The organism is Nakamurella sp. (genome assembly GCF_044224575.1).
Lineage (GTDB): Bacteria > Actinomycetota > Actinomycetes > Mycobacteriales > Nakamurellaceae > Nakamurella.
This window is the reverse complement of the sequence record NZ_JBGAKE010000016.1, coordinates 1-57,671: the sequence shown is the minus strand read 5'-3', so window position 1 is coordinate 57,671 and position 57,671 is coordinate 1. Positions and strand designations below refer to the sequence as shown.

44 protein-coding genes, 1 tRNA gene and 1 pseudogene are annotated in these 57,671 nt (G+C 70.6%); 26 read left to right on the top strand and 20 right to left on the bottom strand.

What is annotated here, in order from left to right; all coding sequences use genetic code 11:
* Nucleotides 1-159: 159 nt before the first annotated feature.
* Nucleotides 160-1,836: a dolichyl-phosphate-mannose--protein mannosyltransferase gene (locus ACILSK_RS17680; protein ID WP_395728492.1), complete on the bottom strand. Its 1,677-nt coding sequence runs from the start codon at nt 1,834-1,836 to the stop codon at nt 160-162.
* Between the two features lie 310 nt (nt 1,837-2,146).
* Here ACILSK_RS17680 and rsmI point away from each other — a divergent pair, with 310 nt between their 5' ends.
* Nucleotides 2,147-2,992 carry a 16S rRNA (cytidine(1402)-2'-O)-methyltransferase gene (gene rsmI / locus ACILSK_RS17675; protein ID WP_395728491.1) on the top strand — a complete coding sequence of 282 codons (846 nt, stop codon included), beginning with the start codon at nt 2,147-2,149 and terminating at the stop codon, nt 2,990-2,992.
* Nucleotides 2,993-3,106: 114 nt separating this feature from the next.
* Here the strand turns inward: rsmI and ACILSK_RS17670 are convergent, their stop codons facing one another.
* Nucleotides 3,107-3,688 (bottom strand): TetR/AcrR family transcriptional regulator, encoded by a 582-nt coding sequence (locus tag ACILSK_RS17670; RefSeq protein WP_395728490.1) that lies wholly within the window; start codon nt 3,686-3,688, stop codon nt 3,107-3,109.
* Nucleotides 3,689-3,736: 48 nt separating this feature from the next.
* Nucleotides 3,737-4,471 carry an alpha/beta fold hydrolase gene (locus ACILSK_RS17665; protein ID WP_395728489.1) on the bottom strand — a complete coding sequence of 245 codons (735 nt, stop codon included), beginning with the start codon at nt 4,469-4,471 and terminating at the stop codon, nt 3,737-3,739.
* A gap of 61 nt (nt 4,472-4,532) precedes the next feature.
* Between ACILSK_RS17665 and ACILSK_RS17660 the strand changes: the two genes are divergently transcribed.
* The 9 genes from ACILSK_RS17660 to ACILSK_RS17620 all read left to right on the top strand — a co-directional run bounded on the left by ACILSK_RS17660 (nt 4,533) and on the right by ACILSK_RS17620 (nt 17,118).
* Nucleotides 4,533-5,009, top strand: a complete 477-nt coding sequence (locus tag ACILSK_RS17660) for a GatB/YqeY domain-containing protein (protein WP_395728488.1) — start codon at nt 4,533-4,535, stop codon at nt 5,007-5,009.
* 93 nt (nt 5,010-5,102) lie between these two features.
* Nucleotides 5,103-6,563, top strand: coding sequence for an NADP-dependent phosphogluconate dehydrogenase (gene gndA / locus ACILSK_RS17655; protein WP_395728487.1), 1,461 nt, complete (start codon nt 5,103-5,105; stop codon nt 6,561-6,563).
* A gap of 593 nt (nt 6,564-7,156) precedes the next feature.
* Nucleotides 7,157-8,992: a methionine--tRNA ligase gene (gene metG / locus ACILSK_RS17650; protein WP_395728486.1), complete on the top strand. Its 1,836-nt coding sequence runs from the start codon at nt 7,157-7,159 to the stop codon at nt 8,990-8,992.
* 196 nt (nt 8,993-9,188) lie between these two features.
* A complete protein-coding gene (locus ACILSK_RS17645; protein WP_395728544.1) occupies nt 9,189-9,971 on the top strand; it encodes a TatD family hydrolase in 783 nt (260 codons plus the stop codon).
* Between the two features lie 230 nt (nt 9,972-10,201).
* Nucleotides 10,202-11,716, top strand: coding sequence for a ubiquitin-like domain-containing protein (locus tag ACILSK_RS17640; RefSeq protein WP_395728485.1), 1,515 nt, complete (start codon nt 10,202-10,204; stop codon nt 11,714-11,716).
* Between the two features lie 518 nt (nt 11,717-12,234).
* Complete coding sequence (locus tag ACILSK_RS17635; RefSeq protein WP_395728484.1) at nt 12,235-13,485, top strand: ubiquitin-like domain-containing protein; 1,251 nt, start codon at nt 12,235-12,237, stop codon at nt 13,483-13,485.
* 365 nt (nt 13,486-13,850) lie between these two features.
* Complete coding sequence (locus tag ACILSK_RS17630; RefSeq protein ID WP_395728483.1) at nt 13,851-15,065, top strand: ubiquitin-like domain-containing protein; 1,215 nt, start codon at nt 13,851-13,853, stop codon at nt 15,063-15,065.
* Between the two features lie 212 nt (nt 15,066-15,277).
* The gene (rsmA, locus tag ACILSK_RS17625; RefSeq protein WP_395728482.1) at nt 15,278-16,186 is read left to right on the top strand and encodes a 16S rRNA (adenine(1518)-N(6)/adenine(1519)-N(6))-dimethyltransferase RsmA; all 909 of its coding nucleotides are present in this window, start codon (nt 15,278-15,280) and stop codon (nt 16,184-16,186) included.
* 5 nt (nt 16,187-16,191) lie between these two features.
* Entirely contained in the window at nt 16,192-17,118 is a 927-nt protein-coding gene (locus ACILSK_RS17620) for a 4-(cytidine 5'-diphospho)-2-C-methyl-D-erythritol kinase (RefSeq protein WP_395728481.1), read from the top strand.
* A gap of 124 nt (nt 17,119-17,242) precedes the next feature.
* Here ACILSK_RS17620 and ACILSK_RS17615 read toward each other — a convergent pair whose 3' ends face one another.
* Together ACILSK_RS17615 and ACILSK_RS17610 are read right to left on the bottom strand one after the other, a co-directional pair.
* On the bottom strand, nt 17,243-19,057 hold the full coding sequence (locus ACILSK_RS17615) for an ABC-F family ATP-binding cassette domain-containing protein (RefSeq protein ID WP_395728480.1): 1,815 nt from the start codon (nt 19,055-19,057) through the stop codon (nt 17,243-17,245).
* 123 nt (nt 19,058-19,180) lie between these two features.
* Nucleotides 19,181-20,110, bottom strand: a complete 930-nt coding sequence (locus tag ACILSK_RS17610) for a ribokinase (protein ID WP_395728479.1) — start codon at nt 20,108-20,110, stop codon at nt 19,181-19,183.
* A gap of 155 nt (nt 20,111-20,265) precedes the next feature.
* Here ACILSK_RS17610 and ACILSK_RS17605 point away from each other — a divergent pair, with 155 nt between their 5' ends.
* Nucleotides 20,266-21,948 (top strand): fatty acyl-AMP ligase, encoded by a 1,683-nt coding sequence (locus ACILSK_RS17605; RefSeq protein ID WP_395728478.1) that lies wholly within the window; start codon nt 20,266-20,268, stop codon nt 21,946-21,948.
* Between the two features lie 30 nt (nt 21,949-21,978).
* Here ACILSK_RS17605 and pth read toward each other — a convergent pair whose 3' ends face one another.
* A complete protein-coding gene (gene pth / locus ACILSK_RS17600) occupies nt 21,979-22,557 on the bottom strand; it encodes an aminoacyl-tRNA hydrolase (RefSeq protein WP_395728543.1) in 579 nt (192 codons plus the stop codon).
* 5 nt (nt 22,558-22,562) lie between these two features.
* Nucleotides 22,563-23,189, bottom strand: coding sequence for a 50S ribosomal protein L25/general stress protein Ctc (locus ACILSK_RS17595; protein WP_395728477.1), 627 nt, complete (start codon nt 23,187-23,189; stop codon nt 22,563-22,565).
* A 359-nt stretch (nt 23,190-23,548) separates the two neighbouring features.
* Here ACILSK_RS17595 and ACILSK_RS17590 point away from each other — a divergent pair, with 359 nt between their 5' ends.
* The 3 genes from ACILSK_RS17590 to ACILSK_RS17580 are packed head-to-tail and all read left to right on the top strand — an operon-like array spanning nt 23,549 to nt 30,043.
* Nucleotides 23,549-26,701: an AAA family ATPase gene (locus tag ACILSK_RS17590; RefSeq protein WP_395728476.1), complete on the top strand. Its 3,153-nt coding sequence runs from the start codon at nt 23,549-23,551 to the stop codon at nt 26,699-26,701.
* Nucleotides 26,702-26,741: 40 nt separating this feature from the next.
* Complete coding sequence (locus ACILSK_RS17585) at nt 26,742-27,293, top strand: VOC family protein (RefSeq protein WP_395728475.1); 552 nt, start codon at nt 26,742-26,744, stop codon at nt 27,291-27,293.
* A complete protein-coding gene (locus tag ACILSK_RS17580; RefSeq protein WP_395728474.1) occupies nt 27,290-30,043 on the top strand; it encodes an alpha/beta fold hydrolase in 2,754 nt (917 codons plus the stop codon). Before ACILSK_RS17585 ends, ACILSK_RS17580 begins: the two co-directional genes overlap by 4 nt.
* A 108-nt stretch (nt 30,044-30,151) precedes the next feature.
* On the opposite strand, the gene ACILSK_RS17575 is transcribed toward ACILSK_RS17580, so the two are convergent.
* From ACILSK_RS17575 to ACILSK_RS17565, 3 genes are all read right to left on the bottom strand, one after another.
* A complete protein-coding gene (locus ACILSK_RS17575) occupies nt 30,152-31,387 on the bottom strand; it encodes a CaiB/BaiF CoA transferase family protein (RefSeq protein ID WP_395728473.1) in 1,236 nt (411 codons plus the stop codon).
* 97 nt (nt 31,388-31,484) lie between these two features.
* The gene (locus ACILSK_RS17570; protein WP_395728542.1) at nt 31,485-32,930 is read right to left on the bottom strand and encodes an aldehyde dehydrogenase family protein; all 1,446 of its coding nucleotides are present in this window, start codon (nt 32,928-32,930) and stop codon (nt 31,485-31,487) included.
* 150 nt (nt 32,931-33,080) lie between these two features.
* A complete protein-coding gene (locus tag ACILSK_RS17565; RefSeq protein ID WP_395728472.1) occupies nt 33,081-33,818 on the bottom strand; it encodes a GntR family transcriptional regulator in 738 nt (245 codons plus the stop codon).
* A gap of 203 nt (nt 33,819-34,021) precedes the next feature.
* On the opposite strand from ACILSK_RS17565, the gene iolC reads away from it, so the two are divergent.
* The 10 genes from iolC to ACILSK_RS17515 all read left to right on the top strand — a co-directional run bounded on the left by iolC (nt 34,022) and on the right by ACILSK_RS17515 (nt 45,784).
* Nucleotides 34,022-34,975, top strand: a complete 954-nt coding sequence (gene iolC / locus ACILSK_RS17560; protein WP_395728471.1) for a 5-dehydro-2-deoxygluconokinase — start codon at nt 34,022-34,024, stop codon at nt 34,973-34,975.
* Nucleotides 34,968-35,888: a deoxyribose-phosphate aldolase gene (locus ACILSK_RS17555; RefSeq protein ID WP_395728470.1), complete on the top strand. Its 921-nt coding sequence runs from the start codon at nt 34,968-34,970 to the stop codon at nt 35,886-35,888. Before iolC ends, ACILSK_RS17555 begins: the two co-directional genes overlap by 8 nt.
* Before the next feature lie 5 nt (nt 35,889-35,893).
* Nucleotides 35,894-36,829 (top strand): 5-deoxy-glucuronate isomerase, encoded by a 936-nt coding sequence (gene iolB / locus ACILSK_RS17550; protein ID WP_395728469.1) that lies wholly within the window; start codon nt 35,894-35,896, stop codon nt 36,827-36,829.
* Nucleotides 36,826-38,739 carry a 3D-(3,5/4)-trihydroxycyclohexane-1,2-dione acylhydrolase (decyclizing) gene (iolD, locus tag ACILSK_RS17545; protein ID WP_395728468.1) on the top strand — a complete coding sequence of 638 codons (1,914 nt, stop codon included), beginning with the start codon at nt 36,826-36,828 and terminating at the stop codon, nt 38,737-38,739. Before iolB ends, iolD begins: the two co-directional genes overlap by 4 nt.
* A 152-nt stretch (nt 38,740-38,891) precedes the next feature.
* Nucleotides 38,892-40,454 carry a CoA-acylating methylmalonate-semialdehyde dehydrogenase gene (locus ACILSK_RS17540; protein WP_395728467.1) on the top strand — a complete coding sequence of 521 codons (1,563 nt, stop codon included), beginning with the start codon at nt 38,892-38,894 and terminating at the stop codon, nt 40,452-40,454.
* 523 nt (nt 40,455-40,977) lie between these two features.
* Nucleotides 40,978-41,991, top strand: a complete 1,014-nt coding sequence (locus tag ACILSK_RS17535; RefSeq protein ID WP_395728466.1) for a substrate-binding domain-containing protein — start codon at nt 40,978-40,980, stop codon at nt 41,989-41,991.
* Between the two features lie 62 nt (nt 41,992-42,053).
* A complete protein-coding gene (locus tag ACILSK_RS17530; protein WP_395728465.1) occupies nt 42,054-43,130 on the top strand; it encodes an ABC transporter permease in 1,077 nt (358 codons plus the stop codon).
* A gap of 15 nt (nt 43,131-43,145) precedes the next feature.
* The gene (locus tag ACILSK_RS17525; protein ID WP_395728464.1) at nt 43,146-43,970 is read left to right on the top strand and encodes an ATP-binding cassette domain-containing protein; all 825 of its coding nucleotides are present in this window, start codon (nt 43,146-43,148) and stop codon (nt 43,968-43,970) included.
* A gap of 99 nt (nt 43,971-44,069) precedes the next feature.
* Nucleotides 44,070-45,077 carry a Gfo/Idh/MocA family oxidoreductase gene (locus ACILSK_RS17520; RefSeq protein WP_395728463.1) on the top strand — a complete coding sequence of 336 codons (1,008 nt, stop codon included), beginning with the start codon at nt 44,070-44,072 and terminating at the stop codon, nt 45,075-45,077.
* A 44-nt stretch (nt 45,078-45,121) separates the two neighbouring features.
* On the top strand, nt 45,122-45,784 hold the full coding sequence (locus ACILSK_RS17515; protein WP_395728541.1) for a M23 family metallopeptidase: 663 nt from the start codon (nt 45,122-45,124) through the stop codon (nt 45,782-45,784).
* 73 nt (nt 45,785-45,857) lie between these two features.
* On the opposite strand, the gene ACILSK_RS17510 is transcribed toward ACILSK_RS17515, so the two are convergent.
* The gene (locus tag ACILSK_RS17510) at nt 45,858-46,667 is read right to left on the bottom strand and encodes a TIM barrel protein (protein ID WP_395728462.1); all 810 of its coding nucleotides are present in this window, start codon (nt 46,665-46,667) and stop codon (nt 45,858-45,860) included.
* A gap of 133 nt (nt 46,668-46,800) precedes the next feature.
* Here ACILSK_RS17510 and ACILSK_RS17505 point away from each other — a divergent pair, with 133 nt between their 5' ends.
* The gene (locus ACILSK_RS17505; protein WP_395728461.1) at nt 46,801-47,820 is read left to right on the top strand and encodes a LacI family DNA-binding transcriptional regulator; all 1,020 of its coding nucleotides are present in this window, start codon (nt 46,801-46,803) and stop codon (nt 47,818-47,820) included.
* 99 nt (nt 47,821-47,919) lie between these two features.
* Nucleotides 47,920-48,842 (top strand): annotated as a pseudogene (locus tag ACILSK_RS17500) (Gfo/Idh/MocA family oxidoreductase).
* Between the two features lie 65 nt (nt 48,843-48,907).
* Here the strand turns inward: ACILSK_RS17500 and ACILSK_RS17495 are convergent.
* From ACILSK_RS17495 to ACILSK_RS17455, 9 genes are all read right to left on the bottom strand, one after another.
* Nucleotides 48,908-49,918, bottom strand: a complete 1,011-nt coding sequence (locus ACILSK_RS17495) for a hypothetical protein (RefSeq protein WP_395728460.1) — start codon at nt 49,916-49,918, stop codon at nt 48,908-48,910.
* 274 nt (nt 49,919-50,192) lie between these two features.
* On the bottom strand, nt 50,193-50,444 hold the full coding sequence (locus tag ACILSK_RS17490) for a DUF4242 domain-containing protein (protein ID WP_395728459.1): 252 nt from the start codon (nt 50,442-50,444) through the stop codon (nt 50,193-50,195).
* A 193-nt stretch (nt 50,445-50,637) separates the two neighbouring features.
* Nucleotides 50,638-51,678, bottom strand: coding sequence for a threonine aldolase family protein (locus tag ACILSK_RS17485; protein ID WP_395728458.1), 1,041 nt, complete (start codon nt 51,676-51,678; stop codon nt 50,638-50,640).
* Nucleotides 51,679-51,724: 46 nt separating this feature from the next.
* A complete protein-coding gene (locus ACILSK_RS17480) occupies nt 51,725-52,441 on the bottom strand; it encodes an SDR family NAD(P)-dependent oxidoreductase (protein ID WP_395728457.1) in 717 nt (238 codons plus the stop codon).
* Nucleotides 52,442-52,565: 124 nt separating this feature from the next.
* On the bottom strand, nt 52,566-53,846 hold the full coding sequence (locus ACILSK_RS17475) for a DUF6421 family protein (protein WP_395728540.1): 1,281 nt from the start codon (nt 53,844-53,846) through the stop codon (nt 52,566-52,568).
* A 680-nt stretch (nt 53,847-54,526) separates the two neighbouring features.
* Nucleotides 54,527-54,847, bottom strand: coding sequence for a hypothetical protein (locus ACILSK_RS17470; protein ID WP_395728456.1), 321 nt, complete (start codon nt 54,845-54,847; stop codon nt 54,527-54,529).
* A gap of 40 nt (nt 54,848-54,887) precedes the next feature.
* Entirely contained in the window at nt 54,888-55,862 is a 975-nt protein-coding gene (locus tag ACILSK_RS17465) for a ribose-phosphate diphosphokinase (RefSeq protein ID WP_395728455.1), read from the bottom strand.
* A gap of 40 nt (nt 55,863-55,902) precedes the next feature.
* Nucleotides 55,903-57,408 (bottom strand): bifunctional UDP-N-acetylglucosamine diphosphorylase/glucosamine-1-phosphate N-acetyltransferase GlmU, encoded by a 1,506-nt coding sequence (gene glmU / locus ACILSK_RS17460; protein ID WP_395728454.1) that lies wholly within the window; start codon nt 57,406-57,408, stop codon nt 55,903-55,905.
* A gap of 166 nt (nt 57,409-57,574) precedes the next feature.
* Nucleotides 57,575-57,645 (bottom strand) — tRNA-Gln (locus ACILSK_RS17455).
* Nucleotides 57,646-57,671: the final 26 nt, after the last annotated feature.

Here is a 57,671-nt window from a genome sequence, read left to right as displayed (position 1 = left end):
TGGGCTCGACCAGAGTCGACCCTATACCCGTGCGGTGCGGCCCGCCGGGGCCGGTCCGGCCCCCGCGTCAGCTCCTTTACCCGGCCGGTCGCTGGCTCAAACGTCGTGGCGGCCAACGTGATTGCCACCGCCGGCGAGGCCGGGCGGCCGCGCCGGTGATCATCCCCAGGACGGCAGCCAGGTCTCCATGGTGAGCCGCTCGTGGGTGATCGGTTCGCCGTTGAGGATCGGCCAGAGCCAGATGAAGTTGGCGACGACGAGGCCGACGTACAGCGCGACGACCGCGATCGAGGTGTACCGCCGTTCCACCCATAGCCGCCCGTTCACCGCCGCCGGGCCGAGAATGTCGCCGAGCACCAGGGTGATGCCGATGACCAGGAACGGCGCCAGCGGCGTGGCGTAAAAGAAGTACATCTGCCGGTCGAGGTTGGTGAACCAGGGCAGGTAGCCGGCGCCGTAGGCCACCAGCACCGCGGCGTATCGCCAATCGAGCCGGCCGACCGCCTTCCACAACGCCCAGACCAGCACGAACAGCGAGATCCACCACAGTGCCGGGGTGCCGATCAGGAAGATCCGGCGCACACACTCGGTGGCCGGGTCGTTCGTGCACGGGGCGTCGGCGGGGGAGAAATAGAGCACCGGCCGGGTGCCCAGCGGCCAGGTCCACGGCTTGGACTCCCAGGGGTGCCGCTTGCTGGGGTCGGTCGGCGTCAGCAGGTGGGCGTGGAAGTCGAGCATCTTCCACGTCCACTGCCACAGCGTGTTCTGCCAGGCGTGGGCCAGTTCGTACAGGAACCCGCTCTTCCAGTCCGAGCGGTTGCTGTCCACGGCCACCAGCGTGTGCCGCGGCCAGGCCGTCTCGGACGCGAACCAGGCCCACCACGACCCGACGTACACCAGCACCGGGACGATGCCGAGCGACCAGATCGTGGGCAGCAGGTCCCGCCGGACGCCCGCCCGGACCGGCCGCCGCACCCCGGCCTCGCGTCGCGACTGCATGTCCCAGATCAGCGACAGCGCAAGGAACGCGATGATCCAGTAGGCGCCGGACCACTTCACCGCGGTGGTCAGGCCGAGCAGTACGCCGGCGCCGAAACGCCACCAGCGGGCGCCGAACGCGATCCCGGCCCAGTGGGCGGAACCGACATCTCCGGCCACGGCGGCGGCCAACCGGGCCCGAACCTGGTCCCGGTCGGCGATCAGGCACGCGAACGCGGCCAGGACGAAGACGGCCTGGAAGATGTCCAGCAGGGCCGAGCGGGACTGCACATGGCTGACGCCGTCGCAGATGAGCAGCACCCCGGCGATCCCGCCGAGCAAGGTGGAGCCGGTCATCCGCCGGGTGACCCGGATGATCAGCAGGACGGACACGATGCCGGCCACCGCGGAGGCGAGCCGCCAGCCGGTCGGGTTGTAGCCGAGCAGCCACTCGCCGATCATGATCAGTTGCTTGCCCAGCGGGGGATGCACGACGACGCCGAACGCCTGGTTGTCCTCGACGCCGCCGTTCCGCAGCATCTCCCAGGCCTGGATGGCGTAGTACTTCTCGTCGAACAGCGGGGTGCCGGTGTCCGTGGCGGTCAGGTTCACCAGGCGGACCAGTGCGGCGACGAACGTGATCAGGCCGGTCACGATCCAGCCGCGGGCCCGGTCGACGGGCGGGGGTGGGAGCACCCGGCGGACCCGCCCGACGGGCCGGGTGAGCGGCGGGATGTCGCCGATCGCCACCACGGTGTCGGCGGGATCCGGGCGCTCGGGCAGGAGCTCGTCGTCCGGCTCGGCCGCCGGGTTCGCGTCCTCGGCGACCGGATCGGCCAGGGACGGCGGGGCAGACATGCGGACGATCGTAGGGTGGCCGCATGTGTGCCGGTGTGAGGGAGGCTCGGCGACCGAACGCATGTCGACCGGGGGACCGCGTCGGGCGCGGGTTCGTCCGAGCGGCTGAGTCTCGCCCGCCCGCCGGACACCGGCGTTGTGCCGGGTGCGGGTCCGACCGATCGGCTGCCGCGATCGGGTGGTCGGGCGTGCGCGCCGGCCGCCCGGTCGCGGGGCCGTCCGAGCGACCGCGGAACGCCGCCCGGCCGGGTGTCGGATCGTTCGAGCCGGGTGCCGGATCGTTCGAGCGGCCGCGATCGAGAGGTCGGGCGTGACCGCCGGTCGGCTCGTCCTGGCCGGCACCCCCCTCGGCCGGATCGCTGACGCGTCCGACGGGCTCCGCGAGGCGCTGGCCACCGCCGACGTGATCGCCGCCGAGGACACCCGCCGGCTGCGCCGGTTGGCTGCCGACCTGGGTGTCGAGGTTCCCGGCGCCATCGTGTCGTACTACGAGGCCGTCGAGCAGGCGCGCATCCCCGGCCTGCTCGACCGGGTCCGGGACGGGGCCACTGTGGTGCTGGTGACCGATGCCGGGATGCCCTCGGTGTCCGACCCGGGGTACCGCCTGGTCGCGGCGGCCGCCGCGGCCGGCCTGCCGGTGACCTGCGTGCCCGGTCCGTCCGCGGTGATCACCGCGCTGGCGCTGTCCGGCCTGCCCTCCGACCGGTTCTGCTTCGAGGGATTCCTGCCGCGCAAGGCGGGCGAGCGCACGCGGGTGTTGGCCGAGTTGGCCGGCGAGCGGCGGACGATGGTGTTCTTCGAGTCCGTGCACCGGATCGGCGAAGCGCTGGCCGCGATGCGGAACGCGTTCGGGGCGGATCGCCCGGCCGCGCTGTGCCGGGAGCTGACCAAGACCTACGAGCAGGTGATTCGGGGTTCGCTGGCGGACCTGGTGGCGGCGGCCGACGCCGGGCTGCGGGGCGAACTCACGCTGGTGGTGGCCGGCGCGCCGGCCGCCCCTGCGGTCGCGCCGGGTGACTCGGAACTGGCAGCGCTGGTCGAGGAACTCGTCGTCGCCGGGCGTTCTCGCCGCGACGCGGTGGACGAAGTCGCCGCTCGGTTCGGGCTGCCCCGGCGCACCGTCTACGCGGCGGCGGTGGCGACCAGGCGGAGCTGACCTCGCTCGCGCCGTTGATCCCTGTCCGGTTGAGCACGGCCTCCTGCCCGCCTGGGCGCCGTACACGGTGCAACGGCGACGATCAACGGCAGGCGGGCAGCGCGTCGCCCCGGGTCAGCCGCGGGCCGCCGACGGTCGGCCGCGGGTCAGGCCGGCGGCAAAACCGTCGACCATCCGGCGGTAGCTCACGTCCAGGTCCAGCGGCATGGCGTAGGCCCCGGCCACCTCCAGCGCGACGAAGCCGTGCAGCAGGGCGCGTAGCGCCCGGATTGCGTGGATCGCGTCATCACCCTCGACCCCGAACTCCGCGAGGACCGCCGTCAGCACGTCCAGCAGCCGCTGCGCGGTGCGCAGGTGCTCCTCGTCGTCGGCGTTCGGCGCGACCACCGACGCCGCGTATCGGCCCGGGCAGCGCTCGGCAAAGGTCCGGTAGGCGCCGGCCAGCGCGGTCAACGCCGGCGTCCCCGCACGACCGACCACCGCGGCGGTCAACTCGTCCAGCAGTTCGCGGGCGCCCAGCACCGACACATCCCGCCGCAACTCGGCCAACGAGCCGACGTGCTTGTACAGGCTCGGCAAGCGCACCCCGAACGAGGCGGCGACGTCGGCGAGGGTGAGGCGGTCCCACCCGTTCGCGTCGGCGATCTCGGCGGCGCGTTCGGCCAACTGCGCGCGGGTCAGCCCGACCCTAGGCACTGTGCCGTCCGCCGACCTCGCGGGCGAAGTCGACGATCGCCGGCGTCGTCAGTTCGCCGATCGGCCATGCAGGCGGTCGGCCACCAGGGTCGCCTCGGCAACCGGATCGGGGAAGTCGCGATCCTTGGTGCCCATGATCACCAGGGTGGGGGCCTGCACCCGGTCCAGGACCGCCTCGACCGGCGCGTGGGTGGTGTGGGTGGTCGCGGTGAACGCCTTCCGGTGGCCCGGGCGTCGCAGCGAGGCCACGATCGCCCGCCGGTGCGCCTGGAAGTCCTCGTCGCGACGTCCCGGGTAGAGCGACGGGAGGTAGCTCGCCCAGACCCGGGTCGCCCAGGGCCCGCCCATCATGGCCCGGAACATCAGCAGGGTTGCCGCGTTCGTCTCCGGGTTCCGCACGAACGGGCCGATCAGCACCAGCCCACTGACCAGGTCCGGGCGCTGCGCGGCGACCAGGGTGACCGCGCCGGCACCCATCGAGTTCCCGACCAGGATCGCCGGGCCGCCCAGGTGCTCGACGAGGGCGAGCACGTCCGAGGCGGCGGCCTCGTCGTCGTACGTGGTGAACGTCGCCTCGCTGTCCCCGTGTCCGCGCAGGTCCATGGTGGCGACCCGGAACCCGGCGCCGACCAGGGCCGGGGACAGGTGGCGGAACGTGCTCCGCAGGTCACCCATGCCGGGGACGGCAACGATCAGCGGGCCATCGCCCGTGACGTCGTAGGCGATGCGCCCCTCTCCGCGGTCGAGGAAGTGGGTGGGTGACAGCGTTTGGCTAGTAGGCATAGCTAAAAAGCTAATAGCATTAGCTTTGACTGTCAAGGGTGCGCCTGGAAGCCTCCACACCGTGAGCGAGTTGAAGAACCGGCTGCGGACCGACCTGACCGCGGCGATGAAGGCCCGGGACACCCTGACCACCGCGACCCTGCGGCTGGCGCTGGCCGCGATCACCACCGCGGAGGTCGCCGGCACCGAGGCGAAGGAACTGTCCGACGACCAGGTCGTCGCGGTCCTGCAGAAGGAGGTCCGCAAGCGTGGCGAGGCGGCCGAGGCATTCGCCGGCGCGGGCCGCGCGGAGCAGGCGGCCAAGGAGCGGGCCGAGGCCGATGTGCTGTCTGCCTACCTGCCGACGGCGCTGACCGACGACGAGGTCGCCGAGTTGGTCCGGTCCGCCATCGACTCGGTGGCCGCGGCCACGGGTACGGCGCCGACGATGCGGCAGATGGGCCTGGTGATCAAGGACGTGCAGTCGAAGGCGCAGGGCCGGGCGGACGGCTCCCGCGTCGCCGCCGCGGTCAAGCTCGCACTGGGGGCGGGCGGCTGAGCGGACCCCGTAGCGCGGCGTTCACAGTCGTGCGGAAGGCTCGTGGTCTGCCCTCGTCGAACTGTCGGCTCGATCACGCCCGGAGGCGCTGTCATGACTGATGCATCCACCCCGCTTGCCGATATCGGCGTGACCGGGTTGGCGGTGATGGGGTCGAACCTGGCCCGGAACTTCGCCCGGAACGGGTTCGTCACGGCGGTGCACAACCGGTCGTACGCCAAGACAGCCGCGCTGATCGACGAGCACGGGGGTGATGGCGTGTTCGTGCCGTCCGAGTCGACCGCGGACTTCGTCGCGTCGCTGGCGACGCCCCGCAAGATCATGATCATGGTCAAGGCCGGCGGACCGACCGACGCCGTCATCGACGAACTCGCCGACCTGGTCGAGCCGGGCGACATCATCATCGACGGCGGCAACGCCAAGTTCGCCGACACCCGCCGCCGGCAGGCCGCCCTCGCCGAGCGGGGCATCCATTTCGTCGGCTGCGGCGTGTCCGGCGGTGAGGAAGGCGCGTTGAACGGGCCCTCGATCATGCCCGGCGGATCCGCGCAGTCCTACCAATCGTTGGGTCCGATCCTGGAAAAGATCTCGGCGCATGTGGACGGCGACCCGTGCTGCACCCACATCGGCACCGACGGCGCCGGCCACTTCGTCAAAATGGTCCACAACGGCATCGAGTACGCCGACATGCAACTCATCGCCGAGGCCTACGACCTGCTCCGCCGCGGCGCCGGCCTGACCCCCGCCCGCATCGGGCAGATCTTCGCCGACTGGAACACCGGCGAGCTGGACTCGTTCCTGATCGAGATCACCGCCCAGGTCCTGGCCCAGGTCGACGCCGCCACCGGGAAACCGTTCATCGACATCGTGACCGATGCCGCCGGGATGAAAGGCACCGGCACCTGGACCGTGCAGACCGCCCTCGACCTGGGCATCCCGGTGTCCGGGATCGCCGAAGCCGTGTTCGCCCGCGGCCTGTCCTCCCAAACCGCGCAACGGCAGGCCGCCGCCGGGCAGCTCCCCGGGCCCGCCCCGACCCCACCCGCCGACGTCGACGCGTTCATCGAAGACGTCCGGGTCGCCCTGTACGCCTCGAAGATCGTCGCCTACGCCCAAGGCCTGGACGAGATCCACGCCGGCGCCGAAGAATACGGATGGGACATCAACGTCGGCGCCGTCGCCCGGATCTGGCGCGGCGGCTGCATCATCCGCGCGACGTTCCTCAACCGCATCACCGAAGCTTTTGATGTCACTGCCGTCGATTCCGAAGTGCCCGCGTCGCTGCTGCTGGCCCCGTACTTCACCCAGGCGATCACCCACGCCCAGGACTCCTGGCGGCGCGTCGTGGCCGGCGCCGCCACCAGCGGCATCCCGACCCCCGGGTTCGCCGCCGCCCTGTCCTACTACGACGGCCTGCGCTCCGAACGGCTGCCCGCCGCGCTGATCCAGGGCCAACGCGACTACTTCGGCGCCCACACCTACCACCGCGTCGACCAACCCGGCACCTTCCACACCCTGTGGTCCGGCGACCGCACCGAAACCCGCACCGACTAACCCGCCCCCGGGCGGACCGTTCCCGCGGGAACGTTCCACCCCGCACCCACCGCGACGTTCCCGCGGGAACGCCCACCATGTTCAGTGCTGGCCCCGCAAGCCCGGCCAACCAGGGTTCGGGCACCCGACCGGACGGGGCCAGTGGCGCGGGGCCGGTCTACCTACGCCGGTGGTGCGCCACTCGCCGACGGTGGTCGACTCCGCGGGAACGCCCGGGCACTGTCGCCCCGGCCGGCCGGGGCCAGTGGCGCAGGGCCGGTCTACTTGCGCCGGTATCGCGCCAGTCACCCCGGCTGCGCCCGGAGCCGCTGATCGAGGGCCGGCCCGGGTGCGGCCCACGACCCGCGCGGCGCAACTGCTGGACTCCTGTCCCATCCGTCACCAACGACGTCGTTTGCTCCGCGCCGGCGCAGTTGATCCGCGCGGGGCCACGCCTGCTTGTGCTACCCGGCGGCGTCGCCTGCTCGGCCGGCTGGGAGGGCCCTGAGCAATCCGGCGCCCGGTCCGTTCGCCGGGGCGGCCTCGAACGCTCGGCCCCGGCCCGTCAGTGGAGCTGGACGGCCTCGCATGCTCGGCCGACTAGGCTCACCGGAATGAGCAAGCCCGTCCTGACCGCCGTGGCCTGGCCGTACGCCAACGGGCCCCGGCACATCGGCCACGTCTCCGGCTTCGGGGTTCCCGCCGACGTCTTCTCCCGGTACCAGCGGATGGCCGGCAACGACGTGCTGATGGTCTCCGGCACCGACGAGCATGGCACCCCGATCCTGGTGCAGGCCGACCAGGAGGGCGTCACCGCACGGGAGCTGGCCGACCGGTACAACAAGGTGATCGTGCAGGACCTGCAGGGGCTGGGCCTGAGCTACGACCTGTTCACCCGGACGTCCACCCGGAACCACTACGCGGTGGTCCAGGAACTGTTCCGGACGGTGCACCGCAACGGCTACTTCGTCCCGCGGACCACCATGTCGGCGATCTCCCCGTCGACGGGGCGGACCCTGCCCGACCGTTACATCGAGGGCACCTGCCCCATCTGCGGTTACGACGGTGCCCGTGGTGACCAGTGCGACAACTGTGGTAATCAGCTCGATCCCATCGATCTGATCAACCCGCGGTCCCGGATCAACGGTGAGACTCCGATCTTCACCGAGTCGGAGCACTACTTTCTGGACCTGCCGGCGCTCGCCGATGCTCTCGGCAGCTGGCTACGGACCCGCACCGACTGGCGCCCGAACGTCCTGCGCTTCTCGCTGAACCTGCTGGACGACCTCAAGCCTCGGGCGATGACCCGTGACATCGACTGGGGCATCCCGGTTCCGCTGGACGGGTGGCGGGATCGCCCGGACAAGAAGCTGTACGTGTGGTTCGACGCCGTCATCGGGTACCTGTCCGCGTCGATCGAGTGGGCCAGGAGGTTCGGCAATCACGGGCAACCGGATCCGGAGGCCTGGCAGCGTTGGTGGCACGGTGGGGATGAGCAGGCCCGCGCCTATTACTTCATGGGCAAGGACAACATCACGTTCCACTCCCAGATCTGGCCGGCCGAGCTGCTGGCCTACGACGGCCGCGGCGCGCACGGCGGCACCGCCGGAACCTTCGGCGCGCTGAACCTGCCGACCGAGGTGGTGTCCAGTGAGTTCCTGACGATGAGCGGGTCCAAGTTCTCCACCTCCCGGCGCACCGTCATCTACGTCGGCGACTTCCTGCGGGAGTTCGGCCCGGACTCGCTGCGTTATTTCATCGCGGTCGCCGGCCCGGAGAACCAGGACGCCGACTTCACGTGGGAAGAGTTCATCCGCCGCAACAACTTCGAGCTGGCGAACGAGTGGGGCAACCTGGTCAATCGCTCGGTGTCCATGACCCACAAGAACTTCGGCGCGATCCCGGCGCCGGTCGTGCGCACCGATGCCGACGTCGCGCTGCTGAAGGCATCCGAGGCTGCGTTTGCCACGGTCGGAGATCTGTTGGGCCGCAGCCGGTTCAAGCAGGCCGCGACCGAGGCCATGCGGGTGGTCGGGCTGGCCAACAAGTACATCTCCGAGTCCGAGCCGTGGAAGATCAAGGACGATCCGGACCGGCAGGGCACCGTCCTGCACACCGCGCTGCAGGTCGTCGACGACGCCAAGACGCTGCTGACGCCGTTCCTGCCGCACTCCAGCCAGAAGATCTTCGAAGCGCTGGGTGGGCAGGGAGTCTGGGCGGCCCAGCCGGAGATCCGCACGGTGACCGACTTCGCCGACGACGTCGAGGGCGTGGGCGTGCCGGACGTCGTGGACTACCCGGTGCTGACCGGCGACTACGCGAGGGAGCAGGCCACCTGGGCCCGCCGCGACATCGAGGTCGGGACGCCGCTGGCCAAGCCCACCCCGCTGTTCGGCAAGCTCGACGCCAAGCTCGGCGAGACCGGTCCGGACTGGGCACCGATCGGATGACCGGCGAGCCCCCGGCCCTGCCGTTGATCATGAAGGACTCGCCCTCAAACCGGAGCCGGGTGAATGAGGGCGTGTCGTTCATGATCAACAGCGGTGGGGGGGACCGGTGACCACCGGGGCTCGCGCCGCCACCGCGGAGCCGGACGCACCGCACCAGGCGGTCGCCGGCCGACCGCTTGCCCCGCCGCCCGACCCGCTGCCGGCCCCGGTCGTCGACGGCCACACCCACCTGGATGCGTGCGGCGCCCGGACGCCCGAGCAGGTCGCCGCGGCGATGGACCGGGCCGCTGCGGTCGGCGTCACCCGGGTGGTGACCGTCGCCGACGACCTGGCGTCCGCCCGCTGGGTGGTGCAGGCCGCGCAGTGGCACCCGGACCTGTACGCCGCGGTCGCCTTGCATCCGACCCGGGCCGACGCCCTGACCGACGGCGCCCGCCGGGAGATCGAACGGCTCGCCGCCGACCCCCGGGTGGTGGCCGTCGGCGAGACCGGCCTCGACCACTACTGGGACGCCGCCCCGCACGACACCCAGGCCGAGGCCTTCGCCTGGCACATCGACCTGGCCAAGCGACTCGGCAAGCCGGTCATGATCCATGACCGGGACGCCCACGACGGTGTGCTGGCCACTCTCCGGGCCGAGGGCGCGCCGGACCGGGTCATCTTCCATTGCTTCTCCGGCGATGCGGCGATGGCCCGGGAGTGTGCCGACGCCGGCTACTTCCTCTCGTTCGCCGGACCGGTCAGCTTCCGCAACGCCCGGGAGTTGGCCGACGCGGCCCGGGTCGTCCCGAACGAGCTGCTGCTGGCCGAGACGGACGCGCCGTTCCTCACGCCGCACCCGCACCGAGGCAAACGGAACGAGCCCTACGCGCTGCCGTACACGGTCCGGGCCCTCGCGGAACTGCGCGGCCAGGACCTGGTCGAGCTGTGCGACCTGCTGCGGAGCAACGCCGAACGCGTCTACGCGATCGCGCCATGACGTTTGCCACGCCCTGAGGTTGCCTCGTCGTGCCCGTACCGTTACCCTTCCGTGATAACAACCGGGACGGGGAAGCTCGGTTGCGTCAGGGGCAGGACCTGTCGGCGCACTGAACGGCTTGGGGACATCAGCCGATCAGTCGGGGACAGGCCCTGTTTTTTTGTGCCCGGAATCCGGGACCGGACGCAACCGACCGCGTCGCCACCGGTCCCGACGACGCTGGATGGCCCATGACCTCGACGCCCGACCTCAGCCCCGACCGACCGTCCGGGACGGATCGGGGCGTCGATGGGGACGTCGACCAGCCGGCCGGGGACCTCGAATCGGCCGGGTTGATGACTCTCGCACCGGCGGACCAGGCCGGTCCGCCGGCGCGGCGCCGGTCCTGGGCGAAGATCGTCGGCGTCGCCGCCTCGGTCATCGTCGTGGTCCTCGGGGTGGCGGCCGGCATCGCCGTTGCGATGCATAAGACAGTCACCGTCGTCACCGACGGCGCCAGCCAGGAAGTCGGCACGATGGCCGGCACCGTGCAGGGGGTGCTCGACGACGCCGAGATCACGGTGGGCGCCCACGACACCGTCGCGCCCGCCCCGGACGCCCCGATCGAGGACGGCGCCCAGGTCGTCATCCACCGCGGGCGCCTGCTCACGCTGACCATCGACGGTCAGACCCGGGCGGTCTGGACCACGGCCACCACCGTGGAACAGGCCCTCCAGGAACTCGGGCAGGACCCGGCCGGCTTCCGGCTGTCCGCCGACCGCACCCGGCTGATTCCGCTCGACGGCCTGACGGTCTCCGCCGACACGTTGCGCACCGCCACGGTCACCGTCGACGGAACATCCCAGCAGGTCACCGGCACCGCCACGACCGTCGGTGACCTGCTCGCGCAGGCCGGTATCGTGCTCGCGGCGAACCAACGGGTCAGCCCCGCGCTCACCGATCCGGTGACCGCCGGGGGCACGGTCACCGTCACGACGCTGCCCACGGTGACGCTGACCGTGGGCACCGACCCGGCGTCGGCGATCGTCACCGACCAACCCACGGTCGGCCTCGTGCTGGCCGCCGCGGGCGTCACGCCGGGTCCGGACGACGTGGTCACCCCGGGTCTGGACACCCCCGTCGGCGACGGCCTCCAGGTCAGCCTGACCAGGATCGCTTACACCACCCAGACCGTGACCGAGACGATCGACCAGCCGGCCGACCAGACGGTGCCCGACGACACCATGGCGCGGGGGGTCACCACCGTGAGCCAACTGGGCCGTTCTGGCGTGGCCGAGGTCACCTACCGGACGACGGTGACCAACGGGGCGGCCGGGACGCAGGAGGAGGTCGGTCGCACGGTGCTGACCGAGCCGCAGGCCAAGATCACCCGGGTCGGCACCAAGGTCGCGGCGCCGGCGCCCGAACCGGCCCCCGCGCCCGCGGCGCAGGCGGCTCCCGCGGCCGCCGAGCCGGCTCCCGCACCCGCACCGCAGCCGGCCGCCGCGCCGGCCCCGAGCGGCGGCTGGAGCGTGAACTGGGATGCCATCGCCCGGTGCGAGTCGGGTGGCAACTGGTCCATTAACACGGGCAACGGCTACTACGGTGGCCTGCAGTTCGACAGCGGGACCTGGTTGAGCAACGGCGGCGGCGCCTACGCGTCGCGGGCCGACCTGGCCACCAAGGATCAGCAGATCGCCATCGCCGAGCGGGTGTACGCCGCTCGCGGGCTCTCGCCCTGGGCCTGCGGATACGCCGCCGGCTGACCGCACGATCGGCGGATCGATTCCGGTTCGCGGAATTCGACCGCGGCGCCTATCTGCTGGACGCGAAATGCGCAATACCCCTTTCAGGGAAAGAGCACACTTTACTTGCGCTCCCGAACAGAGGTTCGGATCAAGAGTTCTGGGCAGGCATGACAGCTGAGCGTCTTGATCGATTCACTTTACTGCGAGGCGGCAGAGGTAAAGGGCGGGCAAAAGTGGTCGGAGCGACTGTGACGCCGATCACGTTTCGCCGGCCCGAGCAAGTGTCAGCTACGCCACAGTTTGTATTGAGGGGTATCTAAACCGTTGCCGTTCGTTTATCGTTTCGTGATAGCAGCTGGGATGGGAACGCCCCAACCGCCGCGCAACCGGTGAAAATCCGGCCGACATGTTGATGGATCAGCGCAACGAAGATCCACGAACCGGCCGATTCCCGGGGATGTTATCACGACCTCGTCGATGAGCATTCTGCGTTCGGTTGACCCTGCCCGGATACCACGAAAAAACGGACTAACAACTTGACTGCGACCGATAACTCCACCGACATCTTCGAGCCCGTCACCGACGGCTCCGATACCGACACCACCCCCGTCAAGACCGGACGCAGCCTGCGCAAGCCGGTGCTCGTCGGCGCGGCCGCGCTCGTCGTGGCCCTCGTCGCCGGTGGCGGCATCGCGCTCGCTGCGCACAAGGACGTCACCCTGACCGTCGACGGCCAGGCCCAGGAGGTCGGCACCTTCTCCGGTTCGGTCGAGGGTGCCCTGGATTCCGCGGGGATCACCGTCGGCGAGCACGACACCGTCGCCCCGGCGCTGGATACCGCGATCTCCGACGGCTCGCAGATCGTCGTCGAGCACGGTCGCCTGCTGACCCTGACCATCGACGGCCAGACTCGCGAGATCTGGACCACCGCGACCACCGTCGAGGAGGCGCTCGCCGAGCTGGGTCAGGATCCGTCCGCCTACAAGCTGTCCGCCGACCGGTCGCGGGGCATCCCGCTGGACGGCCTGGAGGTCACCGCCGACACCCTGCACAGCGTCTCCATCTCCGACGGTGCCGCCGCCGCCGCGTCGCTGACCTCGGCCGCCAAGAGCGTCGGCGACCTGGTCAACGAGCAGGGCATCGCGCTGGGCCCGCTGGACACCGTCAGCCCCGCCGCCGAGACCGCCCTGAGCAACGGTCTTGTCGTGGCCGTGACCCGGGTCGCCAAGACCACTGTCACCGAGGACGTCGAGGTCGCTCAGCCGGCCGACCAGACCGTCGAGGACAGCTCGGTCGAGCAGGGCGTCAGCACGGTCACCCAGCAGGGTTCGGCCGGTAAGGACTCGGTGACCTACGAGGTCACCACCACCAACGGTGCCGAGACGGCCAAGACCGAGGTGTCCCGGACCGCCGTGACCCCGGCCCAGGCGACCATCTACACGGTCGGGACCAAGAAGGCGCCCGTCGCCTCGTCGTCCTCCTCGCGCTCGTCGTCGTCCGGATCCAGCAGCTCGTCCGGTGGCTCCAGCGCCCCGGTGTCGTCCGGTTCCAGCGGGATCAACTGGGAGGGCATCGCCCAGTGCGAGTCGACCGGCAACTGGTCGATCAACACCGGCAACGGCTACTACGGTGGCCTGCAGTTCGACAACTCGACCTGGGCCTCCGGTGGCGGCACCGCCTACGCGCCGCGCGCGGACCTGGCCAGCAAGGAGCAGCAGATCGCGGTGGCCGAGAACGTCGCCGCCTCCCGTGGCAGCTCGCCCTGGGCCTGCGGCTACGCCGGCTGATCGTCGCGATCCGATCACCCCAGGTGATCTGAGAAATCGAAAAAGCCCCCATTCCGGACGGAATGGGGGCTTTTCCGTGCGCATTCGAATTCGCTGTGATCTATTTCATGCTTGGTTCACCACGCACATGCCTTGCGCACCACGACCTGCCCCGTTACTATTCTGTAATAGAAGCCGGGATGGGAGCTTGAAACCCCCGGGGTTATCGCAGAACCAGGCGGCACCGGTCGATCTCGAATGACGGGACGGCGACGGGTGCGATCACGATTCGCCTGCTGGTGCTGATGTGTGCGGGTTTGGGGACCACATCGCTGCGGTTGCCTCCTGCCCTGCCCGGGTCACGGTTGACACATCGGAAGACACACATGAGCCTAGATACCGACAACGTTGGCGCCAAGGCTGACGGACACCGCGCCGACGAGACCGCGCCGGCCGCACGACCCGGACGGCGCCGCAAGCTCGTGCTGATCGGCATGGCCGCCGCGCTGGGCGTCGTCGCCGTGGGCGGCGTGACCGCCGCGTCGATGGCCAAGCACGTCACGATCACCGTGGACGGGCAGGACCGGCAGGTCACCACCCTTGCCGGGTCCGTGGCCGGCGCGCTCGATTCCGCCGGGCTGTCGGCGGGCGAGCACGACGTGTTGGCCCCGGCCGCAGCCACGGCGATCTCCGACGGCTCGCACATCGCGCTCGATCGCGGACGTCAGCTGACCGTGAGCATCAACGGAACGACCCAGCAGCTCTGGACGACGGCGGACACCGTGGACGAGGCGCTGCTGCAGCTGGGCCAGGACCCCGCCTCGCTGGCCCTGTCCGCGGATCGGTCCCGCGAGATTCCGTTGACCGGCCTGGACCTGATCGCGACGACGATGCACACCGTGTCCATCGCCGACGGCGCCACCGCCGCGGTGACGGTGCAGTCCGGTGGGATCACCGTCGGCGACGTGTTGAACACCCAGGGGATCGCGATCGGTCCGAACGACGTGGTCGATCCGGCCATCACCACCCCGGTGACCGACGGCACCGCGATCACGATCACCCGCATCGCCGTCACGACGAGCACCGACACGGTCGACGTTGCGCCCACCGACCAGAACGTCGACGATCCGAACCTGAACAAGGGCACCACCCAGGTCGCCGTCGCCGGCACCCCGGGCAAGCAGCAGGTCGTCACCCAGGTGACCACCACCAACGGGGCGGAGACCGGCCGTCAGGAGATCTCCCGCACCACTCTGGTCGAGGCGACCCCGAACCAGGTGCACGTCGGCAGCAAGTCCACCCTCGACTGGCAGGGCAGCCGCGTCTTCTTCCACGACACCGAGTTCGGCGTGAACTGGGACGGCATGGCCTTCTGCGAGTCGACCAACAACCCGAAGGCCGTCAACAACCCGTCCGGGTACCTGTCCACCTACGGCCTGTTCCAGTTCGACCTGCCCACCTGGGCCTCCGTTGGCGGCTCGGGCAATCCGCTGGATGCCTCCCCGGAGGAGCAGCTGATGCGGGCCAAGCTGCTGTACCAGTCCCGCGGCCTGGAGCCCTGGCTCTGTGGTTACGCGGCCAGCGGTCCGCCCGCCGGCTGACCATCGCGCTTGCACCACGTGACGAGGAAGGCTCGACCGATCGGTCGGGCCTTTCTCGTTTCCTCGGTATCACCGGAGGATGTCGCGGCGATGCCCGGCACCGGCCGTCACGCCGGTCGTGTGAGGATGGGCATCGTGAGCGTAGGGCGGCCGGGCGGGCTCGATATCGGAGTGAACCATCAGCGCAGTCGACGGCCCCGCGAGGGAGCGTCGTGACCGATCAACCGCCGGTGACCCTGCTCGGCCCGGTCGAGGTGCGCCGGCTCGCCGAGGTGCTCGAATTGACCCCGACCAAGTCGCTGGGGCAGAACTTCGTGCACGACGGCAACACCGTGCGCCGCATCGTGGCCGCCGCCGATCTGCGGTCGACCGACCACGTGCTGGAGATCGGTCCCGGGCTCGGCTCGTTGACCCTGGGCCTGCTGGACGTGGCCGCCGCGCTGACGGTGGTCGAGATCGACCCGCGACTGGCCGCCCTGCTGCCGACCACGGTCCGCGCCCACGCCCCGGGCCGGTACGAGGCGTTGACCGTGATCACCGCCGACGCGATGACGATCACCGCCGACCGGCTCGCGCTGACCGACCCCGATCGGGTCGCCCCGGCCGATCCCACCGCGCTGGTGGCCAACCTGCCGTACAACGTGGCCGTGCCGGTGATCCTGCACCTGCTGGCCGAAGTTCCCACCCTGCGCCGCATCCTGGTGATGGTGCAGGCGGAGGTGGCCGACCGGCTGGCCGCCGGCCCCGGTTCGAAGACCTATGGCGCACCGAGCGCCAAGCTGGCCTGGTACGGGCGGGCCCGCCGGGCGGGATCGATCAGCCGGACCGTGTTCTGGCCGGTGCCCGGCGTCGACTCGGCGCTGGTCGCCTTCGATCGGGGCGACCGGCCGCCCGCCGGTGACCGAGCCGCGGTGTTCGCCGTCATCGATGCCGCGTTCGCCCAGCGACGCAAGACTTTGCGGGCCGCGCTGGCCGACTGGGCCGGCAGTCCCGCCTTCGCCGAGCAGATCCTCACCCGGGCCGGTATCGATCCGTCCGCCCGTGGCGAGGTGTTGAACGTGCACGAGTTCGCCCGAATCGCCGCGGCCCGCGAGGTCATTGACGCGGCCGCCCACGAATGAGTCCGATGCCACCGGCGCAGCGGGCCGACGGCCCGTCCGTGCGGGTGCGTGCACCGTCCAAGGTCAACCTGTATCTGGCCGTCGGGGACGTCCGGGAGGACGGCTACCACGATCTGGTCACCGTCTTTCACGCGCTCGACCTGGCCGACGAGCTCACCGTCGCACCGTCCCGCCGGTACACGGTCCGCTGTACTCCGCCGGACGGGGTGCCGCCCGGCGCCAAGAACCTGGCCGGGGTCGCCGTCCGGCTGCTGGCTCGGCGGGCCAAGGCCGGTGGACCGGTCGCGATCGACATCGCCAAACAGATCCCGGTGGCCGGCGGGATGGCCGGCGGGAGCGCGGACGCGGCCGCCGCACTGGTGGGCTGCGCCGCCCTGTGGGAACTCGACCTGGACCGCCGGGCGCTGACCGAGATCGCCCGCGAGATCGGCGCCGATGTGCCGTTTGCGCTGTCCGGCGGGACCGCGTTGGGCACCGGGCGGGGTGACCTGCTGTCCCCGGTGATGACCAGGGCCCGGCTGCATTGGGTGCTGGCGATCGCGGAGAGTGGGCTGTCCACACCGGCGGTGTTCGCCGAGCTCGATCGGTTGCGCGAGCAGGGCAGTCCACCGCGGGTCAAGCCGGTCGACACGATGCTGGCTGCGTTGGCCAGCGGCGAACCGGCCAAGGTGGCCGCCGCCCTGGGCAACGATCTGCAGGTCGCGGCGGTCTCGCTGCAGCCCGAGTTGCGCCGTACGTTGCGCGCCGGCGAGGCCGCCGGTGCGCTGGGCGGGGTGATCTCCGGGTCGGGACCGACGGTGGCGTTCCTCTGCGCGGATGCCGAGTCCGCCGGCGCCGTGGCGGCCGAACTCGCCGGTTCCGGGACCTGCCGATCGGTGCGCGTCGCGGCCGGGCCCGCTCCCGGCGCGCGCGTGGTGCCGACGGGTCGATGACGGTTCAGCCCGTTCGAGCTGATCATGAAGAACACGCCCCCATCCGGCAGGAATGAGGGCGTGTTCTTCAGGATCAACAGCGTGCGAGGGGGCGGTGCCGCTGGTTGCACCGACCACGGCCGGCTTACGGCAGCCGGTCGCTCAGCTCCAGCCACTGTTCCTCCAGCTCCTCGACCTCGTGCTCGAGTTCGCCGATGGCGGCCATTTCCTTGTTGATGCCGACGTAGTCGGCCTGGTCGTGATCGGCCAACGCGGTGCGCCGGGAGCTGATCTGCCCGTCGAGCCGGGCCAGCCGCCGCTCGATCGCGGTCAGCTCTTTCTGCGCGGCCCGCAGATCGGCCCCGGTGAGCGCACCGTCGGCGGTCGACCCGGTCGCGGCCGGGCCGCCGGCGCTGGTCGAGGCCACCGCGCCGGTCGAGGCGGGCTTGGCCGCCCGCAGCCGCAGGTACTCGTCCACCCCGCCGGGCAGGTGCCGCAACCGGCCGTCGAAGATCGCGTACTGCTGATCGGTGACCCGTTCGATGAAGTACCGGTCGTGCGAGACCACGATCAGCGTGCCGGCCCAGGAGTCCAGCAGGTCCTCCAGCGCGGCCAACATGTCGGTGTCCAGATCGTTGGTCGGCTCGTCCAGGATCAGCACGTTCGGCTGGTCGAGCAGGATCAGCAGGAGCTGGAGACGTCGCCGTTGACCGCCGGACAGGTCCTTGACCGGGGTCGACAGCTGACCGGCGGCGAAGCCCAGCCGCTCCAGCAACTGGCCCGGGGTGAGCTCCTGGGCCTTCGACCCGGCGCCGAACGTGTAGTTGGTGCGCAACCGCTCGATGACGACCCGGACCGGGACCTCGAGGTGCTCGTCGAGCTCGTCCATCCGCTGGGTCAGGGTGGCGACCTTGACGGTCACGCCGCGCTTGATCCGGCCCGTCGTGGGGGAGACGGTGCCGGCGATCAGCCCGAGCAGGGTGGACTTGCCGGCCCCGTTGACGCCCAGGATGCCGGTCCGCTCGCCGGGCGCCACATGCCAGACGATCTCGTGCAGGACCTCGCGTCCGTCGTAGGACACCGAGGTGCCCTGCAGATCGACGACGTCCTTGCCGAGCCGGGTCACGGCGAGGGACTGCAGCTGCACCTTGTCGCGGATCTCCGGCACGTCCGCGATCAGGGTGTTGGCCGCATCGATCCGGAACTTCGGCTTCGAGGTGCGGGCCGGCGCGCCGCGGCGCAGCCAGGCCAGCTCCTTGCGGGCCAGGTTCTGCCGCCGGGACTCGATGGCCGAGGCCTGCCGATCGCGTTCGACCCGCTGCAGGATGTAGGCCGCGTAGCCGCCGTCGAACGGCTCGACGATCCGGTCGTGTACCTCCCAGGTGACCGTGCACACCTCATCCAGGAACCAGCGGTCGTGCGTGACGACCAGCAGCCCGCCGCCGGTCGCCGGCCAGCGCCGCTTGAGGTGCTGGGCCAGCCAGGCGATGGCCTCGACGTCCAGATGGTTGGTCGGCTCGTCGAGGGCGATGACGTCGTGGTCGCCGGCCAGCAGCTGGGCCAGCGCAACCCGGCGCCGTTGACCGCCGGACAGCGTGTCCAGCCGGGCCGACCAGTCCAGGTCGGCGAGCAGGCCGGCGAGGATCTCGCGGACCCGCGGGTCGCCGGCCCACTCGTGCTCGGGGCTGTCGCCGACGACGGCGTGCCCGACCGTGTCGGCGTCGTCCAGGGTGTCGCCCTGATCGAGCACGCCGACAGTGACGCCGCCGCGGACCGTGACCCGGCCCCGATGTGGTTCCAGCCGACCGGCCAGCATCGCCAGCAGGCTGGACTTGCCGTCACCGTTGCGGCCGACGATGCCGATCCGGTCGCCCTCGTCCACGCCCAGGGAGACGGAGTCGAACACGACCTTGGCGGGGTACTCGAGGTGGAGCGTTTCCGCGCCAAGTAGGTGAGCCATAGCCGGACCAGCCTAGTGGTCGAGCCGGCGAGGCCACGAATGAACGCAGTAGGAGAGCCCAGGAAGCAATGCGGCGACGCCGGAGCCTGATTGTTCAGCGCGGTCCTGGTTGGCCGAGCCGGGCTACCGGTCGGGGCCGGATGCCGGTTCGCGGCCGGCGACCCGATCGATGTCCGCCGCCATCGGGGCGGCCGCACCGGAAACCGTGGTGGCCAAGGCACCCGCCGCGCAGGCCCAGCGCAGGGCGGCCGCCGGGTCGTCGCCGCGGCACCAGGCGACCGCCAGCGCGCCGGTGAACGCGTCGCCGGCCCCGGTGGTGTCGACGGCCGTCACCGGCGGCGGCGCGGCCCGCGCGGTTGCGCCACCCGGTCCCCGGTAGCGGGCGCCGGCCGCGCCCAGCGTGGTCACCAGGTGCCCGCCGCCCGGCCGCGTGTCGCCGAGCGCGGCCGCCTCGATCTCGTTGACCACCAGGAGGTGCACCGCGGCCAGCAGCTCGGCCGGCAGTTCCCGGACGGGGGAGGGGTTGAGCAGCACCGGCACGCCGGCTGCCGCGGCGACCCGGGCCGCTTCGGTCACGGCGTCCAGCGGTGTCTCCAGCTGCAGCACCAGCAGGTCGGCGCCACCGATCGCCGCCCGATCGGCCTCGTCGAGCGACGACATCGCCGCGTTGGCGCCGGCGACCACGACGATCGTGTTCTCCGCCGCGTCGTCCACGGTGATCAGCGCGATGCCGCTGGGTCCGCCCTTCCGGCGAACCAGCCGCGTGTCGACGTCGGCGTCGTCCAGGGCCCCGATGAGGGCGGTGCCGAACTCGTCGGAGCCGACCGCGCCGATCATCCGGACCCGGCCGCCGGCGTGGGCCGCGGCGACGGCCTGGTTCGCGCCCTTGCCGCCCGGCGACGTCGAAAAGCCTGACCCGGTGACGGTTTCGCCGGGGGCCGGGAGACGCGGCGAGCGGACGATCAGGTCCATGTTCAGGCTGCCGACCACCGCGATCGACGGTGCCGGGGCGCCATTCGCCGGGTCGCCGAGCCGCCGGTGCCTACCCGCCATCCGGCGACGATATCGGGCGCTTCACCCGGCTGAGCGCGGTGGTGGCCTACCTTGAGTGACATGAGCGAGGCTTGCCGAGCGAACAACGGTGTTTGTCCTTCCGGCGTTCGGTTCGGGACGACCGAGCCCGCGAGGTGTTCCGAAAGGACGACGGAGTGAGCGCGTTTATCGACGCCCTGCGCACGGCGGCGCAGGGATCCACCGGCATGACCACCGGCGAGCCCCACCAGCCCGTGCGAACGAGCTGGGCCGACGTCCACGCCCACGCGTGCGCCGGCGCGCGGGTCCTCGCCGCGCACGGCGTCGGTCCCGGTGACGCGGTGGCCGTGCTCGCCGCCCAACCGTCCGAGGTGGCGCCGGTGGCCCAGGCCGCCTGGCTGGCCGGCGCCTCGGTGACGATGCTGCACCAGCCGACCGCCCGCACCAACCTGATGACCTATGCGCAGGACACCGCCGCGGTGCTGTCCCTGGTCGGGGCGAAGGCCGCGGTGCTGGGCGAACCCTTCACCGAGTTCGTCGAGCTGCTGGCCGGCACCGGGGTGCAGGCGTTCACCGTCGCGCAACTGATGGCGGCGCCCGGGGGACCGGCACCGGCGGTGGAGATCGGCGAGGACCTGCCCGCGTTGCTCCAGTTGACGTCCGGGTCGACCGCGTCCCCGAAGGCGGTCCGCATCACCCACCGGAATCTGTGGGCGAACATCGGGTCGATGTGCGAATCCGCCGACATCCGCCCCGGCGAGGTGATGGTCTCCTGGTTGCCGTTGTTCCACGACATGGGCATGGTGGGGTTCCTGACCCTGCCGATGTGCCGGGGAATCGAGCTCGTCACCGTCACCCCGTCCGACTTCCTCGCCGCGCCGCTGATCTGGCCCCGGTTGATCAGCAAGTACCGCGGAACCATCACCGCCGCACCGAATTTCGCCTTTGCGTTGACCGCTCGGGTGCTGGCCCGGGCGACCTCGGGCGAGCTCGACCTGAGCAGCCTGCGGTTCGCGCTGAACGGTGCCGAGCCCATCGACGTCGCCGCGGTCCGCGCGTTCCTGGCCGCCGGTGCCCCGTTCGGACTGCCGGCGACCGCCGTGGTGTGTGCCTACGGCATGGCCGAGGCGTCGCTGGCGGTGTCCTTCCATCCCTGGGGCACCCCGCTCAAGGTGGACACCGTGGACACCGCCGCGATGGAGATCGACCGCAAGGCGGTACCGGTCGGCGAGGGTCGCGCCTTCCCGGTTCTCGGGCCGCCGCTGCGCGGCATCGAGGTCGGCGTCCGGAGCGAAACCGGGGAGTGGCTGGGGGACCGCGAGGTCGGCGTGCTGCACCTGCGCGGCGAGTGCGTGACCGCCCAGTACCTGACCATGGACGGCCCGGTGGCCACCCAGGACGCCGATGGGTGGCTGGACACCGGCGATCTGGGCTATCTGGTCGACGGTGAGGTGGTGGTCTGCGGCCGGGTCAAGGACGTGATCATCATGGGCGGCCGGAACATCTACCCGACGGACATCGAACGGGTCGCCCATACGGTCGACGGGGTCCGGGCCGGCAATGCGGTCGCCGTTCGCTGGCGGACGCCCAGCGGCCGGGAGTCTTTCGCGGTCGCCGTGGAGTCGCGGGCGGCGAAGGACCCGGCCGAGTCCGGCCGGATCGAGCACGAGGTCCGGTCGGCGGTGACCGCGGAGATCGGCGTCCGCCCGGCCGCCGTCGCCGTGCTGCCGGTCGGCAGCCTGCCCAAGACGCCGTCCGGCAAGCTGCGCCGGTCGGCGGCGGCGCGGCTCATCGTGGCGCCCGAGCGCGATCTGCCGGTGCAGCCCGCGTCGTCGGAGCAGGTGGCCCTGCCCCGCTGACCCGCCGGCACCGGGCGGGAGCGGACAGCGTCAGGGGGCGTGCAGCTGATTCTGGGTGGCCTCCAGGCCGTGCTCGATCAGCAATTCGACGGCGTCGGCGGCGTTCTCGAGATCGATGGGAAGGTCCCGGCGCTCGGTGGCGGAGAAGTCGCGCAGCACGTAGTCGGCCGGATCCATCCGGCCGGGCGGCCGGCCGATGCCGATGCGCACCCGCAGGTAGTCCTTGGTGCCCAGGCTCGACGAGATGGACCGCAGCCCGTTGTGACCGCCCTCGCCGCCGCCCCGCTTGACCCGGATGGTGGCCGGCGGCAGGTCGAGTTCGTCGTGCACGGCGATCACCTGGGCGGGCTCCACCGAGAAGAACTTGGCCAGCGCCGATGTGGCCCCGCCGGACAGGTTCATGTACGACCGGGGTTTGGCCACGATCACCCGGCGGGCACCGAACCGTCCCTCGACGATCTCGGCGCCCGCCTTGTGCGACTTGAAACCCGAGCCGAGCCGGCCGGCGAGTACATCGGCGACCATCGCGCCGACGTTGTGCCGGTTCCCGGCGTACTGCTTGCCCGGGTTGCCCAGGCCAACAACGAGAAACGGCCCGGTCGTGGTCAGCGGGATCAGCCCTCGGACTCGGCCTGCGGCTCGTCCCGCACGACGCCGGCGTCGGCCTCGGCGGCCTCGGTCTCGGCGTCCAGTTCCTCGGCGGTCGGCGCGGTCTGCACCGACACGACCAGGGCCTCGGGATCGGTGATGAGGCCGGCTCCGGCTGGCAACGGAACGTCGCCGGCCAGGAACTGGGTGCCGGCCTCGGCGCCGGTCAGGTCGACCACCAGCGACTCGGGGATGCTCATCGCCTCGACCTCGACGGACAGCGTGGTCAGGTCGGTCAGCACCAGCGTGCCGGCGGCGGCATCGCCCTCAAGGACGACCGGGATATCGACGGTGACCTTCTCGCCGCGGCGGATCAGCAGCAGGTCGACGTGCTCGAAGTAGTCGCGCAGCGGGTGCCGGACCACGGACTTGGGCAGGGCCAGCTCGTCACCGCCGTCCAGCTGCAGGGTCAGCACGGTGTTCGCGCCGCCCTTGAGCGCGTGGGCGAACTCACGGGCGTCCAGCGACAGGTGACGCGGATCGGTGCCGTGCCCGTACAGGACGGCGGGCACCTTGCCGGCGCGGCGGATGCGGCGGGCGAACCCCTTGCCGAACTCGGTGCGGGACTCGGCGATGAGGCGAACCTCGGACACTTCGGTACTCCTTGCTCAGGCGGATCGGATCGCTACGCCGCGGCGGGGACGTCGGACCGCGCAGCGACGCGCGGGAGTCTCACCCACCGCGTCGATTACGGCCCACCCGAACCTGCGTCCGGATCGCCCTCGCCGAGGCAACCCTTCAAGCTTACTCGCAGGAGCGGTTCCGGACCCAATCACGGTCCGACCAGCGCGGGGCCGCCGGTGGCCGGGCCAGGCCGTTGCCCTGGCCGGGCCGACCGTAGATCATGACCTCGCAGACGACCGTCGTTCGCCCGGACCACCGCCCGTCCGGTGCCGACGGCGGGCCGCCGCCGGCACGACGACGTGCCGAACCGGACCGGACGGTGAGGTCGATGACGGTGCGGGCTGCGGACACGTCCGGTGTCGACATGCTGATCGGCCGCGACCCCGAGATCGAGCAGATCCGGCAGCTGTTCGCCGCGGCCCGATCCGGCCGGCCGGCCATCGCGCTGCTGACCGGCGAGGCCGGCATCGGCAAGACCCGCCTGGCCGACGAGGCCGCCCGGCTCGCCCGAGCGGACGGGATGCGGGTGCTGCGCGGCGAAGCGGACCCGTCGTCGCGGCGCCCGATGCAGGTCTGGCAAGGGGTGTACCGGGCCCTGGGCATCAGCGCGGCGGGCGACCCGTCATTGCCCGTCGAGGAGCGCCGGTGGGAGCACCTCGAGTCGCTGGCCGATGCGTTGGCCTCCGATGGGCCCGTGCTGGTCGTGCTGGACGATCTGCACTGGGCGGACGCGATCGCCATCTGGGTGCTGGAACGTCTGCCCCGGGCCCTCGGTGAGGCGCCGGTGGCCCTGCTGGTCACCGGCCGCGACCACGAGCCGGACATGCCGCCGCTGGACGGGCTACGCCGGGTGGCCCGCCCGATCCGGCTCGGCGGACTGGACGTCGACGGGGTCCGCCGGTTGATCGCGCGGGACAGGACCGCGCCGCGCGGTTCCACAACCATCGACCCGGTCGAGCTGCAACTCCGGACCGGCGGGAATCCCCTGTTCGTCACCGAACTCATGCGCTCGCCGGACGGCGACGCGGTGATCGGCGAGGTGCTCCGACGATCGCTGGACCGGTTCGACGCCGGGACCCGGGCGGCGCTGGCGGTCGCCGCGGTCGGCGGCCCGGACACCCCGCTGACCGTGCTGGCGGCCGCCTGCGGCTGCGCCACCGGCGAGCTGGTCGCCCGGCTCCGGCCGGCCGTCCGCGGGGGCGTGCTGGACGACCTGTCGGCCGGCGGCGTCCGCTTCCACCACGCGTTGCTGGCCGATGCGGCGGCCCGGCTCGCCGACGGGCCGGTCCTGCACGATCGGCTGGCGGCGGCGTGGTCGGCGGTCGGCGGGGTCGACGGCCGGGTGGCGGCGGCCGGGCACCGGCTTCGAGCCGCCGCCGGGACCGACGCGACCCCGGCCGGAACCGCTGCGCCGGCCGCCGGTGTCGCGGACGCCCGCGAGGTCGCCGCCGAACTGGTCGCCGCCGGGCAGCACGCGCGGGCCGCCGGATTGCTCTGGGCGGCCCGGCAGGCCGCCGGCCGCTCGACCGATCACCCCGAGCTGCGCGCCAACGTCGCCGTCGATCTGGCCGACATCCTCAGTTGGCTCGGCGATCTCGAACCGGCCCTGGGCCTGTACCAGGAGGCCGCCGAGCTGGCCCGGGTGTCCGCGGACCCGCTCACCCGGGCCCGGGCCGAGATCGGCGCCAACCTGTGGGCGTCGGCGTTCGTGCCCGACCTGGCCCGGATGCGCCGGCTCGAGGACGCGCTCGACGGCCTGCCGAGGCACCAACGCCGCCTCCGGGCGGCCCTGCTCGGCCGGCTCACCGTCGTCGGCGGCGCTGACGTCCAGGCCACCGAACGGGTCGCCGCCTGGTCGGCCGAGGCCGTCGAGGTCGCTCGGTCGATCGGCGACCCGGCACTGATCGCCGAACTGTTGCTCGACTCGGTCCGGCCGGCGACCAGCCCGGCCGCGCTGACCGCGGCGATGGTCGCCACGGACGAGGCCATCCGGCTGGCCGAGCGCGCCGGCCGGTCCGACCTGAGCATCTCCGGGCACCAGCGGCGCTCCGGGCTGCTGCTGAACGACGGCGACATCGGTGGTGCAGGACAGACCCTCGGCCGGGCCGAGGTGCTCGCCGCGCTGTTGCCCTCGCCGTGGTGGCGGTACATCACGATGGTCCAGCGCACCACACTCTTCGCGCTCAACGGCAGCCTGGTTGCCGCGCGGGCGTCGATGCAGGAGGCGATCGCGGTCGGCACCGGGCGCATCGAACCGGTGGTCGTGCTCGGCTGTGAGGCACTGCACCAGCTCATGCTGTTCGACCTGTACGGCCGGCCCGACCCGCGCGCCGAGGAGATCCACCGGATCACCATGGACATGCTCAAGGACGTGCCGTCGCCCGTCTTCCAGGTCCAGAAGGGTTATGGCGCGCAGCTGTTCGGCGACCCGGCCGGTGTGCAGGAGGTGTTGCACCGCTTCGGGTCCCGGCCGGAGCAGCTGCTCCGCTCGTGGACCGGCGACCACCTGCTGCGCGAATTCGGGGACATCGTCGCCCGGGCCGGGGCAGCCGCCTACGCCGCACCCGCCTACCGGGCGTTGCTGCCCTACGCCGGGCTGCTCAACGTCGGCGGCGGGCACAGCGCCGGGTTGCCCGTCGACGACGTGCTGGCCCGGCTGGCGATGCTGGCCGGCGATCCGGCGGCGGCCGTCGGGCACGCCCGGGACGCCGTGGCGCTGGTCCGGGTGATGCCGTCGCCGCCGCTGCTGGTGCACTGCCTCGACCACCTGGCCGACGCGATCGACCGGGCCGGCGCCGGCCCGGTCGGGGTGTCCCCGGGCGGGCTGCGCGCCGAGGCCGAGACCCTCGCGCGGACCATTGGGGTGCATCGACGCGGCCGGCCGGCCGCGCCGCTCGCACCGGCCGCGCCGCCGGCCGACCCGGTCCGGGCGGCGTCCATGCGCCATGACGGATCCGGCTGGCTGCTGAGCTCACCGCTGGGCCGGGCCCGGTTGTCGGACAGCCCCGGTGCGGGGCAACTGGCCCGGCTGCTGCGGGAGCCCGGGGTTGAGGTGACCGCCGTCGAGCTGGCCGGCCGCGCCGGCGCGCCCGTCGCCGCGGACCTGGGTCCCGGCCTGGACGTGCGGGCCAAGCGGGAGTACCGGCATCGCCTGCATGTGCTGCAGGCCGAGGTCGACGAGGCCGACGCCACGCACGACGTCGTCCGCGCGGAACGGGCGCACGCCGAAATGGAGACGTTGCTGCGCGAGCTGCGGCGGACGATCGGCCTCGGTGGCCGCGACCGGCCGACCGGTTCGGACGCCGAACGCGCCCGGATCAACGTGGTGCGCAGCATCCGGCGCACCATTGCCGGCATCGGCCGCCAGGCCCCGTTGCTCGGTGCCCATCTGGACGACGCCGTGCGCACCGGCCGGCACTGCATCTACCTGCCGGCGCCGGAGACGGCGCTGCGGTGGACGGTCCGGACCGAACCGGACTGAGCGGAACAATTCGTTCCGTCCCGGTGAACGCCCTTCGGGTGTGGGTGCACACGTGATCGGTCCCTGCGGCGTCAGCCATGTCGCTGTCGTGACCGCTGATCTCGACCGGTTCCGCGCCTTCTACGAGGACGTCGTCGGCCTGCGCACCATGGTGGTGTTCGGGGCCGTTCCGGGGCACCTACGGGAGGCGGTGCTCGACGTCGGCGGCGGCGCCGGCATGCTCCAGGTCTTCGAGATCGCGGGCTACGACCCGGCCGCGCACGGCCTGTCCGCCGCGATGTTCGAACGCGGGCGCCTGGATCACCTTGGCTTCACCGTGCCCGATCTGGCGACGCTGACCACCCTCCGGGACCGGTTGCTCGACACCGACGCCTCCAGCGGCGACATCCGGCCGCTCGGACCGATGCTGTCCCTGCGGTTCGCCGACCCCGACGGACTGCAGGGCGAGATCAACTGCTTCAACCCGGACTTCGACCCGTCGTCGCTCCGTGACGGGGACGAGATCGTCGACCCCGACTGGATCGAGCGAGCCAGAACGGTTCTGCAGGCCGACTCCCGCCGGCCTGCCCCGAGGCAAGGAACGATTCGATGACCACCACATCCACCCGTCGTGGCGGCCCGATCGCCGTGGCCCTCCTGCTGGCGCTGTCCGCCTGCAGCGGCCCGTCGGGCGACCCGGCGACGCCTTCCTCAACTCCGGCCTCCTCGACACCGTCCGCGGCGGCCGCGACCTCGGCGCTGAAGACCGTCGACCCGGCCGCGTTGCAGGCACTGGTGGATCAGACGACCAAGGACTGGCTGATCCCGGGTGCGGTCGTCCTGGTGCGCACGCCGCAGGGCGACGTCACCGTCGGATCTGGCACCGCCGAACTGGGCCAGCAGCAGACCCCCGACGCGGACACGCATTTCCGCATCGCGTCGAACACCAAGACGATGACGTCCGCGGTCATCCTGCAGCTGGCCCAGGAGGGCAAACTGCGCCTCGACGACCCGGTGTCGAAGTACGTGACCGGCGTTCCGGGTGGGGACACGATCACCATCGCGCAGCTGCTCCAGATGCGCACCGGCCTGTACAACTTCACCAACTCACAGATCATCGCCGACAGCCTGGACAACGACCCGGCCCGCGCCTGGCGGCCGCAGGAACTGCTGGACATCGCCTTCGCCCAACCGGTCAACTTCGCGCCGGGGGCCGAGTTCGAATACAGCAACACCAATTACGTACTGCTCGGCATGATCATCGAAAAGGTCGACGGCCGGTCGCTGGCCGATTCGATGCAGGCGCGGCTGTTCGGTCCGCTGGGCATGACGAACACCGAATTCCCGGCCGCCGCGGACAACACCCTCCCCGAGCCGTTCGCGCACGGTTACCTGTACGGCAGCTCGTCGGTCGCGCTGTTCGGTGAGCCCGAATACACCCCCGAGCAGATCGCTGCGGCCCATGACGGCACCTGGCAGCCCACCGACTACACCGGCGTCAACCACTCGTTCGCCTTCGCCGCCGGCGGGGTCGTCTCCACCGCACACGATCTCGCGACCTGGATGGACGCGCTGGTCGGGGGCAAGGTGCTCGAGCCCGAATACCAACAACTGTGGGCGGCCAGCCCGCAGGTGGAGCACCCGGACAACCCCGCCGGCCAGTGGTACGGCTACGGCATCACTCAGCAGAAGGTCGGCGACATCACCCTGACCTTCCACGGAGGGGAGACCGCCGGCTACAACTCGTTCATGGGCGTCGACGCGGCCAACGACATGACGCTCGTGATCTGGACGAATCAGCCCGATAACGTCGACACCATGCGCCAGACTGCCAATTCGCTCATGGTCAAGGTCCTGGACCTGATCTATGTCGATCCGCCGAGCGCCGCCGTCGCGAGCCCGCCGGCACCGTCGGCGGCGCAGACCGCTGCCTTCGAGCAAACCAGCTGCCCCACGCCCAATCTCCCGGGTCTGCCGGCGTTGGACTTCCCGTCGACCATGACCTGCGGGTACCTGGCTGTGCCGGAGAACCGGACCCGGCCGGGCGGCCGTACGATCAAGATATTCGTCGCCCGCGCCCCGGCCGTCGCGACCGGTCCGGCCGCCGATCCGCTGGTGGTGCTGGTCGGCGGACCGGGCGGCGCCGGGTCGATCAGCTACGCGGCGATGACCAGGCACGGGGTGAACGCCGACCGGGACGTGTACTTCGTCGACCAGCGCGGCACCTACCACTCCGATCCGCTGCTCAATTGCCCGGAGTACGACACCGTCGCCAACGGGTTGGCGAGCATTCCATTCTCGTCCGACGCGGCCACCCTGCAGGATCTCGCGGCGGTGCAGACCTGCCACGATCGCTGGGACGCTGCCGGTGTTGACCTGTCTGCCTACAACACCGCCGAGAACGCTGCCGACATCGCCGATCTCCGGGTCGCCCTGGGCATCGAGGCATGGGACGTGTACGGCGTCTCCTACGGCAGCAAGCTCGCCGCGGTGTTGCTCCGGGACCATCCCGAGGGGATCCGTAGTGTGGTGCTCGATTCGGTGTCGCCGCCGAACTTCAACATCGTCGAGAACTGGTGGTCGGCCCCGGCCGGTTCGTTCCACGGGATCTTCGCCGCCTGCGCGGCGCAACCGGCCTGCGCGGCCGCGTATCCGAACCTGGAGGATGACTTCTACGGCACGGTCAACCGGCTCACCTCCTCGCCGGTGGTCGTCGAGACCACCGGCCCGGACGGCGACCCGCTGTCGCTGACCATCGACGGCTACGTTCTCGCGTACGCGGTGATCATGACCACCGAGCGGCACGACGCCGCCGGTCTGCCCAAGATGATCGCCGACGCCGCGGCCGGCCGGTACGAGGACGTGGCTGCCGCCACCGTCGAGTTCATGACGCCGCCATCGGTCGTGGGGGTGGCCGGCTACGGCCTCGCGTTCGGTGTGTTCTGTGCCGAATCCGCCGATCTCACCACCGAGGCGGCGACGCTGGCCCACGCGAAGTCGGTGCTGCCGCAGTTCCCCGACCAGGTGCTCAAGATCCAGCCGAAGCAGGGCCGGCTGTTCACCGAGTGCCCGGCGTGGGACGTACCGCTGGCCGCGGCGTCGATGATGGACCCGGTGGTCAGCGACGTGCCCGTGCTGATCATGGAGGGTGACTTCGACGCCGCCACCGCGCCGGAGTGGGTCGACCTCGTCACCCCCGGGTTGAGCAGGTCCCAGGTCGTGCACTTCCCGTTCACCGGGCATTCGACGCTCGACAAGTCCGAATGCGCGCGGAATGTCATGAACGCCTTCCTGACCGACCCGACGAAGCCCGTCGATTCGTCCTGCACGGCGTCCATCCAACTGACCTTCACCACGAACTGAGGCGTCGGTGGTTCGCTGATCAAACCCGCGCCGGAATGCGCATACCGCCGGTGTAGACCTGGCTTTGATCAGCGAACCAGCCGCCGGGCCAAGACCGCGCGGACGGGCTCAGCCGGTGCCGTCGATCGGCTCGGCCGTCCCGGCCAGCCACTCCTGCACGGCGTCGTTGTGCTGACCCAGCAGCGGGGGGGCGGTGTGCTCCCGGTGCCACTCGGCGCCTGCCCCGTCGAAGAACCGCAGCGGCGGTCCGGGCAGCTGGAGCGACCCGAGCGTCGGATGCTCGACGTCGATCAGCAGGCCCTGCGACTGGGTCTGGTCCCACTCGTAGACCTGCTCGAGGTTCTTCACCTCGCCGCTGGGCACGCCGACCTCGGACAGCTTGGCCAGCAGGTCGGCCGACCGGTATTCCGCGAACGCCCGGTCGACGGCCGCGCGCACGGCCGGGCCGTTGCGGACCCGATCGGCGTTGGTGGCGAAGTCCGGCGCATCCACCGGCAGGCCGAAGGCCGGCGCGAAACGCTGCCAGAGCCCCTCGGAGCCGACCGCGATCTGCACGGTGCCGTCGGCGGAATGGAACAGGCCGTAGGGGCAGATCGACGGGTGGTGCGGACCTTCCGCCTTCGGCACCTGACCGGCCACCGTCCAGCGGGTGCCCTGGAAGGCGTGCACGCCGACCATGCCGGCCAGTAGGGACGTGCGGACCAGGCCGCCGAGCCCGGTCCGCGCCCGCTCGGTGAGCTTGGCGACCACCCCGAAGGCGCCGTACATGCCGGCCAACAGGTCGGCGATGGGCACCCCGGCCTTGGTCGGGGTCTGCGGGTCCGGCCCGGTCATCGACATGAGACCACCCTCGCCCTGGGCGATCTGGTCGTACCCGGCGCGGCCGCCCTGCGGGCCGTCGTGCCCGAACCCGGAGATGGACAGCACCACCAGGCCGGGGTTGAGCTCGGTCAGCCGATCGAGCGGGAACCCGAGCCGGTCCAGCACACCGGGCCGGAAGTTCTCCAGCAGGACATCGGCGCGGACGACCAATTCGGTCAGGGCCTCCCGGCCGGCCGGGCTCTTCAGATCGAGGGTGATCGACTCCTTGTTCCGGTTGCAGGACAGAAAGTAGGTCGAAATCCCCTCGGCGGAAGAAGTTTCAGTCGTCAGCCCGGCGGTGCTGCCCGGGCCGGTGCGGGCCACGAACGGCGGCCCCCAGCCGCGGGTGTCGTCGCCGCCGCCCGGGGTCTCCACCTTGATCACCCGCGCACCGAGGTCGGCCAGCATCATCGCGGCGTGCGGGCCCGCCAGGGCCCGGGTGAGGTCGACGACGACGATGTCGGACAGGGGTCCACCGTTCACAGTCACACTCCAAACATCCTGTTGATCATGGGCTTCCGGCCGTATTGACGCCGCCAGAACGGCCGGAACACCATGATCAACTCCAAGGGGGAGGGGGTCAGCCGAGCTTGACGTTGATCTGCTTGATCTGGGTGAACGACTCCAGCGCCCCCTCGATGGAGAACTCGCGCCCGATGCCGCTGGTCTTGTAGCCCCCGTAGGACTGGCCGATGACCTGCCCGCCGCCCTGGTTGACCTGGACCCAACCCGATTCCACCCGGTGTGCGGTGTCCAGCGCGTCGGTCAGGTTGTTCGTCCAGATGTAGGCACCCAGACCGTAGTGCGAGTCGTTGGCCATCCGGATCACGTCGTCCCGGTCCCGCCACGGGATGGCGACCAGCACCGGCCCGAAGATCTCCTCCTGGGCCACCCGCCAGTCGTTCGCGACCGACCCGAGAATGGTCGGCCCGGTGTAGAAGCCGTCCAACCCGGCGAAATCCATCGTCGTGCCGTCCAGCGCGACGTCCACCCCGGCCTGCGCCTTGCCGTTCTCGATGTAGCCGAGCACCGATTCGTACTGCTTGGCGTTGATGATCGAGCCCATGTCCGACGCCTCGTCCAGCGGATCGCCGACCTTCAACGCGGAGACCTTCGCCACCAGCGCGGAGAGGAAGGTGTCGTAGACGTCGGCGTGCACGAACAGCCGTGACCCGGCGGTGCAGGACTGGCCCTGCCGGGTGAACCGCATGGCCTGCAGCACGCCGGCTGCGGTCCGGTCGATGGTCTCGGGGGAGGCGGCGTCGGGGAAAACGATGTTCGGGCTCTTCCCGCCGAGCTCCAAAGAGACGTGGGCGAGCCGCTTTCCGGCGGTCTGCGCGACATGCCGGCCGATCCCGGTCGAGCCGGTGAACGACACCTTGTCCACGTCCGGATGCACCAGCAGCCGCTCGCCGACGACCCCACCCCGACCGGTGATCACGTTCAGCACACCCGGCGGCAGGAACTCGGAGGCGATCTGCGCCATCAACAGGATGGTCAGCGGCGCGTCCTCGGCGGTCTTGAGGACCAGGGTGTTGCCCGCGGCGAGCGCGGCCGGTGTCTTCATCCCGGCGATCATCAGCGGCGAGTTCCACGGCAGGATCCCGGCCACCACGCCGAGCGGCTCGCGGCGGGTGTATTGCAGCTGGTCGTCGCCGGCCGGAAGCACGGTGCCCTTGAACTCGCCGGCGACCCCACCGAAGTAGCGGAACAGGGTGACCAGGGTCTGTGACTCCGGCCGGGCCTGGGTGCGCAGCGCGTTGCCGGTGTCGGCCGCGGTCAGCACGGACAGTTCCTCGGCCCGGTCCTCCAGGGCGTCGGCGATCTTCAGGATGATCTTCTGCCGGTCCTTGAAATGCAGGGCCCGCCAGGCCGGGAACGCGGCCCGGGCCGCGCGGACGGCGCGGTCGGCGTCCTCGGCCGAGCCTTCGGGTACCCGGGCGAGGACGGTGCTGCGACGTCCGGGCGACACCACGTCGGTCCACACTCCGTCGACGCCGGCGACCCATTCACCCCCGATCAGCATCGGCCGGTCGGGAGCGCCGGTCAGCGTCGTCGTCACGACAATCCTCCATCTCACGCGCCCGGACCCGGGCGCTGCTCAATTCTCGGCCCGGCTCCGCGCTGACCGCCGGGTCGGCCGGAGGGGTCACGCCCGGGGGTCGGACGGCCGGGTTCAGTGCTCGACGAGGGTGACCTCGAAGGAGTATTGGCTGGCCCGGTAGGCGTGCCGGCCCCATTCGACGGCCCGCCCGGAATCGTCGTGGGCGGCCCGTTCCATGGTCAGCACCGGGCTGCCCCGCTTTTCGCCCAACAGCGTGCACTCTTCGGGCGTTCCCGTTCGGGCGCCGATCCGCTGCTTGGCCACCCGGATGTTCACGCCTTTGGACCGCATCAACTGGTAGAGCCCGCGGCCGGCCAGGTCCATCTCACCGATGGCGATCAGGTCCTCGGGCAGGTAGTTCTCCATGATGGCCAGCGGCTCGTTCTGGGCATAGCGGAGCCGCCGCAGGTGCAGGACCGGCGTCCCGGGTTGGACGGCCAGCATCGCGGCGGCCTCGTCGGGGGCGTCGACCACCTCGTTGGCCAGCACATCGGTCCGCGGGGCCTGATGATGACCGGCCAGGTCGTCGAACAGGCTGGTCAGCTCGACCGGCCGGCTGATCTGGCCGTGCACCACCTGGGTGCCGACACCGCGCTTGCGGACCAGTAGCCCCTTGTCGACCAGTTCCTGTATGGCGCGCCGCATGGTGGGGCGGGACAATCCGAACTGCTCGGCCAGGCTGATCTCGTTGTCCAGCCGATCGCCCGGGGACAGCTGACCGTCGTTGATCGCGTGCTCGATCTGCTGGGCGACCTGGTAGTACAGCGGCACCGGGCTGGACCGGTCGAGGTCGACTGTGAGCGCGGACATCGGCCCTCCCCGGTTCTCGTCGCCGTAGTCTAGTGCACGTCAGCCCGACATGAATATGACTATATGTCCTATCAAAGTCTTGACACCAGTCCCTCGACGGTCCACAGTCTGTGATGTCAGGCGACGCGGCCATGTTCCACCGATCGGACCCGCGTGACCACCGCAGCAGCCGACGCGCGTCAGGATGGAAGGGACTCCGAGCAGTGGCCCAGCATTTCGAGGTGTTGACCATGGGACGGGTCGGGGTCGACCTGTATCCCCTCCAGGACAACGTCGGACTGGAAGACGTGGAGACGTTCAGCAAGACGGTCGGCGGCAGCGCCGGCAACGTGGCGATCGCCGCGGCCAAGCACGGACGCAGGGCCGCACTGATCTCCCGGACCGGCCCGGATGCGTTCGGCCGGTTCGTGCATCAGGCGCTGCGGCAGCTGAACGTGGACGACGTGTTCATCACGGACGTGCCGGACCTGCTGACGCCGGTGACGTTCTGCGAGAACTACCCGCCGGACCATTTCCCGCTCTACTTCTACCGGCTGCCGATCGCGCCGGACCTGGTGATCAACCCCGACGAGCTCGACCTGGCGGCCATCGCCGACGCTGACATCTTCTGGACCACGGTGACCGGCCTGTCCCGCGAGCCGAGCCGGTCGGCCCACCACGCCGCCTGGGCGGCCCGGGCCCGCCGGCCACTGACCATCCTGGACCTGGACTACCGCGAGGTGTTCTGGGGAGACCGGGCGACCGCGTCGGCCGAGGTGGCCAGGGCGTTGCCGCACGTCACGGTGGCGATCGGCAACAAGGAGGAGTGCGAGGTCGCCGTCGGCGAAACCGAACCCCTGCGCGCCGCCCGGGCGCTGCTGGACGCGGGGGTCGAGCTGGCCATCGTCAAGCAGGGCCCCAAGGGCGTGCTCGGTATGACCCACGACGAGATCGTCGAGGTGCCGCCGACCCCGATCACCCCGGTGAACGGCCTGGGCGCGGGTGACAGCTTCGGCGGCGCGGTCTGCCATGGCCTGCTGTCCGGCTGGGACCTGGAGACGATCCTGCGCTTCGGCAATGCCGCCGGCGCCATCGTGGCGTCGCGGCGGGAGTGCTCGACGGCCATGCCGACCACCGCCGAAGTGCAGGCCATCATCGCGGAGGCTTCACATGTTTGAGTCGACAACGCTTCTGCCGAAGGAGGTGTCAGGGGTGTCCAACGCCGAGCGGTACCGTGCGCTGACCGATATCCGGGTGCAGGACCCCGGGGCGATCCGGCGCGCCGCAGACGCCCGGACCAGGCGCGGCCTGGCCGCCGGGGACGGCCGGCTGATGATCATCGCCTGTGATCATCCGGCCCGCGGCGCCAACGGCGTCGGCAACCGGCCGCTGGCCATGGGCAACCGGATCCAGCTGCTGGAACGACTCGAGACCGCTTTGTCCCGGCCCGGTGTCGACGGGTTGCTGGCCAGCCCGGACATCCTCGAGGACCTGCTGCTGCTCGGCGCTCTCGAGGGAAAGGTCGTGTTCGGCTCGATGAACCGCGGCGGCCTGCAGGGCGCCGCTTTCGAGCTGGACGACCGGTTCACCGGGTACGACGCCCGTGGCATCGCCGACATGGGACTCAACGGGGGCAAGACGCTGACCCGCATCGCGCTGGACGACCCGGGCACGGCCCGGACCATGGAGTCCACCGCTCATGCCGTCAACGAGCTGGCCGACCGCGGGTTGGTCGCCATGGTCGAGCCGTTCTGGTCGTCCCGGGCGGATGGCAAGGTCCGCAACGACCTGTCCGCCGACGCGGTCATCAAGTCCGTCGGGGTCTGCAGTGCCCTGGGCCGGACCTCGGCCTACACCTGGATGAAGCTGCCCGTGGTGCCGGAGATGGACCGGGTGATGGAGTCCACCGTGCTGCCCACCCTGCTGCTTGGTGGCGACCCGGACACCAGCCCGGAGGAGACCTACGCGTCCTGGCGCGCGGCCCTGGCCCTGCCGTCGGTGCGTGGTCTGGTCGTCGGCCGGACGCTGCTGTACCCGGCCGACGACGACGTCGCAGCCGCCGTCGACACCGCCGCGTCGATGGTCCGGTGACGGGCATGGTCGAGGACAAGGACGGTCTCTACCTGCCGGCCGGCTCCACGGCGGAGGGCGACTGGGACCTGGTGATCACCCCGGAGAGCGCCGGCTGGGGCTACTCGAGCCTGCGGGTGATCACCCTGCGCCCGGGTCAGCGCGTCGAGTTCGCTACCGGGCAGAGCGAGTGGATCGTGCTGCCGCTGACCGCCGGGGTCGACGTCACCCTGGGCGAGCAGACCGTCGGACTGGCCGGCCGGGACGGCGTGTTCGCCGCCGTCACCGACACCGCCTACCTGCCCATCGATTCCACCGTCACGCTGACCGGCACCCGGGCGGGTGAGATCGCCCTCTGCGGCGCCCGGGCCGACCGCGCGTTGCCGTTCCGGTACCAGCCGGCGTCCGGCGTGGACGTGACCCTGCGCGGCAGTGGCTCACACACCCGGCAGGTCAACAACTTCGGCATGGGCGCCGGCCTGGAGTGCGTCAACCTGCTGGCGACCGAGGTGCTGACCCCGGCGTCCAACTGGTCGTCCTACCCGCCGCACAAGCACGACGAGGCCGGCGGGATCGACGGGTCGGAGACCGAGCTGGAGGAGATCTACTACTTCCGCTTCGCCTCGGCCGCCCCCGATTCCGCGATGTCGGCCCGGCGGGCGAAACCCATTGGTTATCAGCGGATCTACGGCAGCGCCGACCGGCCCATCGAGTTGCTCGAGGAGGTCACCGAGCGGGACACGGTGCTGGTGCCGCACGGCTGGCACGGCCCGTCGATCGCCGCGCCGTCGCACCACATGTACTACCTGAACGTGATGGCCGGCCCCGGCGCCGAGCGCGCCTGGGGCATCAGCGACGACCCGAACCACGGCTGGGTCCGCGCCACCTGGGCGGACCGGCCGACCGATCCCCGATTGCCCTTCTACACGGCTCCCGAGCAGGAAGCAGGAGACACCCGGTGACCAGCGCAGCAACGTCGCACGCGGGACAGACCGTCCGACTGACCGTCGGGCAGGCGGTCGTGAGGTTCCTGGGCAACCAGTACAGCGAGCGGGACGGTGTGCGGCACAAGCTGTTCGCCGGCTGCTTCGGCATCTTCGGGCACGGCAACGTGGCCGGGCTGGGGCAGGCCCTGCTGCAGGCCGAACTCGAGGAGCCGGACCTGCTGCCGTACCACCAGGGCCGCAACGAGCAGGCGATGGTGCACATCGCGGTCGGGTACGCCCGGCAGAAGGACCGGTTGGAGACCTTCGCGGTGACCGCGTCGGTCGGCCCCGGCTCGTCGAACATGCTGACCGGCGCCGCATTGGCCACCATCAACCGGCTGCCGGTGCTGCTGCTGGCCAGCGACATCTTCGCCACCCGGGTCGCCTCGCCGGTGCTGCAGGAGCTGGAACAGCCGTTCGGGTACGACGTGTCGGTCAACGACGCGTTCCGGCCGCTGAGCAGGTTCTTCGACCGGGTGTGGCGGCCCGAGCAGCTGCCCGCCGCGCTGCTGGGGGCGATGCGGGTGCTGACCGACCCGGTCGACACCGGCGCCGTGACGCTGGCGCTGCCGGAGGACGTGCAGGCCGAGGCGTGGGACTGGCCGGTCGAGCTGTTCGCCGAACGGGTGTGGCGGATCGGTCGCCCGGTGCCCGAGCCCGAGGTGATCGCACGGGCCGCCGAGATCATCCGAGGGGCCACGGCGCCGCTGATCGTGTCCGGCGGCGGCGTCACCTACGCCGAGGCCAACGAGGAGCTGCGGGCATTCGTGGAGGCCACCGGCATCCCGATCAGCGAGACCCAGGCCGGCAAGGGTTCGTTGCCGTTCGACCACCCGCTCAATCTCGGCGCGATCGGCGCGACCGGCTCGCCGGCGGCGAACCACTTCGCCCGGCGGGCCGACGTGGTGATCGGGATCGGCACCCGCTACAGCGACTTCACCACCGCGTCGAAGACGATCTGGCAGCACCCGGACGTGCAGTTCGTCAACATCAATGTCGCCGGGTTGGACGCGTTCAAGCTGGCCGGGTACCCGGTGGTGGCCGACGCGAAGCGGGCGCTGCCCGCGCTGGCCACCGCGCTGGACGGCTACTCGACCGGCGCCGACTTCCGCGCCGAGGTGGCCGCCCGGGCCAAGGCCTGGGACGCCGAGGTCGTCGCCTCGCACCATAGCGGCTACGGCGACGGCCATGAATTCCTTTCCCAGGCCGAGGTTCTCGGCGCGGTCGAGGGCGTCATGGCGCCCACCGACGTGGTCGTGTGCGCGGCCGGTTCGCTACCCGGTGACCTGCACGGCATGTGGCGGACCCGGGACCGCAAGGGCTACCACGTCGAGTACGGCTACTCGTGCATGGGCTACGAGATCCCCGGCGCGATCGGGGTCCGGCTGGCCGCACCGGACCGGGACGTGTTCGTCACCGTCGGCGACGGCTCCTACCTGATGATGCCGACCGAGCTGGTGACCGCGGTGCAGGAGGGCATCAAGATCATCGTGGTGCTGCTGCAGAACCACGGGTACGCCTCCATCGGCGCGCTGGCCCAGTCCCTGGGGGTGCAGCGGTTCGGCACGAAGTACCGGTACCGCAACGCCGAGTCCGGCCGGCTGGACGGCGGCAAGCTGCCCGTCGACCTGGCCCTGAACGCGGAATCCATGGGCATCACCGTGTACCGGTGCAAGACGCTGGCCGAGCTGAAGAACGCCCTCGCGGCGGCCAAGGCCGGCGACGAACCGTGTCTGGTGCACGTGGACACCGACCTGGAGTTCGAGTCGCCCAAGGGCGACGGCTGGTGGGACGTGCCGGTGGCGCAGGTCTCCACTCTGGACTCCACCCAGGACGCCCGCACCCGCTACGAGAAGTTCCGCGCCGACCAGAAGCCCTACCTGTAAGCGCAGCTCGGGGCGCACCTTTCCCGCGCGGATCATCTACGCAGGCGCGGATCAACTCGCATCGAATGTGACAGCAGAGCAGCAAGTCAACGACTTCATCCGCGCATCCGTAGTTGATCCGCGCGGCAGACCCGGAGGGAAGTAGCGCACAGATGACGACCATCACCGATCCCGAGGCCACCCCGGCCGTCGAGGAGAACCTGGCCGCCACCGGCGGCCTGGTGTTGCATTGGAAGGACGGCGCCCCATTCGCGGGTGAGTCGACCCGGACCGGCGAGGTGTTCGACCCGGCGACCGGCCAGGTGAGCCGGCGGGTCGTGTTTGCGTCCCGGGGTGACGCAGACGCGGTGATCGCTTCGGCCGCGGCGGCGTTCCCGGGGTGGCGGGACACCTCGCTGGCCCGCCGCACCCAGGTTCTGTTCCGGTTCCGGGAACTGCTCAACGCCCGCAAGCACGAGGCCGCCGCGATCATCACCAGCGAGCACGGCAAGGTGCTGTCCGACGCGTTGGGCGAGATCACCCGCGGTCAGGAAATCGTCGAACTGGCCTGCGGCCTGGCCCACCTGCTCAAAGGCAGCATGACCGAGAACGCCTCGACCAAGGTCGACGTCTCGTCCATCCGCCAACCCCTGGGGGTGGTCGGGATCATCTCCCCGTTCAACTTCCCCGCGATGGTGCCGATGTGGTTCTTCCCCATCGCGATCGCCGCCGGCAACGCCGTGGTCCTCAAACCCAGCGAGAAGGACCCGTCGACCGCGAACTGGCTCGCCGACCTGTGGAAGGAAGCAGGCCTGCCCGACGGCGTGTTCAACGTCCTGCACGGCGACAAGACCGCCGTCGACGCGCTTTTGGAACACCCCGACGTCAAGGCCATCAGCTTCGTCGGGTCTACCCCGATCGCCCGGTACGTGTACGCCACCGGCACCGCGAACGGCAAACGCGTCCAGGCCCTCGGCGGGGCCAAGAACCACATGCTGGTGCTGCCCGACGCCGACCTGGACCTGGCCGCCGACGCCGCCGTCAATGGCGGCTTCGGTTCCGCCGGCGAACGGTGCATGGCGATCAGCGCCCTGCTCGCCGTCGACACGATCGCCGACGACCTCATCGGCAAGATCAAAGAACGGATCGCCACCCTGCGCACCGGCGACGGCCGCCGCGGCACCGACATGGGACCCCTGGTCACCGGGGCGCACCGGGACAAGGTCGCCGGCTACGTCCAAGCCGGCGTCGACCAAGGCGCCGAACTCGTCGTCGACGGCCGGACCAGCAACCCCGAGCAGCACTTCGACGGCGACCCCCACGGATACTGGCTCGGCCCGACCCTGTTCGACCACGTGACCCCCGACATGAGCATCTACACCGACGAGATCTTCGGACCCGTCCTGAGCGTGCTGCGCGTCGACGGCTACAGCCAGGGCCTGGACCTGATCAACAGCAACCCGTACGGCAACGGCGTCGCGATCTTCACCAACGACGGTGGCGCCGCGCGCCGCTTCCAGAACGAAGTCCAGGTCGGCATGGTCGGCATCAACGTGCCCGTCCCCGTCCCCGTCGGCTACTACAGCTTCGGCGGCTGGAAGGCATCCCTGTTCGGTGACACCCACGCCCACGGTACCGAGGGCTTCCACTTCTACACCCGCGGCAAAGTCATCACCACCCGCTGGCTCGACCCCAGCCACGGCGGCCTCAACCTCGGCTTCCCGCAGAACGACTGACTCCGACCGGCCGCTCCGCGGCATTCCACCGGAGCGGCGCCCAGGCGTGTCGCCTCGACCTCGAGGCGGCCCGTCCGGGGTCAACCCGCGGGTCGACACGGTCCGAGACGCGCGTCCGGGCCGCGTCGATGCATGGACGCACAGATACTCACTGTGGCGACGATCCGCCGTTCAGCGACTCTGGTCACCGGTCGGTCAGGACGTCAGGATGTCAGAACAAAGTGTTGACTTTTGAGGGGGCGAGGGCCACGCTAAACACACCTCGAACGGAGCGGTTCGAAACGGAGGACCGGGGTGCGCCAAGGCCAGGAGCCACCGTGAACGCCGGGCAGGTGACCACCCCCACGGAGGGTCGGACCCGGTATGGCGCGGCGCCTGCGCTCGCCGTGGGCCCACCGGACGTCCGCCCGATCGGACCATTCGCATCGCGTGCCGCTCCCCACCCGGATCCTCGGCCATGCCTCATGGCATCCATCACCTCCCCAACGGGACATGACGTCCCGCAACGAAAGGACCCGAATCGATGACGATTCGCACCAAGGCGCTCGGGCTGACCGCGGTCGCGGTGCTCGCCGCGGTCGCGCTGAGCGCCTGTAGCGCCACCGGCGGGAAGCGCGCGGCCGATGCAGCTGCGGCCTCCGTGGCCGAGGCGGCCGGGGGTGGGGCGACCGCCGACACGCCACGGCTGACCATCGCGATGGTGACTCACCAGGGCCCCGGTGACTCGTTCTGGGACAAGGTTCAGGCGGGCGCCATCGTTGCCGCGGCCAAGGACAACATCGACCTGAAGTACTCCGCCGATCCGACGGCTCCCGGTCAGGCCACGCTCGTCCAGAACGCCATCGACAGCAAGGTGGACGGGATCGCCACCACGTTCCGGAATCCGGACGCGATGGAGGGGGTCATGCAGAACGCCGTCGCCGCCGGCATTCCGGTGGTCGGCCTCAACGCGGGCATCGACCAGTACAAGCAGCTCGGCGCCATCATGTACTTCGGTTCCGACGAGACGGTCGCCGGCGAAGCGGTCGGCAAGCGAATCTCCGATGCCGGTGGCAAGCACCCGCTGTGCGTGATCCAGGAGCAGGGCTCGGTGTCACTGGAGGCCCGGTGCGCGGGCGTCAAGACCAACGCCCCCGGGACGGAGAACATCCAGGTGGACGGGACGGACCCGACCTCGGTGACGACGACCATCGGCGCGAAGCTGCAGCAGGACCCGTCCATCGACTACGTGGTGGCGTTGGGTGCGTCCTACGCGCTCAATGCGCAGCAGGCGATCGCCGATGCCGGCAGCTCGGCCAAGCTCGCCACTTTCGACCTGAACGCCGACGTGGCCAAGCAGATCCAGGACGGCAAGATCGAGTTCTCGGTCGATCAGCAACCCTGGTTGCAGGGTTACATGGCGGTCGACTCCCTGTGGTTCTACCTGACCAACAAGAACGATCTCGGGGGTGGCCTGCCCGTGCTGACCGGGCCGTCCTTCGTGGACAGCAAGAACATCGAGGACATCATCAAGTTCGCCGCCAACAACACCCGTTGATCGTGTGCCCGGACAGCCTGCGAGCTGTCCCGTGGACTGGAAGACAAGCCAGGGAGTACACCATGAGCCAATCTCTGAGCAAGACCCCGGCAACGCCGCCGGGTGCGTCGGGGTCGGCCCCCCCGCCGCGGAAGGCGTCGCAAGCACTGACGACCCGGTTGCTGGCGCGACCGGAGATCGGCGCGCTGATCGCCGCCGTTGTGATCTACCTCTTCTTCTTCGCGGTGGCGCCGGCCTTCCGGTCGCCCGAGGCGTTCGCGACGATCCTCTATGCGTCCTCGTTGATCGGAATCGTCGCCGTCGCGGTCGGCCTGCTGATGATCGGCGGGGAGTTCGACCTCTCCGCCGGCGTCGCCGTGGTGACGTACGCGCTGACGGCGGCAATGCTGTGCTACCAGTTCAACCTGAACCTGTGGGTCGGGGTGGCCCTGGCGCTGGCCCTGTCGATGTGTGTCGGATTCATCAACGGGTTTCTGGTCGTCCGGACCGGGATTCCGTCGTTCCTGATCACCCTGGGCACGTTCTTCGTCCTGCAGGGGGTGAACCTGGGCGTGACGAAGCTGGTGACCGGTGCGGTGGCGACCCAGAATGTCTCCGACATGGAGGGTTTCAGCTCCGCCAAGGCGCTCTTCTCCTCCTCGTTCACCGTCTTCGGGGTCGACGTCAAGATCACCGTCATCTGGTGGATCCTGTTCACCCTGGTGGCCACCTGGACCCTGAACCGGACCCGGATCGGCAACTGGATCTACGCGGTGGGCGGCAACGCGGCGAGCGCCCGTGCCGTCGGTGTGCCGGTGAACCGGGTGAAGATCGGCCTGTTCATGGGGGTCGGCTTCCTCGCGTGGTTCTCCGGGATGAATCAGCTGTTCGCGTTCAACACCATCCAGGCCGGCGGCGGGGTCGGGCAGGAGTTCCTGTACATCATCGCGGCCGTCGTCGGCGGCACCCTGCTGACCGGCGGCTACGGCTCGGCGGTGGGCACGGCGCTCGGTGCCTTCATCTTCGGCATGACCCAGCAGGGGATCGTGTTCGCAGGTTGGGATCCCAACTGGTTCAAGGCATTCCTGGGCGTCATGCTGTTGCTCGCGGTCGCCGTGAACCTCGCGGTCAAGAAGTACGCCACCACGCGGAAAGCATAGGGAGACCGACCAGTCATGACCGATACGTTGAGCGAGCATGCGGACCCGACCCTGCACAAGGGGGAACCGCTGATTGAAATGTCCCAGGTCGGAAAGGCATACGGGGCGATCCGGGCGCTGTCCGGCATCAACCTGTCGGTGTCGGCCGGCGAGGTGACCTGCGTGCTGGGTGACAACGGCGCCGGGAAGTCCACGCTGATCAAGATCATGTCCGGCCTGCACCCGCACACCGAAGGCACTTTGAAGGTTGACGGGCGGGAGGTGCACTTCGGCTCACCGCGGGAATCGTTGGACCACGGCATCGCGACCGTCTATCAGGACCTGGCGGTCGTCGGGCTGATGGAGGTCTGGCGGAACTTCTTTCTCGGCTCGGAACTTCGGGCCGGGAACTGGCCGCTGGCCCCCCTGAAGATCAAGGAAATGCGGGAGATCGCCGACACCGAACTGCGCAAGATGGGCATCGTCGTCAAGGACATCAACCAGCCGATCGGCACGCTGTCCGGTGGGCAGCGCCAGTGTGTGGCGATCGCCCGGGCGGTGTACTTCGGTGCCCGGGTGCTGATCCTGGACGAGCCGACCGCGGCGCTGGGCGTCAAGCAGTCCGGTGTGGTGCTCAAGTACACCGCGGCCGCCCGGGACGCCGGCCTGGGGGTTGTGTTCATCACCCACAACCCGCACCACGCCTACCTGGTCGGGAACCACTTCATCATCCTCAAGCTCGGCAAATGCGTGCTCGACAAGCACCGCAACGAGGTCACCCTCGAGGAACTCACCGCCGAAATGGCCGGCGGCCGCGAACTCGCCGAACTATCGCATGAGCTCCAGTCCACCCAGCGCTGAACAATCAGTGTCGATCGTGGGTGAAAAGCCGTCAGCGACGCCTCACCACGGCCGTCGGCCCTATGATCAACTCCATTTCGTGCGAGAGGAAACTTCCCTGTGACAGTGAATGTCGGGGTGATCGGTGTCGGCATGATCGGCAAGGACCACATCCGCAGACTTACCACCGTGCTCGCCGGCGCCGCCGTCACCGGAGTGACGGACGTCAACCTCGACGCGGCCCAACAGGTCGCGGACGGAGTTCCCGGCGGCGCGAACGTGCACTCCAACGGCCAGGAACTGATCGACGACGACGCAGTCGACGCGGTCGTGGTCTGCTCCTGGGGGCCGACCCACGAGGAGTACGTGCTGGCCGCGATCGAGGCCGGCAAGCCGGTGTTCTGCGAGAAGCCGCTGGCCACCACCCAGCAGGCCTGCCGCCGCATCATCGATGCCGAGGTCGCCTTCGGCCGGCGGTTGGTCCAGGTCGGTTACATGCGCCGATACGACGCCGCCTACCGGGCCCTGAAGGGGGTCGTCGACTCCGGCGACATCGGGACGCCGACCATGCTGCACTCGACCCACCGTAATCCGAGCGTGCCCGGCCACTACACCCGGGAGATGGCCATCACCGACACCGCGGTGCACGATATCGACGTGGCCCGGTGGCTTCTCGCCGACGAAGTGGTCGGCGTTCGAGTGCTCAAGCCGCGCAAGAACAGTCTCGGCGGCGAGCTGGAGGACCCGCTGTTCATCCTGCTGGAGATGGCCGGCGGTGCGCTGGTCGACATCGAGACCAACGTGAACATCCGCTACGGCTACGACATCCGCGGCGAGGTGGTCGGCGAGACCGGCACCGCTTCGCTGGGCTCGGGCGGGCCGATCAGCGTGCGCCGGAACAACCTGGTGTCCGATCGGGTGCCGGAGGACTGGCGGGAGCGGTTCATCGGCGCCTACGACGTCGAGTTCCAGGAGTGGATCGACGCCGTAGGGTCCGGTGGCACCTTCGGGCCCAGCAGCTGGGACGGCTACGCGGCCGCGGTGGTGTCGGACGCGGCCGTCGAGGCGCTGCACTCCGGCGAGCGGGTGGCGGTCGAGCTGGGCGAGAAGCCGGCGTTGTACTCCTGAACGGATCGATTCGCCGGCGCCGGCTGGGAGCGACCGTGGTGGGGATGCTGCTGGCCGGCGTTCTCGTGTCCTGCGGGACCTCCGATCCGGATGCTCGTGGATACCTCTTGCCCTGGTCGGGTGGCCGGTCGTACCAGGTGGTGCAGGGTCCGTTGGTGGTCGACCCGCTCGGAACCTGCAGTTCGGGATGCGGCAGCCACCGGGACAAGGACGGGCAGCACGCCTGGGATTTCGATCTGCCGGAGGGCACTCCGGTGCTGGCGGCGCGGGCCGGCGCGGTCGGTCTGGTCGCCGGCAGTTGGCCCGCCGACCATTGCGGCGGGCTCGCTCCGGCCGCCGATCGGCCGCCCGGGTACCTGGTGAACGAGAACATGGGGAATCAAGCCAATCTCGTGCGGATCGACCACGGCGACGGCACCTCGGCGCTCTACCTGCATCTGAGCGCGGTCGACCCGGCCATCGAGGCGAAGGCCAAGACCAACCAGCCGGTCGCGCGGGGCGAGATGCTCGGGCTCTCGGGCAAGACCGGGCTCACCGGGTGCGTGCCGCACCTGCACTTCCAGGTCGAGCAGACCGTGCGCGCCGACTGGTACACGACGTCGCTGCCCATCTCGTTCAGCGATCCGGACGTGCTCGCCCAGAATGCGGACGGCGTGCCGGCCGAGGGCGGCACCTACGTGTCGGGCAACGCCCCGGGCCCATCCTGACCGACGTGCGGCCGGCGAACATCCGGCCGTCCCACGCAGCCGACGTCCCGGTCCGGGGCCTCGGGTGTCGGGTTCAGGGCGTGAACGCCGCGCGGAACGCGTCCAGCGCCGCCTGCGGGTCGCCGGCGGCCCAGCCCTCGAGACCGATGACGCCGCCGTACCCCATGTCGCGTAGGGCCCGGGCAATGGCGGCGTAGTTGATCTCGCCGGTGCCCGGCTCGCAGCGGCCGGGCACGTCGGCGACCTGGATCTCACCGATCACGTCGCCGGCCCGCTGGACCAGCTCGATGAGGTTCCCCTCGCCGATCTGCGCGTGATACAGATCCAGGTTCATCCGCAGGTGGGGGCTGCCGACCGCCTCGACCAGCGCCAGGGTGTCGGTTGCCCTGGCGAACGGGGTGCCCGGATGATCGACGGCGGTGTTCAGGTTCTCCAGAGTGAAGACCCGACCGGCCTTCTCGCCGAGCGCCGCGATCCGCTCGAGCGTGCGCACCGCGGTCACCCACTCCGGTCCGGTGACCACCTCGACCGGCCGCACCGGCAGGCCCTTGCCGTCCAGGCCGGTGCCGTGCAGGTTCAGCGCGGGGCAGTTCAGCCGCTCGGCGATCTCCAGGGATCGGGCGGCGGTGTCCAGGAGCTCGGTGATGCCGTCCGGCTGGGTCAGATTGCCGGCGATGTACCCGGTCATCGACACGATGGACGCGTCCGCTGCGGCGAGGGCGTCGACGTCCTTGACGGTCCAGTCCCAGATCTCCACCAGGAAGCCGGCGTCATGGATGTGCTGGACCCGATCGACGAAGGGCAGGTCGACGAAGAGCATCTCCGCCGATGCGGCCAGCCGGTAGCCGGCCCCGGGAACTGCGCCCGTCATCGGGTTGGTCATCGACCCCTCGCTTCGTCTAGAACGTTATAGTCAAAGCCGATGGTAGGAACCGGGCACGCGGGTTGTCAAGGCAGGCCGCCGCCGGATCCTCTAACGTTCTAGTCGTCGCTCGGCCGGAGGAGGGGAGTCTGCGGTGGTCGGATCGGACAGTCCGGAGCGTCGGCCGACCTTGACCGACCTGGCCAGGGCGGCCGGAGTGTCTGTCGCCCTCGCCTCGATCGTGATGCGCGACGCCCGCGGTGCGAGCGAGGCGACCCGGGCGCGGGTCAAGGCGATCGCCGACGAACTCGGCTACCGGCCCGACCGCCGGGCGAAACTGCTGCGACAGAGTCGCTCCCGGCTGGTGGGCGTGACCTTCGAGGTGCAGCAGGTGTTCCATGGCGACCTGATCGAAGGGATCTACGCCGCGGCCGAACCGGCCGGCTACGGGGTGCTGCTGTCGGGTGTCGCGCCGGGGCGTAGTGAGGCGCGGGCGATCGGGGCGCTGCAGGACGACCGGTGCGAGGCGCTGATCCTGCTCGGACCGCGGATGGCCACCGGTCGGCTCAATGACATCGCCAAGCGCCAGCCGGTCGTGGTGGTGGCCCGGGCGGTGCGGTCGTCGGCGATCGACTGCGTCCGGGTCGACGATGTCGTGGGCATGGGCCTCGCGGTTGCTCACCTGGTCGACCTCGGACACCGGCGCATCGCCTATCTGGACGGGGGAAGTGCCCCGGGTGGCCGGGAACGGTTGCGTGGGTTCGATCTGGCCGTCGCTCGGCACGGACTCTCCGGTGCGGTGGTGCTGCCGGGTGGACCGGGAGAGGAGGACGGGGTGGCGGCCGCCGCCGGTCTGCTGCCCCAGGTCGGGAGGGTCACCGCGGCGATCGCCTTCAACGACCGCTGCGCAACCGGCCTGCTCGACACCTTCGTTCGCGCCGGAATCTCGGTGCCCGAACAGTTTTCGATCGTCGGCTACGACGACAGCCGGCTGTCCCGGATCTCGTACTTCGATCTGACCACCGTCGGTCAGGATCCGGTCGAACTGGCCCGGCGGTCGGTCGATCGGGTGCTCGCCCGGTTGGAGGACGGAGCCACCGACCGGCAGGATCAACTGGTGGAACCGGTGCTGCAGATCCGGGGAACCAGTGGGCCATGCCGATCGCCGGTCTAGAACGTTCTACCGGATTGTCTTGACAAGTCGTCGCAGCCTTCGTAGTGTTCTGCCCGCAGACTAGAACGTTCTAGCATTCAGTGGCTCGAGGAGGAACGCATGACGCAGATCCAGCACGGCCCGGTGCGGGTGGCCCTGATCGGGTCCGGACGGATGGGCTCGTTCCACGGCGAAACGCTGGCGCGCCGGCTGCCGGGAGCGATGCTCGCGGCCGTGGCGGACCCCGCGCCGGGTGCGGCGGAGAGGCTGGCCGCGGCCCTGGGGTCGCCGAGCTTCGCCACCGACCCGGCCGAGGTGCTGGCCGACCCGGACATCGACGCCGTGGTCATCGCGGCCCCGGCCCGGTTCCACACCGACCTGGTGGTGGCCGCCGCCGCGGCCGGCAAGGGCGTCTTCTGCGAGAAGCCGATGGCCCTGACGCTCGCCGACGCCGATCGGGCGATCTCCGCCGCCGGGGCCGCGGGCGTGGTGCTGCAGGTGGGCTTCAACCGCCGGTACGCGCCGGACTGGGCGGCGGCGCGGGCGCTGCTCGACGACGGTCGGTGCGGTTCCTGAACCCCGGCGCCACCGCGGTCGAGGTGTTCGCGACGGCGACCGCCCTGGTCGAGCCGGCGTGGAAGGACCGAGGGCTGCTCGACACCGCCGTCGTGCTGGTCCGTTTCGACAACGGGGCGGTGGGCACCGCCGAGGCGTGCTTCGAGGCGAGCTACGGGTACGACGTGCGCGGTGAGGTCTTCGGCTCCGGCGGAATGGCCACGATGGGCGATGGGCGACGGAGCGGGATGGTGTTCTCCGGCCCGACCGGGGTGTCGGCCGAGACGGTCCGCAGTGATCAGGAGTTGCTGGCCGGTGCGTACACCGCCGAGTTGGCCGCGTTCGTGGACGCGGTGCGCCGGTCAACGGCAGCGCCGGTCACCGGCGCCGACGCCCGCGCCGCGCTCGAGATCGCGCTCGCCGCCGCCGAGTCGGTGCGAACGGGGCACCCGGTCCGCGTTGCCGACCTCGGCCGGCTCGCTGGCTGAGCCCGCTCCGCCCGACCGGGCCGCGCGGAGTGGATGCCGATGCCGATCCCGATTGTGCGGTCGGGTCAGTGCGACCAGTGGTCGATCAAGGCGGCCACGTCCGCGAGGATCACGTCGAGGTCGTGGCGCAGCACGGGAATGACTCCGGTCGGCGGATCGGACGTGGTCGGCGTCCCGCCGCTGGGTCCGGGGGTAGTCGCCGTCGGGGGGACGGGCTCGGCGGCGGCCGGCGTCGGGCCGGCGGGGTCCCCGGATTCGGACCGCAGCACCGCCCGCGCGGCGTTCGTCGACTCGGCCGTCATCGCGGCGAAGTCCGAGTCCGTGGACGTCTCCAGGATCGCGACGAAGTACCGGTCGGTCCAGCCGACCGAATGGATCTGCGCCTGCTCGGCCCACTCCGCGCCGGCGTCGGTCCAACCCTGTTTGGAGCCGTGGTCGCCGGTGAGGGCATTCATCCCGAAGGCCTGGTTCGTGCCGTCCGCCGCGGTTGGCGCGCTGTGCGCCATGGCGTCCAGCAGGACGGGCGATACCGCCGGGTCGTTCGCCATCTCGGACAGGAACCGGGTCTCGTCGTCGGCGGTGATCAGTTCCCAGCCCCAGTCGTGCGGGCCGGTTTTTGGCCCGTTCGCAGTGTGACTCAGTCCGTAGCGGTCGGCCATGGCCGGGACGATGTCGACGTTCCACAGGTCGGATTCGATGTCGTCGTCGGAGTTCTCGATCATCGTGCGCAGGGTCTGTCGCATCTGCTCGTCCGGTTGGCCGTTCGCCCGGCTCAGGTAGTAGGCCGCGGTGAACAGCTTGACGATGGACTCCGAGATGTACTGTCGGCCGCCGCCGCGGTCCGCAACCACCTCACCGGTCCGGCGGTCGACCACCGAGATGCTTTGAATGATGCCGTCGACCGCGGCGTTCGCCACCGACCGGTCGACGGCTTGCTGCAGGGCATCGTCCGTGGTCGTCAGACCGGCGGCTGCCGCCGGCGGGGCGGTGATCGATCCGATGCCCAGCAGGAGCGCCCCGGCGATCGCGACGCGGCGCAGATACGCCGGTCGCGCGGGCCGGGAGGGGCTCCTCACCGCTCCGACCCTGCCAGATGCTCCGAGTCGCGCGAAATCGGCCGAACACGTTCCTCACGGTGGCGGCGGTGCGGTGGTACCGCGGTCGATCAGCGCCGGCTCCAGCAGGATGGTGCGGGCGCCGGCCCGCCCGCGCGGCCGGGGTCGGGATGCATGTCTCGACCCCGGCCGCACACGCGACCCACCGGCCGTCATTCCGCCGACGTCGACGCCGCTCGGTGCGGACAGGACAGCAGATCTGGACCAAGGGCCGTGGTGTCGGCCGCCGTACCGATCAGCGGCCCTCGCTCACGGCGTAGATCTCGTCGGCGACCAGCCCGTGCGCCTCCCGGTGCACGGACGCCGCGGCGTCGGACGAGGGCGCCTCGACCAGGCAGAAGATCTTGCCGTTCACCTCGTCGACCCAGTAACGCAGGTAGTTGACCTCGTGCTCGCCCTGATGCTGCAGGTCGGCCGCGTGGGCCTGGGCGACGTCGTCCAGGGCGACGCTGTCGCCCAGGGTGTGCACGTCCATGAACAGAGCCATGACGTTCCTTCCGGTTTCAGTTGGTGGAGGGGTGATGGACCACTCCATGACACCGGTAGGTACGGCGCCCGCGCATCGGCGGTTCTCCCCATTTTTCCGGCCTCGCCGATGGCGTCCGCCCGCCCGGGTGTGCCCGGCCATGCACCTCATGCCCGCGCACCCCGCGTCTCGTGCCCGAAAGGGACCGCGCCGGTCAGCGGGCGAGTTCCTCCGCCAGGGCCGCGGCGAAGGCGTCGACGTCGTCCTCGGTGGTATCGAAGGCACACATCCAGCGGACCTCCCCGGTCGCCGGGTCCCAGTCGTAGAACCGGAACCGCCGGCGCAGTCGGTCCGCGACCCCGCGGTCCAGGATCGCGAACACGGCGTTGGCCTGGACCGGCTGGGTGATCCGGACGCCGGGCAGATCGCCCACCGCCGTGGCCAGCCGGGCGGCCATCGCGTTGGCGTGCCGCGCCGACCGCAGCCACAGGTCACCCTCGAGCAGGGCGATCAGCTGGGCGGAAACGAATCGCATCTTCGACGCCAACTGCATGTTCATCTTCCGCAGGAAGATCAGCCCGGGGGCAACCTCCGGGCGCAGCGCGACCACCGCCTCGCCGAACAGCAACCCGTTCTTGGTGCCGCCGAAGGACAGGATGTCGACCCCGGCGTCGGTCAGGAACGCCCGTAGCGGAAGGTCGAGAGTGGCGGCGGCGTTGGCGATCCGGGAACCATCGACATGCAGGACCATGCCGTGCTGGTGGACATGATCGGCGATGGAGCGGATCTCGGCCGGTGTGTAGCAGGTGCCCATCTCCGTGGTCTGGGTGATCGACACGGCCAGCGGCTGGGCGCGATGCTCGTCCCCCCAGCCGTAGGCCTGCCGGTCGATCAGCTCCGGGGTGAGCTTGCCGTCCGGGGTCGGCACGGTCAGCAGTTTGAGCCCGCCGACCCGTTCCGGCGCGCCGTTCTCGTCGCAGTGGATGTGCGCGTTCTCGCTGCACACGACCGCACCCCAGCGTGGCGAGACGGCCTGCAGAGAAAGAACGTTCGCACCGGTCCCGTTGAAAACGGGGAAGACCTCGATACCGTCGCCCAGATGGCCGGCCAGCACCTCGTGCAGTCGCTCGGTGTAGACGTCCTCGCCGTACGAGATCTGGTGTCCGCCATTCGCGGCGGCGATCGCGGCGAGAACCTCCGGGTGGGCGCCGGCGTAGTTGTCGGAGGCGAAGCCACGCTTCGTCGGGTCGTGCAAGGTGTTCACTGTTCTGTGACTTTCGAGAGGACTTTCGAGTGGGTGGTCAGGAGTCCAGGGTGATCCGGGCGCCGTTCAGTTCGGCCGCGTCGGCCTCCCAGAGTTCGACGATGCGGTCGGCCAGGTCGCCGACATCGGTGAACCCCGGGAACCTGCGGCCGGGGCTCTCGGCGCGCATCTGATCGGTCACCAGGGCCTTGATCACGAAGATGACCGCGGCGGCCCCGTCCTCCGACCCGGAGGTCGACGTGCGGAACGAATCGGCCAGGGCCGACATCCACGCCTCGGCGGCCGCCTTGGCCGCGGCGTAGTTCGCCGAGCCCGCCGACGGCTTCGCCGCGGCTCGGGCGCTGACGATCGCAACCCGGCCGGCCGGCGCGCGGACCAGGTCGTCGTGGAACGCCAGGGTGGTGTGCCGCAGGGTGTCGATCAGGCTCGCGGACAGGAACTGCCAGTCCGCCTCGGTGTTGGCGCCGAACGAATCGCCGCCGCGCCAGCCGCCGACCAGATGGATGAGCCCGTCGACCCGGCCCTGGCCGCCCCGGATCCGGGCCGCCAACGCGTCGACGGCGTCGCGATCGGAGAGATCGGCGGTTTCGACCACCAGGCCCGGCAGCCGGTCGGCCAGCGCAGCGAGCCGCGCGGGGGAATGGCCCACGGCCACCACCGTCGCGCCGGCCGTGCGCAGCGCGGTGCACGCGGCAACGCCCGCGGGGCCCGCCGCTCCGGTGACGACGACCACGCGACCGTCCAGGGTGCTCATGTGCCGCATCCTATGGGCCGGGTGGAGGCATTGCCCCGCCGCGGCGGCCACTGCTCGCCGCGGACCATCGGGTCGCGTAAGACGGCCGGATGGCCCCCGGGTCCATCGGGGCCGACCGGCCGCGTCACCCGGTGATGCCCTTGGTCGCGGCGATCACCGGCGAGAGCTTGCGGGACAGCGCCTCGTAGAACATTGACAGTGGGAACTCGTCGGGCAGGACGGCGTCGGTCAGCCCCTTCGGCGGGCCGTCGACCGGGAGCGCGTCGACCCCGCGGGCCCACACCGATGCGGCGTGTGGTTCCACGGTTTCGGAGACCAAGGCGTAGGCCGCCAGCCAGTGATTGATCTTGGGCCGGTCGATCGAGCGCCAGTAGAGATCCTCGATCCGCCGGCCGAGTTCGAGGACGGAGTCCGCCACCCGGGACCATTCGACGGACAGCCGGTTGTCGGTCCAGTGCAGCACGCCGTGCCGGTGCAGCCAGGCGAACAGCAACTGGCCACCGAGGCCGTCGTAGTTGCGGACCCGGGTGCCGGTGATGGGGAACCGGAAGATGCGGTCGAACAGGATGGCGTACTGCACCAGCCGGGCGTGCGGGGCACCCTGCTGCTCCAGCGTCACCGACTCGCGGAACGCCGTCAGATCGCAGCGGAGCTCCTCCAGTGAGTACAGGAAGTACGGCATCCGCTGCTTGATCATGAACGGGTCGAACGGCAGGTCGCCGTGCATGTGGGTGCGGTCGTGGATGAGATCCCACATGACGAAGGTCTCCTCCGTCAGCTGCTGGTCGACCAGCAGCCGGGCGGCGTCCGGCGGCAGGGCCAGGCCGGTGATCTCCGCGGCGGCGGCCACCACCCGGCGGAACCGGGCGGCCTCCCGATCGGCAAAGATCGCGCCCCAGGTGAACTTCGGAACCTCGCGCATGGCCACGGTTTCCGGGAACAGCACGGCCGAGTTGGTGTCGTAGCCGGCGGTGAAGTCGAGGAACCGGATCGGCACGAACAGCTTGTTCGAGTAGTCCCCGGCTTCGAGGTCGGCGACGAAGTCCGGCCAGATCACCTGCACCAGAACGGCTTCGATATGCCGGTCGGGGCTGCCGTTCTGGGTGTACATGGGGAAGACCACCAGATGCTCGCGGCCGTCGGTCCGGGTGCGTTCGGGGTGGAAGGCGACCAGAGAATCCAGGAAGTCCGGCACGGCGAAACCGCCGTCGGTCCACCGGGTGAAGTCCTTGACCAGTGCCGCGAGGTAGTCGGTGTCGTGCGGGAAGTGCGGGGCCAGCTCGACGACGGCCTCGGTCAGCGTGTGCACCGCAGCGCGGGCGGCGGCGTGGGTGTCCGGGTCCGGGACGGATCCGTCGGTGGCCTGCACGGCCTGCATGTCTGTGACGGCCTGCTTGAGCCGCAGCCACGCCGGATGCGTCGCGAGCGGGGAGCCGTGACCGTTGCGGTCGGGGGTCGTCCGGCCGGCGACGAAGGTGATCGCGTTGAACAGCAGCTCGTCGAACGAGCGGCCGGCGTCGGGCCGGATCGCCAGGACGACCGCGCGGCGTTCGCCGTCGTCGGACACCGCGACCGCCGGTTCCCCGGCCGCGCGCAGCGGAGTCCAGGCCGGCTCGGCAGCGGCCACGGTGCCGGTGGCGGTCAGCTCGGCCGGATCGACCCGGGCGAGCAGGTCGATGCCACGACCGGGCCCGTCGTCGACGGTGGCCGCGGTGACCGGGGCGTCGGTGGGAGTGACATCGACCTGGCGGCCGGCGGGGAAGGATCCGCCGCTGACCTCGACGACGGCCCCATCGGTGCGGACCAGCACATCCGCGCCGGCCGCGTCGTCGGTCAGCCGGTAGCCGTGGGCGACGACGATCGAGCGCATCCGGGCCGCGGCACCGTCCACAGCCGGGCCCTGACCATCCGGCACCACCATCACCGTTGGAAACACACTCATCAATATCGCCTCCTTGCCCAAGAATTTCCTTCACTCAAGCGTATCGGCGGGAAGTTATCCGGTCAATGTGAAGAGATCGATGCCCACCAGCGGCCGGGCGACGGGGTCGCCGAAGGGCGGACAGACGGAGCGGGGGACGGTGGTCAGCGGTCCGATGTCCTGGGGGCCCGGCGCCACGGATACACGGCGACGCCGACGGCGACCAGACTCAGCAGGTCGACCAGGTGCACGCCGTGCCCGCCACCGATGCGCAGGACCACCGGTCCCTGCCAGTCCTGGTCGGGCAGGGGCCACAGGATCGCGCCCACGATCAGGACGACCCGGCCGTACCAGCGGCCGCTCCGGATGGTCAGCACGGCACCCAGCACCATCAGGGCGAACGCGAGCAGCGCCAGGCAGGTGGCGCCGGGCTCCTCGTGGAGCAGGGGATCGACCCACCACCGCCACGAGTCGGGGACCTTCATCGGATCCGCCCGCCCGCCCCGGCCCCCCGTGGCACTCCGGTCAGCTGTCGAACAGCGAGGTGACGGACCCGTCCTCGAACACTTCGTGGATCGCCTTGGCGATGAGCGGGGCGATGGACAGCACCGTCAACTGCTCGAACTGATGGGCCGGCGGGATGTCCAGGGTGTTGGTGAGCACCACCTCGATCGCGCCGGAGTTGGCCAGCCGTTCGGCGGCCGGATCGGACAGCACGCCATGGGTGGCCGCCACGATGACCTTCTTCGCCCCGGCCTCCAGAACCTGCTTGACCGCCTTGGAGATGGTGCCGCCGGTGTCGATCATGTCGTCGACGACGATGCAGGTGCGGCCGTCGACGTCACCGACGACCCGGTTGGCGACCACCTGGTTGGGCCGGCTCGGGTCGCGGGTCTTGTGGATGAAGGCGATGGGGGCACCGCCGAGCCGGTCGGCCCAACGCTCCGCGGTGCGGACCCGGCCGGAGTCGGGGGAGACGACGGTCAGGCTGTCGTCGACGTACCGGGCGCCGATGTACCCGGTGAGCAGCGGCTGCGCGAACAGGTGGTCGACCGGGCCGTCGAAGAAGCCCTGGATCTGATCGGTGTGCAGGTCGACGGTCATCAGCCGCTGGGCGCCGGCGGTCCGCAGCAGGTCGGAGATCAACCGGGCCGAGATCGGTTCGCGGCCGCGGTGCTTCTTGTCCTGCCGGGCGTACGGGTAGAACGGCAGCACCACGGTGATCCGCTTGGCCGACGCGCGCTTGAGCGCGTCGATCATGATCAGCGTCTCCATCACCCAGGTGTTGATCGGTACGCCGCACGATTGGATGAGAAAGGCGTCTGAGCCGCGCACCGACTCCTCGAACCGCACGAAGATCTCGCCGTTGGCGAAGTCGTAGGCCGACTGCGGGGTGACGCTGACGTCGAGGTACTTGCCGACCTCGTCGGCCAGCTCCGGGTAGGCGCGTCCGGAGAAGAGCATCAGGCTCTTGCGGGTGGTGATCGACAGAGAGTTCACGCCGGACGATCTCCTTGGGCCGAGGGGCTGATGCGCGGGTTCATGGCTCGTCGCGGGTGGGGAGCCGAACGGGTTCGTCGGCGAGGGCGGCCTGGGCGGCGGAGGCGGCCTTGGTGCCGACCCGCTTGCGCAGCACCCAGCCCGGCGCGACGTGCTGCCGGCCCCGGGCCACGCCCAGGTCCCCGGGACCGAGGTCGTCGGTGACGGTCGACCCGGCGGCGACGTAGGCCCCGTCGCCCAGGGTCACCGGGGCGACCAGGGTCGAGTCGCTGCCCACGAAGACCTGGTCACCGATCACCGTGGGGTACTTGTGGTCGCCGTCGTAGTTGGCGGTGATGGTGCCCGCGCCGATGTTCACCCCGGCGCCGATCGTGGTGTCGCCGATGTAGGACAGGTGCGGCACCTTCGAGCCGGGCCCGACGACCGACTTCTTGATCTCCACGAACGCGCCGGCCTTGGCCCTGGCCTCCAGCACCGCGCCCGGCCGCAGGTAGCTGAACGGCCCGACGGTGGCGTCCGGCCCGATCGTCGCGCCGTCGGCGTGGGACCGGACCACCGAGGCGCCGTCGCCGACCGTGCAGGCGCTCAGCGTGGTGTCCGGGCCGATCGAGCAGCCCGCACCGATCGTGGTGCCGGCGGTGAGCTGGGTACCGGGCAGGATCTGGGTGTCCGCGCCGACGGTCACGTCGGCGTGGATCCAGGTGGTGGCCGGGTCGTGCACGGTGACGCCGGCGAGCTGGGCCCGGCGGACCAGGCGGGCGTTGAGCACCCGGGCCAGGTCGGCCAGCTGCACCCGGTCGTTGACTCCCTCGGTCTCCACCGCGTCGTCGGCGTGCACGCTGCCGACCGGCCGGCCGTCGCTCTTGGCGATCCCGACCACGTCGGTGAGGTACCGCTCGCCGGCGGCGTTGGCATCTGATAATCGAGCCAAGCCGTCCGCCAAGACTTCGCCGTCGAACGCGTACACCCCGGAGTTGATCTCGGTGATGGCCCGCTGGGCCGGGTCGGCGTCCTTCTGCTCGACGATCTTGAGCAGGTTCCCGGCGTCGTCGCGGACGATCCGGCCGTAACCCGTCGGGTTCGCGACGGTGGCGGTGAGCACGGTGACCGCATTGCCGCTGGTGGTGTGGGCGTCGGCGAGCTGTCGCAGGGTGCTCGGCTGCAGTAACGGCACATCGCCGTAGGTGACGATGACCGTTCCGGACAGCTCCCCGGTGACCTCAAGCGCGCAGGCGCAGGCGTGCCCGGTGCCCTTCTGCTCGTCCTGGATGGCCGTGACCACCTTGGGCAGGTCGGGGGCGTCGGCGAGATAGCCGCCCACCTCGTCCCGACCGTGACCCAGAACCGCCACCAGGGTGGTGGGGTGCAGCGCGGCGGCGCTGGCCAGGGCGTGCCAGATCAGCGGCTTGCCGGCCAGCTCGTGCAGCACCTTCGGTCGGCTGGACTTCATCCGGGTGCCCTGACCGGCGGCCAGCACGATCACGGCCGCGATAGTGGCGGCGGGGGTGGCCGAACTGGTGGTGGCGCCGGCTGGCCTGGGGGGCACGGCTCATCCCTCCTGCGAACTGCTTCGCGGACTGTGGCGGCCCGGTCGACGACGGCTCCGACTGCGTACCGCCGCAGCGGCGAGGGTACGACCCCGATGGTAGTCCGGGCTCGACGAACGACTGACCGGTGCCGCGCGACGGTGCGCGGCCGGGGACACGCTGACGCTCCGCCGCCAGGATTCGAACCTGGACCATTGGAACCAAAATCCAAGGTGCTGCCGTTACACCACGGCGGATCGCAGTGGTCATCCTCTCATGGGCC

Excerpts from the sequence above, each read along its gene's own strand:
- ACILSK_RS17580 (WP_395728474.1), top strand. The coding sequence starts at position 27,290 with ATGACCACCACATCCACCCGTCGTGGCGGCCCGATCGCCGTGGCCCTC.
- gndA (WP_395728487.1), top strand. The coding sequence starts at position 5,103 with ATGACTGATGCATCCACCCCGCTTGCCGATATCGGCGTGACCGGGTTG.
- ACILSK_RS17480 (WP_395728457.1), bottom strand. The coding sequence starts at position 52,441 with ATGAGCACCCTGGACGGTCGCGTGGTCGTCGTCACCGGAGCGGCGGGC.
- ACILSK_RS17525 (WP_395728464.1), top strand. The coding sequence starts at position 43,146 with ATGACCGATACGTTGAGCGAGCATGCGGACCCGACCCTGCACAAGGGG.
- ACILSK_RS17570 (WP_395728542.1), bottom strand. The coding sequence starts at position 32,930 with ATGCTGATCGGGGGTGAATGGGTCGCCGGCGTCGACGGAGTGTGGACC.
- ACILSK_RS17615 (WP_395728480.1), bottom strand. The coding sequence starts at position 19,057 with ATGGCTCACCTACTTGGCGCGGAAACGCTCCACCTCGAGTACCCCGCC.
- ACILSK_RS17515 (WP_395728541.1), top strand. The coding sequence starts at position 45,122 with ATGCTGCTGGCCGGCGTTCTCGTGTCCTGCGGGACCTCCGATCCGGAT.
- ACILSK_RS17640 (WP_395728485.1), top strand. The coding sequence starts at position 10,202 with ATGACCTCGACGCCCGACCTCAGCCCCGACCGACCGTCCGGGACGGAT.
- ACILSK_RS17620 (WP_395728481.1), top strand. The coding sequence starts at position 16,192 with ATGCCACCGGCGCAGCGGGCCGACGGCCCGTCCGTGCGGGTGCGTGCA.
- ACILSK_RS17610 (WP_395728479.1), bottom strand. The coding sequence starts at position 20,110 with ATGGCGGGTAGGCACCGGCGGCTCGGCGACCCGGCGAATGGCGCCCCG.
- ACILSK_RS17470 (WP_395728456.1), bottom strand. The coding sequence starts at position 54,847 with ATGAAGGTCCCCGACTCGTGGCGGTGGTGGGTCGATCCCCTGCTCCAC.
- ACILSK_RS17530 (WP_395728465.1), top strand. The coding sequence starts at position 42,054 with ATGAGCCAATCTCTGAGCAAGACCCCGGCAACGCCGCCGGGTGCGTCG.
- ACILSK_RS17590 (WP_395728476.1), top strand. The coding sequence starts at position 23,549 with ATGACGGTGCGGGCTGCGGACACGTCCGGTGTCGACATGCTGATCGGC.
- ACILSK_RS17510 (WP_395728462.1), bottom strand. The coding sequence starts at position 46,667 with ATGACCAACCCGATGACGGGCGCAGTTCCCGGGGCCGGCTACCGGCTG.
- ACILSK_RS17490 (WP_395728459.1), bottom strand. The coding sequence starts at position 50,444 with ATGGCTCTGTTCATGGACGTGCACACCCTGGGCGACAGCGTCGCCCTG.
- ACILSK_RS17680 (WP_395728492.1), bottom strand. The coding sequence starts at position 1,836 with ATGTCTGCCCCGCCGTCCCTGGCCGATCCGGTCGCCGAGGACGCGAAC.
- ACILSK_RS17555 (WP_395728470.1), top strand. The coding sequence starts at position 34,968 with ATGTTTGAGTCGACAACGCTTCTGCCGAAGGAGGTGTCAGGGGTGTCC.
- ACILSK_RS17665 (WP_395728489.1), bottom strand. The coding sequence starts at position 4,471 with ATGCCTACTAGCCAAACGCTGTCACCCACCCACTTCCTCGACCGCGGA.
- ACILSK_RS17630 (WP_395728483.1), top strand. The coding sequence starts at position 13,851 with ATGAGCCTAGATACCGACAACGTTGGCGCCAAGGCTGACGGACACCGC.
- iolB (WP_395728469.1), top strand. The coding sequence starts at position 35,894 with ATGGTCGAGGACAAGGACGGTCTCTACCTGCCGGCCGGCTCCACGGCG.
- metG (WP_395728486.1), top strand. The coding sequence starts at position 7,157 with ATGAGCAAGCCCGTCCTGACCGCCGTGGCCTGGCCGTACGCCAACGGG.
- ACILSK_RS17535 (WP_395728466.1), top strand. The coding sequence starts at position 40,978 with ATGACGATTCGCACCAAGGCGCTCGGGCTGACCGCGGTCGCGGTGCTC.
- ACILSK_RS17565 (WP_395728472.1), bottom strand. The coding sequence starts at position 33,818 with ATGTCCGCGCTCACAGTCGACCTCGACCGGTCCAGCCCGGTGCCGCTG.
- ACILSK_RS17540 (WP_395728467.1), top strand. The coding sequence starts at position 38,892 with ATGACGACCATCACCGATCCCGAGGCCACCCCGGCCGTCGAGGAGAAC.